This is a genomic window from Streptomyces sp. NPDC111516 (assembly GCF_055635345.1).
Genome location: NZ_JBVKBV010000007.1, coordinates 188701 through 244444 on the forward strand (window position 1 = coordinate 188701; position 55744 = coordinate 244444).

General features: G+C 70.4%; 50 protein-coding genes and 7 pseudogenes (1 of these 57 cut by a window edge). 27 read left to right on the forward strand and 30 right to left on the reverse strand.

The window, feature by feature from the left end; translation table 11 throughout:
• Positions 1–356: 356 nt before the first annotated feature.
• Entirely contained in the window at positions 357–857 is a 501-nt protein-coding gene (locus ACZ7L9_RS16445) for a DUF5949 family protein (RefSeq protein ID WP_471415847.1), read from the forward strand.
• Positions 858–1014: 157 nt separating this feature from the next.
• On the opposite strand, the gene ACZ7L9_RS16450 is transcribed toward ACZ7L9_RS16445, so the two are convergent.
• The 5 genes and pseudogenes from ACZ7L9_RS16450 to ACZ7L9_RS16470 all read right to left on the reverse strand — a co-directional run bounded on the left by ACZ7L9_RS16450 (position 1015) and on the right by ACZ7L9_RS16470 (position 3184).
• Positions 1015–1155, reverse strand: a complete 141-nt coding sequence (locus tag ACZ7L9_RS16450; protein WP_471415848.1) for a hypothetical protein — start codon at positions 1153–1155, stop codon at positions 1015–1017.
• A 33-nt stretch (positions 1156–1188) separates the two neighbouring features.
• Complete coding sequence (locus ACZ7L9_RS16455; protein ID WP_389995890.1) at positions 1189–1380, reverse strand: hypothetical protein; 192 nt, start codon at positions 1378–1380, stop codon at positions 1189–1191.
• Between the two features lie 341 nt (positions 1381–1721).
• Positions 1722–2010 (reverse strand): annotated as a pseudogene (locus ACZ7L9_RS16460) (hypothetical protein).
• Positions 2011–2254: 244 nt separating this feature from the next.
• Entirely contained in the window at positions 2255–2488 is a 234-nt protein-coding gene (locus tag ACZ7L9_RS16465) for a chaplin (protein WP_471415849.1), read from the reverse strand.
• 294 nt (positions 2489–2782) lie between these two features.
• Entirely contained in the window at positions 2783–3184 is a 402-nt protein-coding gene (locus ACZ7L9_RS16470) for a rodlin (RefSeq protein WP_471415850.1), read from the reverse strand.
• Between the two features lie 365 nt (positions 3185–3549).
• On the opposite strand from ACZ7L9_RS16470, the gene ACZ7L9_RS16475 reads away from it, so the two are divergent.
• Positions 3550–4401 (forward strand): chaplin, encoded by an 852-nt coding sequence (locus ACZ7L9_RS16475; RefSeq protein ID WP_471415851.1) that lies wholly within the window; start codon positions 3550–3552, stop codon positions 4399–4401.
• A gap of 204 nt (positions 4402–4605) precedes the next feature.
• Here ACZ7L9_RS16475 and ACZ7L9_RS16480 read toward each other — a convergent pair.
• Both ACZ7L9_RS16480 and ACZ7L9_RS16485 read right to left on the reverse strand, forming a co-directional pair.
• Positions 4606–5324, reverse strand: a pseudogene (locus ACZ7L9_RS16480) (thiolase family protein).
• Positions 5325–5446: 122 nt separating this feature from the next.
• Positions 5447–6000: pseudogene (locus ACZ7L9_RS16485) on the reverse strand (LysR family substrate-binding domain-containing protein); the annotation flags it as partial.
• Between the two features lie 155 nt (positions 6001–6155).
• On the opposite strand from ACZ7L9_RS16485, the gene ACZ7L9_RS16490 reads away from it, so the two are divergent.
• Positions 6156–7715, forward strand: a complete 1560-nt coding sequence (locus ACZ7L9_RS16490; protein ID WP_471415852.1) for a 3-hydroxyacyl-CoA dehydrogenase — start codon at positions 6156–6158, stop codon at positions 7713–7715.
• Positions 7716–7904: 189 nt separating this feature from the next.
• Positions 7905–8149, forward strand: a pseudogene (locus tag ACZ7L9_RS16495) (site-specific integrase); the annotation flags it as partial.
• Positions 8150–8359: 210 nt separating this feature from the next.
• Here ACZ7L9_RS16495 and ACZ7L9_RS16500 read toward each other — a convergent pair.
• The gene (locus tag ACZ7L9_RS16500) at positions 8360–9565 is read right to left on the reverse strand and encodes an erythromycin esterase family protein (RefSeq protein WP_471415853.1); all 1206 of its coding nucleotides are present in this window, start codon (positions 9563–9565) and stop codon (positions 8360–8362) included.
• Between the two features lie 58 nt (positions 9566–9623).
• Between ACZ7L9_RS16500 and ACZ7L9_RS16505 the strand changes: the two genes are divergently transcribed.
• Both ACZ7L9_RS16505 and ACZ7L9_RS16510 read left to right on the forward strand, forming a co-directional pair.
• Positions 9624–10373 (forward strand): TioE family transcriptional regulator, encoded by a 750-nt coding sequence (locus tag ACZ7L9_RS16505; RefSeq protein ID WP_471415854.1) that lies wholly within the window; start codon positions 9624–9626, stop codon positions 10371–10373.
• Positions 10374–10675: 302 nt separating this feature from the next.
• Positions 10676–11068 carry a VOC family protein gene (locus ACZ7L9_RS16510; RefSeq protein ID WP_471415855.1) on the forward strand — a complete coding sequence of 131 codons (393 nt, stop codon included), beginning with the start codon at positions 10676–10678 and terminating at the stop codon, positions 11066–11068.
• Here ACZ7L9_RS16510 and ACZ7L9_RS16515 read toward each other — a convergent pair.
• Positions 11008–11782: pseudogene (locus tag ACZ7L9_RS16515) on the reverse strand (DUF6597 domain-containing transcriptional factor). The gene ACZ7L9_RS16510 and the pseudogene ACZ7L9_RS16515 sit on opposite strands and share 61 nt — an antisense overlap.
• Before the next feature lie 92 nt (positions 11783–11874).
• Between ACZ7L9_RS16515 and ACZ7L9_RS16520 the strand changes: the two are divergent.
• Positions 11875–12270, forward strand: coding sequence for a CU044_2847 family protein (locus ACZ7L9_RS16520; protein WP_471415856.1), 396 nt, complete (start codon positions 11875–11877; stop codon positions 12268–12270).
• A gap of 13 nt (positions 12271–12283) precedes the next feature.
• Here ACZ7L9_RS16520 and ACZ7L9_RS16525 read toward each other — a convergent pair whose 3' ends face one another.
• A complete protein-coding gene (locus ACZ7L9_RS16525; protein ID WP_471415857.1) occupies positions 12284–13516 on the reverse strand; it encodes a YihY/virulence factor BrkB family protein in 1233 nt (410 codons plus the stop codon).
• 17 nt (positions 13517–13533) lie between these two features.
• On the opposite strand from ACZ7L9_RS16525, the gene ACZ7L9_RS16530 reads away from it, so the two are divergent.
• From ACZ7L9_RS16530 to ACZ7L9_RS16590, 13 genes are all read left to right on the forward strand, one after another.
• Positions 13534–15171: an acyl-CoA dehydrogenase family protein gene (locus ACZ7L9_RS16530; RefSeq protein WP_471415858.1), complete on the forward strand. Its 1638-nt coding sequence runs from the start codon at positions 13534–13536 to the stop codon at positions 15169–15171.
• A gap of 202 nt (positions 15172–15373) precedes the next feature.
• Positions 15374–15967, forward strand: coding sequence for a GNAT family N-acetyltransferase (locus ACZ7L9_RS16535; RefSeq protein WP_471415859.1), 594 nt, complete (start codon positions 15374–15376; stop codon positions 15965–15967).
• 179 nt (positions 15968–16146) lie between these two features.
• Positions 16147–16230: a putative leader peptide gene (locus tag ACZ7L9_RS16540; protein ID WP_317864749.1), complete on the forward strand. Its 84-nt coding sequence runs from the start codon at positions 16147–16149 to the stop codon at positions 16228–16230.
• A gap of 114 nt (positions 16231–16344) precedes the next feature.
• Positions 16345–18042 carry a nitrite/sulfite reductase gene (locus ACZ7L9_RS16545; protein WP_471415860.1) on the forward strand — a complete coding sequence of 566 codons (1698 nt, stop codon included), beginning with the start codon at positions 16345–16347 and terminating at the stop codon, positions 18040–18042.
• A complete protein-coding gene (locus ACZ7L9_RS16550; RefSeq protein ID WP_397797682.1) occupies positions 18039–18218 on the forward strand; it encodes a hypothetical protein in 180 nt (59 codons plus the stop codon). Before ACZ7L9_RS16545 ends, ACZ7L9_RS16550 begins: the two co-directional genes overlap by 4 nt.
• Positions 18215–18916, forward strand: coding sequence for a phosphoadenylyl-sulfate reductase (locus ACZ7L9_RS16555; RefSeq protein WP_471415861.1), 702 nt, complete (start codon positions 18215–18217; stop codon positions 18914–18916). The genes ACZ7L9_RS16550 and ACZ7L9_RS16555 overlap by 4 nt, the downstream gene beginning before the upstream one ends.
• 23 nt (positions 18917–18939) lie before the next feature.
• The gene (gene cysC, locus ACZ7L9_RS16560) at positions 18940–19485 is read left to right on the forward strand and encodes an adenylyl-sulfate kinase (RefSeq protein ID WP_471415862.1); all 546 of its coding nucleotides are present in this window, start codon (positions 18940–18942) and stop codon (positions 19483–19485) included.
• Entirely contained in the window at positions 19482–20417 is a 936-nt protein-coding gene (cysD, locus tag ACZ7L9_RS16565) for a sulfate adenylyltransferase subunit CysD (protein ID WP_471415863.1), read from the forward strand. The genes cysC and cysD overlap by 4 nt, the downstream gene beginning before the upstream one ends.
• The gene (locus tag ACZ7L9_RS16570) at positions 20418–21785 is read left to right on the forward strand and encodes a sulfate adenylyltransferase subunit 1 (RefSeq protein ID WP_471415864.1); all 1368 of its coding nucleotides are present in this window, start codon (positions 20418–20420) and stop codon (positions 21783–21785) included.
• A 235-nt stretch (positions 21786–22020) separates the two neighbouring features.
• Complete coding sequence (locus ACZ7L9_RS16575) at positions 22021–23136, forward strand: aliphatic sulfonate ABC transporter substrate-binding protein (protein WP_471415865.1); 1116 nt, start codon at positions 22021–22023, stop codon at positions 23134–23136.
• A gap of 40 nt (positions 23137–23176) precedes the next feature.
• The gene (locus ACZ7L9_RS16580; protein ID WP_471415866.1) at positions 23177–23968 is read left to right on the forward strand and encodes an ABC transporter ATP-binding protein; all 792 of its coding nucleotides are present in this window, start codon (positions 23177–23179) and stop codon (positions 23966–23968) included.
• Positions 23955–24845 (forward strand): ABC transporter permease, encoded by an 891-nt coding sequence (locus tag ACZ7L9_RS16585; protein ID WP_471415867.1) that lies wholly within the window; start codon positions 23955–23957, stop codon positions 24843–24845. Before ACZ7L9_RS16580 ends, ACZ7L9_RS16585 begins: the two co-directional genes overlap by 14 nt.
• A gap of 8 nt (positions 24846–24853) precedes the next feature.
• Positions 24854–25618: a sirohydrochlorin chelatase gene (locus tag ACZ7L9_RS16590; RefSeq protein ID WP_471415868.1), complete on the forward strand. Its 765-nt coding sequence runs from the start codon at positions 24854–24856 to the stop codon at positions 25616–25618.
• A 12-nt stretch (positions 25619–25630) separates the two neighbouring features.
• Here ACZ7L9_RS16590 and ACZ7L9_RS16595 read toward each other — a convergent pair whose 3' ends face one another.
• From ACZ7L9_RS16595 to ACZ7L9_RS16605, 3 genes are all read right to left on the reverse strand, one after another.
• Positions 25631–26272, reverse strand: a complete 642-nt coding sequence (locus tag ACZ7L9_RS16595) for a DsbA family protein (protein ID WP_471415869.1) — start codon at positions 26270–26272, stop codon at positions 25631–25633.
• A 230-nt stretch (positions 26273–26502) separates the two neighbouring features.
• Entirely contained in the window at positions 26503–27084 is a 582-nt protein-coding gene (locus ACZ7L9_RS16600) for a TIGR03086 family metal-binding protein (protein WP_471415870.1), read from the reverse strand.
• 69 nt (positions 27085–27153) lie between these two features.
• The gene (locus tag ACZ7L9_RS16605) at positions 27154–28155 is read right to left on the reverse strand and encodes a ketopantoate reductase family protein (RefSeq protein ID WP_471415871.1); all 1002 of its coding nucleotides are present in this window, start codon (positions 28153–28155) and stop codon (positions 27154–27156) included.
• A gap of 113 nt (positions 28156–28268) precedes the next feature.
• Between ACZ7L9_RS16605 and ACZ7L9_RS16610 the strand changes: the two genes are divergently transcribed.
• Positions 28269–29138, forward strand: coding sequence for an aldo/keto reductase (locus ACZ7L9_RS16610; protein WP_471415872.1), 870 nt, complete (start codon positions 28269–28271; stop codon positions 29136–29138).
• Between the two features lie 107 nt (positions 29139–29245).
• Here the strand turns inward: ACZ7L9_RS16610 and ACZ7L9_RS16615 are convergent, their stop codons facing one another.
• The 6 genes from ACZ7L9_RS16615 to ACZ7L9_RS16640 form a co-directional block, all read right to left on the reverse strand.
• Positions 29246–29641, reverse strand: a complete 396-nt coding sequence (locus ACZ7L9_RS16615) for a nuclear transport factor 2 family protein (RefSeq protein WP_471415873.1) — start codon at positions 29639–29641, stop codon at positions 29246–29248.
• Positions 29638–30198: a DUF1697 domain-containing protein gene (locus ACZ7L9_RS16620; protein ID WP_471415874.1), complete on the reverse strand. Its 561-nt coding sequence runs from the start codon at positions 30196–30198 to the stop codon at positions 29638–29640. Before ACZ7L9_RS16620 ends, ACZ7L9_RS16615 begins: the two co-directional genes overlap by 4 nt.
• Positions 30199–30321: 123 nt before the next feature.
• Positions 30322–31524, reverse strand: coding sequence for a S8 family peptidase (locus ACZ7L9_RS16625; protein ID WP_471415875.1), 1203 nt, complete (start codon positions 31522–31524; stop codon positions 30322–30324).
• A gap of 387 nt (positions 31525–31911) precedes the next feature.
• Positions 31912–33210, reverse strand: coding sequence for an ABC transporter substrate-binding protein (locus ACZ7L9_RS16630; protein WP_471415876.1), 1299 nt, complete (start codon positions 33208–33210; stop codon positions 31912–31914).
• Complete coding sequence (locus ACZ7L9_RS16635) at positions 33210–34049, reverse strand: carbohydrate ABC transporter permease (RefSeq protein WP_471415877.1); 840 nt, start codon at positions 34047–34049, stop codon at positions 33210–33212. Before ACZ7L9_RS16635 ends, ACZ7L9_RS16630 begins: the two co-directional genes overlap by 1 nt.
• Positions 34046–34996 (reverse strand): carbohydrate ABC transporter permease, encoded by a 951-nt coding sequence (locus ACZ7L9_RS16640; RefSeq protein WP_471415878.1) that lies wholly within the window; start codon positions 34994–34996, stop codon positions 34046–34048. Before ACZ7L9_RS16640 ends, ACZ7L9_RS16635 begins: the two co-directional genes overlap by 4 nt.
• Before the next feature lie 125 nt (positions 34997–35121).
• Between ACZ7L9_RS16640 and ACZ7L9_RS16645 the strand changes: the two genes are divergently transcribed.
• Entirely contained in the window at positions 35122–35988 is an 867-nt protein-coding gene (locus ACZ7L9_RS16645; RefSeq protein WP_471415879.1) for a phosphotransferase enzyme family protein, read from the forward strand.
• Between the two features lie 373 nt (positions 35989–36361).
• Here ACZ7L9_RS16645 and ACZ7L9_RS16650 read toward each other — a convergent pair whose 3' ends face one another.
• A complete protein-coding gene (locus tag ACZ7L9_RS16650) occupies positions 36362–37090 on the reverse strand; it encodes an exonuclease domain-containing protein (protein ID WP_471415880.1) in 729 nt (242 codons plus the stop codon).
• A 148-nt stretch (positions 37091–37238) separates the two neighbouring features.
• Complete coding sequence (locus tag ACZ7L9_RS16655) at positions 37239–38471, reverse strand: SAV2148 family HEPN domain-containing protein (protein WP_471415881.1); 1233 nt, start codon at positions 38469–38471, stop codon at positions 37239–37241.
• A 357-nt stretch (positions 38472–38828) separates the two neighbouring features.
• On the opposite strand from ACZ7L9_RS16655, the gene glgX reads away from it, so the two are divergent.
• The gene (glgX, locus tag ACZ7L9_RS16660; protein ID WP_471415882.1) at positions 38829–41000 is read left to right on the forward strand and encodes a glycogen debranching protein GlgX; all 2172 of its coding nucleotides are present in this window, start codon (positions 38829–38831) and stop codon (positions 40998–41000) included.
• A gap of 89 nt (positions 41001–41089) precedes the next feature.
• The gene (gene treY / locus ACZ7L9_RS16665) at positions 41090–43486 is read left to right on the forward strand and encodes a malto-oligosyltrehalose synthase (protein WP_471415883.1); all 2397 of its coding nucleotides are present in this window, start codon (positions 41090–41092) and stop codon (positions 43484–43486) included.
• 31 nt (positions 43487–43517) lie between these two features.
• Here the strand turns inward: treY and ACZ7L9_RS16670 are convergent.
• Positions 43518–44281, reverse strand: a pseudogene (locus ACZ7L9_RS16670) (LysR family transcriptional regulator substrate-binding protein); the annotation flags it as partial.
• Between ACZ7L9_RS16670 and ACZ7L9_RS16675 the strand changes: the two are divergent.
• Positions 44276–44898, forward strand: a pseudogene (locus ACZ7L9_RS16675) (NAD(P)/FAD-dependent oxidoreductase); the annotation flags it as partial. The pseudogenes ACZ7L9_RS16670 and ACZ7L9_RS16675 overlap by 6 nt on opposite strands.
• A gap of 25 nt (positions 44899–44923) precedes the next feature.
• Here ACZ7L9_RS16675 and ACZ7L9_RS16680 read toward each other — a convergent pair.
• Positions 44924–45493 (reverse strand): FHA domain-containing protein, encoded by a 570-nt coding sequence (locus tag ACZ7L9_RS16680; protein WP_471415884.1) that lies wholly within the window; start codon positions 45491–45493, stop codon positions 44924–44926.
• A 204-nt stretch (positions 45494–45697) separates the two neighbouring features.
• On the opposite strand from ACZ7L9_RS16680, the gene ACZ7L9_RS16685 reads away from it, so the two are divergent.
• Positions 45698–46645: a GNAT family N-acetyltransferase gene (locus ACZ7L9_RS16685; protein ID WP_471415885.1), complete on the forward strand. Its 948-nt coding sequence runs from the start codon at positions 45698–45700 to the stop codon at positions 46643–46645.
• A gap of 260 nt (positions 46646–46905) precedes the next feature.
• On the opposite strand, the gene ACZ7L9_RS16690 is transcribed toward ACZ7L9_RS16685, so the two are convergent.
• From ACZ7L9_RS16690 to ACZ7L9_RS16715, 6 genes are all read right to left on the reverse strand, one after another.
• On the reverse strand, positions 46906–47796 hold the full coding sequence (locus ACZ7L9_RS16690) for an urease accessory protein UreD (RefSeq protein ID WP_471415886.1): 891 nt from the start codon (positions 47794–47796) through the stop codon (positions 46906–46908).
• Positions 47793–48494 (reverse strand): urease accessory protein UreG, encoded by a 702-nt coding sequence (ureG, locus tag ACZ7L9_RS16695; protein ID WP_471415887.1) that lies wholly within the window; start codon positions 48492–48494, stop codon positions 47793–47795. The genes ACZ7L9_RS16690 and ureG overlap by 4 nt, the downstream gene beginning before the upstream one ends.
• Before the next feature lie 38 nt (positions 48495–48532).
• A complete protein-coding gene (locus ACZ7L9_RS16700) occupies positions 48533–49207 on the reverse strand; it encodes an urease accessory protein UreF (RefSeq protein WP_471415888.1) in 675 nt (224 codons plus the stop codon).
• Between the two features lie 19 nt (positions 49208–49226).
• Positions 49227–51197 carry an urease subunit alpha gene (gene ureC / locus ACZ7L9_RS16705; RefSeq protein WP_471415992.1) on the reverse strand — a complete coding sequence of 657 codons (1971 nt, stop codon included), beginning with the start codon at positions 51195–51197 and terminating at the stop codon, positions 49227–49229.
• Between the two features lie 5 nt (positions 51198–51202).
• Positions 51203–51916, reverse strand: a complete 714-nt coding sequence (locus ACZ7L9_RS16710; RefSeq protein ID WP_471415889.1) for an urease subunit gamma — start codon at positions 51914–51916, stop codon at positions 51203–51205.
• A 342-nt stretch (positions 51917–52258) separates the two neighbouring features.
• Positions 52259–53647, reverse strand: coding sequence for a GH1 family beta-glucosidase (locus ACZ7L9_RS16715; protein ID WP_471415890.1), 1389 nt, complete (start codon positions 53645–53647; stop codon positions 52259–52261).
• 169 nt (positions 53648–53816) lie between these two features.
• On the opposite strand from ACZ7L9_RS16715, the gene treZ reads away from it, so the two are divergent.
• Positions 53817–55610, forward strand: coding sequence for a malto-oligosyltrehalose trehalohydrolase (gene treZ / locus ACZ7L9_RS16720; RefSeq protein WP_471415891.1), 1794 nt, complete (start codon positions 53817–53819; stop codon positions 55608–55610).
• A 20-nt stretch (positions 55611–55630) separates the two neighbouring features.
• On the opposite strand, the gene ACZ7L9_RS16725 is transcribed toward treZ, so the two are convergent.
• Positions 55631–55744: the 3' portion of an aminopeptidase P family protein gene (locus ACZ7L9_RS16725; RefSeq protein ID WP_471415892.1), read on the reverse strand. It continues 1014 nt past the right edge of the window; only the last 114 of its 1128 coding nucleotides appear in the window; its start codon lies beyond the right edge, outside the window; it ends in the stop codon at positions 55631–55633.

The window sequence follows — 55744 nt, forward strand, 5'->3', positions numbered from 1 at the left end:
GGCCCCGGCAGCGCGCGTACATGCGCGGAGAGTTGAGGAGAGGTCAGCCGGCGACCACGGGGGTGGGAACGATGCTCTTCTGGTTGTGGGCAACGCCCATCGCAACGACAGTCATCAATGTCCTCACCTCCTGGTTCAAGCACGGGCCCGACACCGGCGGTTCTTCCCCGCCGTCCGGAACGCTGCACACGATAGCCCGCGGCCATCGGGTGGCGCCAACACATTTATCCACGCCGTCCGCCGTGCCGCATCCGGGGATGCGCCTCGACCGCATTCGTCGGAGATATTCGCAAATCTCCCTCGATCAGGTAATACGCATGCAAAACCACCGTTCTCAGGCCCTTAGGGTGCCGAGCATGACCTCGCCCCAGACCGCCACCGGCACGTTCACCCAGGCCCAGTTGGGCACGATCACACTGATCGGGTGGAGCGGCGAACACCCGGATGGCGGCTCCGATGTCGCCTTCCTCCTTGTCTACTCGCTCGGCGACGGGGCGGACGGCCCGGCCGCCGGTGGGGCCGCGATGCGCGTGGCCCTGGACCGCAGCGGACTACCGGTCGGCGCCGGGCCGGTGTACGCCGCCGAGACGCCGGGCCCCCCGGTGAAGCTGCTCGTCCAGGCCGGTCAGGCCGTGCTGACGCTGCCTCACCTCACGGCGCAGTACCCCGCACCGCCCGAGTGGCCGGCCGCGGCAGCGCAGCGGGGCGAGGTGCACACGATGTTCGCCACCCGCCCTTGGCACGAAGGCACGCCGGGCCGGCCGGTCGACGAGGAGGTGCTGCGGTCGTTCGCAGCCGACGCGGAGGTCATCATGACCTCCGCACGCTGCATCCTTCCCGTACGCAGCCTGGGCTGAGCCGCCCCCGTACGCCGGATGCCCACCGCCCCCGTGGAACGGTGGGCATCGTCATGCGTGGAGCCCTGGGGCCAGACCCCGGATACTTCTCGGCGGTGTCGTGCACCGGAATGCGAGCGATGGCGGGGGCCTGCGAACGCCCGCGTTCACGTGGGTGTCAGCTGTTGCCGTTGCCGTTGCCGTTGCCGTTGCCCGAGAACACCGGGATGCCGTCCACGAGGTGCGACAGCGCATCGTCGCCCTTGGCGTGGGTCGAGTTCTCGACGCGCGGAAGCGTCGGTTCCGCACTACCACTCAAATGGTTCGTTCCGGCGTGAGTTCGACGCCCCCCTCACCCGTCGAAGGCTTCGTCGGACGTACGGGCGGCGGGCACGCGACTTCCCGCACAGGGCCGCTCGGGCGGTGCCGGCTCCGGTCCGCCGCGGGTCGCCTGCCATTCGGCGAGCAGCCGGTCGTAGATGGGTGTGGCGTCCTGTGCGTGCCGCTGCCGACCGCAGGGGTGTTGGCTGTCGTACTGGTCCATGATTGCCCCCTACCCGGTGCGACGGGTGACGCCCGCCGCCACTACGGCAACCGGCCCAGTCCGCCCGCCCGTTCGAGGGGTCGGCACACACGACCCGGGGCCGGCACACCCGGGCCACCGATGATCGGCTGGCGCGTGGATGTGCCGGCCCCACGGTGATTCATGTACTGCGGACAGGCGGGCTCGAAGCCGCACCCGGTGAAGTCCTACCGACGATCGAAGTGGCGACGGCTGCCGAGGCCATAATCTTCTTGATCATTGAATAGTCCTTCTGGGATTTCTGTTGCTCGCCTGCCCGGAGGTTCGCCGCACGGGTGGGGAAGAGGCCGTGGCGTGACGGGTCAGCTGCCGAGCGGCAGACCGCCCATCAGTGGGGCCGCGCCCTGGGCCGCACCGGTCGCCATCGGTCAGCTTGGTGATGGTGCCGTTCTTCTGCGTCGAATCGGCGGCCCCGCCGACCGTGTCGACGATCGGGTCGACAGCCTGCGGTGCGCTTTCCACCACCTCGTTGACGCCGCTGTTGAGGCTGAAGCCGGGGGCCGTGGTGGTGGTGACGGCGAAGGCAGGAGCAGCCGTTCCCAGAGCAGCCACGGAACCGGCAACGAACGCAGCGGTCTTCGCGTACTTCACTTTCGGGTTCCCTTCTGCAGCGGCATCCATTGCGGGCGCGTATCCGCTCCGCACCAGCCTTCTTTAGCCGTGACTTCTGCCGCTTTTCCCCTTGGGTAACGATGTGGTTGCGTCCGGGCAACTGGACGAGCTCGCCTTTTCTCGGCGCCCTCGATCGAATACCGGAAAAGGGGAAGGCCCCGGATCGCATCGAATGCGTTCCGGGGCCTTCCCGTCATGAGCGTTCGGCTCGGCCGACCAGAGGTCAGGAGGTCGCGCAGGTGCTGCCGGAGACGGAGTTGAGCCAGCTGACCACGCCGAGGCTGTTGCCGCAGAGGTTGAGCGGGACGCTGGCCGGGGCCTGGACGACATTGCCGGACAGGGGGCCCGAAGAGTTACTGGCGGTGCCATCGGCGCCGGAGTCGGCGAAGGCGGGGGCGGCGGCACCGACCGCCATCAGGGTTCCGGCGGCGATGGCGGCAACCTTGGCGTACTTCACGTTTGTCCCTTTCTTTTGACGGAGTCCGGAGCGGTCACGTCCTTCGTGCCGCACGAGCGCGGTCTTGATCACTCGTAACTCCGCCACTGCAATTCGTAACGATTTAGGGCCGCAGGCGAAACTATTCAAGAAGAAGGTTCTCGAAAAAACGGCCCGAATGGAGCAGTATCGTTCGCTCGACGTCATGGGTGGGATCGCCGGACCATTCGGGCGGCGATACCGGGAAGGGCAACAGCGGGCCCGGGCCGCGCGGAGGAGGAACGCCGACGGCCCGGGCCTGTCACTGCGGCCGGATCAGCTGTTGCCGGTACCGTTACCGGAGAGCGCCGGGATGTCGCTCAGGACGTGCGACAGCGGCTCATCGCCCTTGGCCTGGGCGGAGTTCTCGGTGCACTGCTGGTTCTGTGGCGAGGCCAGCACGTTGGCGTCCGGGACCGCGACCGGGACAAGACCGACGAGCGAGCCGACGTCGGCCTTGGCGGGAAGGCCGACGCAAGGCTTGTTCAGGCTGCCCTGGGCCAGACCGAACTGCGGGCTGCCGTCACCATGGGTCTCCGCGTTGCCGAAGGCCTGCGAGGCTCCGCTGCCGTTGACCGAAGTCGTACCGCCGTCATCGCCGATCGCCATGGCCTGCGTGGCGCCCAGGCCGAGGGCGGAGGCGGCCACAGCGCCAGTAGCCAGAACCTTCTTGATCACGATTGGCCCTTCTCGTACCGAATGCCCGCGCAGGAGCGCCCTGCCCAACTCGCGACCGGACGTTTGGTTCTCTCCGTTCACCCGAATGCCCGGGGGGATGGCGTCACCATGAACGCGCATATGTAATCCGTTCGAGTGATCACAAGATTTCCACGCATTCTTGCGTTTCCTCGACAATCCCTCCTCGTTATGGATGTCACCAAGCGTGCGACTCTGCATTCGGCGTTCGACCTGCGGAAGAACCGCCGCTTGCCGACTCACGCAGGGAAGAAGCCCGGGGTGATATTCCCGGCAGAAGCTGCACCGAGTGATGAATGAACCGCGAGCATCGCGCTCGCGCGAAGTGTCCTAGGAAAGGGCAATCAATGCGAAAAGCCTTGAGCAAGAGCGTGCTGGTGATGGCGGCGGCGTCGGGCATTCTGACCGCGGCCGGCGGATACGCGTTCGCGGACGCCTCCGCCGATGGTGCCGCCGTCGGTTCGCCGGGCGTCGGCTCGGGCAACGCCGTGCAGGTGCCGGTGCACGTTCCCGTCAACGTGTGCGGCAACACGGCCAATGTGATCGGTCTGCTGAACGCGGCGTCCGGCAACAAGTGCGCGAACGGGAGCAGCGGAAGCGGCAACGGCGGCCACGGAGCGAGCGCCGAGGGCACCGCGGCTCAGTCTCCCGGTGTGCTGTCCGGCAATGTCGTCCAGGCTCCCGTGCACGTTCCGGTCAACGCGTGCGGCAACACGGCCAATGTGATCGGTCTGCTGAACTCGGCGTCCGGCAACGAGTGCGCGAACGGGAGCGGGCCGAGCACCGAGCCGCCGGTGGTCAACCCTCCCGTGGAGCCCCCCGTTGTCACGCCCCCGGTAGTCACGCCGCCGGTGGTCACACCCCCCGTAGTCACGCCGCCGGTGGTCACGCCCCCCGTGGTCACGCCGCCGGTAGTCACACCCCCGGTCACGCCCCCCGTGGTCACGCCTCCGGTCACGCCCCCCGTGGTCACGCCACCGGTAGTCACACCCCCGGTCACACCCCGCGTGGTCACGCCCCGCACCGATGAACCGCGGGCTGGCAATGAGCCCAGGGTCACCGCCGGGGCCCCGATCACCACCGCGCAGCTGGCGCACACGGGTGCCGACACCAACCTGGGCCTGGCCGGCGCGGCGAGCGCCGCGATGGTGCTCGGCGGAACCCTGCTGTACCGCCGCACTCGCGCGGCGAGGAAGTGACCGGCGCAGCCGGTAGGTAGCGGACAGAAGCACTGAGGTGCGTGGGTACGGCCGAGGCTGTACCCACGCACCTCAGTGCGTTCCTCGGAACCCGTCATGACGAGCGCGTTGCGCAGTACCGAGCGGATCACCAGCAGCGGCGGGAGGCCGTTGCCGCGGGCGGTGCGGTGAGACGCTGTGCGTCTCACCGCACCGCGCCTTGCCTCAGAGCCTGTCGGCCTCGATGCGCTCGAAGATCGCGGCGAGCCCCTGTCCGCCGCCGATGCACATCGTCTCCAGGCCGTACCGGGCCTCGCGGCGGTGCAGCTCGCGGGTCAGTGTGGCGAGGATGCGGGCTCCGGTGGCGCCGACCGGGTGGCCGAGGGAGACGCCGGAGCCGTTCACGTTGACGCGCTGCTCGTGGTCGGTGCCGCCGAGTCCCAACTCACGGGTGCAGGCGAGCACTTGGGGTTGACGCCGCCCGCGGTGACCCTGCCCCGGGCCAGCGCGTCATGGAGCTGGAGGCCGGGGCCCTTGATGCCCCAGCGGCCTTCGTGGGTGTAGTACGGGGCGGCGCTCATCACGTCGACGCCACCTGCGATCACGACCTCGCTGAAGCCGGCACGGATCTGCATCGCCGCGTCGAGGACGGCCTGGAGACCGGAGCCGCAACGGCGGTCGATCTGGGCGCCGGTGACGGTCTCGGGCAGCCCGGCGTCGAGGGCGGCGACCCGGCCGACGGCGGGGGCCTCGGCGGAGAGGTAGGCGTGTCCGAGGATCACCTCGTCGACCGCCGCGGGGTCGATTCCGGTACGGGAGACGACCTCGGCGATGACGCGTGCGGCGAGTGCGGCCGGCGTCTGCTGTGCGAACACTCCGCCGAAACGGCCGATGGGGGTGCGCAGCGGTTCACAGATGACGACATCGAGCTGCTGGTCGGGCACGGCTTGACCTTTCGGTGGGCTCAGAGCCTGTCGGGTGGCGGGGGCGTGTCCCGCCGACCCTCGCACCCGGTGACTGAGCCGGTCCAATATCCAGTTCGCCCTGGTTCCAGACGTAGCGCGTCTCAATGACGGCTTGCGGCAGGCCGGTCCCCCGCGGGACCCGCCGGGGTGGGCAGGGCTTCCTCCGCCACCGCGAGCACCGCCCGCAAAGCGGCGGAGGGGTTGTCGGCCCCCGCGAGGCCAGCGCCGCCTGGAGCCGGATGGGCGGCCCGGACAGCGGCCGGTAGACGAGGCCGTTCTGCTGGATGTGCTGGACGGAGGTGACGGTGAGCGTGACGCCGACCCCCGCGGCGACGAGCGCCAGGATGGTGTACGAGTCGGGCGCCTCCTGCACCACGCGCGGGTTGAACCCGGCGGCCTCGCAGGCCTCGACCATCGCGTCGCGCACCGTGGAGCCGGTGTTGGCGGGGAAGGAGACGAAGGGCTCCTCGGCCAGGACCTCGATGGGAACGCTCTCCAGCCGGGCGAGCCGGTGGTCGGAGGGCAGCGCGCACACCAGCTCCTCCTCGTCGATCACCCGGTACGCCACCCCCGGCTGGGTCACCGGCAGCCGGACGAACCCCAGGTCGAGCGAGCCGTCGGCGACCCGGTCGAGGGCGACGTTCGCGTACGTCTGGGACCTGTCGGTCGCCGACCGCGGCCGAACTGCGGCTGCTGCGTGAGGACGTGGACCCGGACCGCGTCTATCTTCGCTGAGACGCATCACATGTCACACCCCGATCACCTGTCATACCCGATCACACGTCATACCTTGAGAGGACCGCAACCGCCATGCGTATCAGGATCGTCGGCGCCGGAGCCATGGGCCGCGGCATCGCCCAGTGGGCGGCGACCGCAGGACACACCGTCGAGCTGTGCGACGTACGTACGGAGGCGGTGACGGCCGCCGTGGACTTCGTACGGTCCATGCTCGAACGGGCCGTGCAGAAGGGCCGGATGTCCGCCGAGGACCGTACCGCCGCCCTGGCGCGGCTGATCCCGCTGGACGACCCGTGGGCACAGGGCCCGGACGTCGAGCTGGTCATCGAGGCCGTGCGGGAGGACCTCGACACCAAGACGGAGGTCTTCGGCCGGCTGGAGCAGGCGCTGCCCGCGACGGCCGTCTTCGCGACCAACACCTCGTCCCTGTCGGTCACCCGGATCGCCGCGGCGCTGAAGGATCCGACGCGCCTGGCCGGGCTGCATTTCTTCAACCCGGTACCGCTGATGAAGATCGTCGAGATCGTGCCGGGCGCGGCCACCCGCCCGGAGATCCCGCCGGCCCTCACCGCCCTCGTCGAGAGCTGCGGACACCGCGCGGTCACGGTCGCCGACACCCCCGGCTTCCTGGTCAATCACGCCGGGCGCGGCCTGGTGACCGAGGCCCTCGCCCTGCTGGAGGAGACGGTCGCCGACCCGGCGGACATCGACCGGATCGCCCGTGACGTGCTCGGCCTGCGGATGGGCCCGTTCGAGCTGATGGACCTCACCGGTCTGGATGTGACGGCCGCGGTGATCGACTCGATCTGGCAGGGCTTCCGGTACGCGGACCGGCTCCGCCCCTCCTACCTCACCCCGAACCGGGTCGCCGCCGGGCTGCACGGTCGCAAGACCGGGCGCGGCTGGTTCGCGTACGGCCCCGAGACGCCCGCCCCGGTCCCGGAACCGCCGGTCACGCGTGACGCGGACCGCCCGGTGTTCATTCACGGCGCCGCGCCGCAGGACCGGGACGCGGCCGCGCTGCGTGAGGCGCTGACCGCTGCGGGAGCGGTCGTCGAGACAGGCACGGAGCCGTCCGCCGACGCCCTCGTCCTGGTTCCGGTCTGGGGCACCACGGTGGCCTCCGCGGTCGCCGCGCACCGGCTGCCGGCAGGGCGCACCTTCGGCGTCGACCCGCTGCCACCGGCCGGCCGGCGCCGGGTGCTGGCCGTGACCCCGGCGGTGGATCCGGCCGCCGCGCGCACCGCCCGCGCGGTGCTGGCCCGGGCGGCGGACGGCGACGAGCCGTACGCGGTCTCGGTGGTACGGGACACGGCGGGCTCGGTCGCTCAGCGGCTGCTGGCCTCGATCGTGTCGGTCGCGGCAGGGATCGCGGAGCGCTCCATCGCCTCTCCCGCCGATATCGACCTGGCCGTCACGACCGGGCTCGGCTACCCCGTCGGCCCGCTGGCCTGGGGCGACCGGATCGGCGCCGAGCGGATGCTGGAGCTGCACCGGGCGCTGCACCGCACGACGGGCGACCCGCGCCACCGCCCGAGCCGCTGGGTCACCGAACGCGCCCAGCTCGGCCTCGCGCTGACGGACCCGGGTACCTCACCCGCCGACTGCACGACCGGCAACGCGTTCTCTTGACCTCCCATCCCCGCCCTTCGGGACTCCGACGGAGTCCTGAAGGGCGGGGATGCCTGCCACGGCCGGCCGGCCGTCTCGGTGGGTTCCTGCTTCTTCGCGCTGCGCCGGAACACGAAGTCCTGGTGGCGGACGACGAGGTCGGCGAGACCCTGGAACTCTGATGGCGATCAACCGCTTCATTGCCCGCCGCGACATCCACCTGCGGGAGAAGACCCTCACTTCGTGCTGGAGGCGGTCCACTGGGACGCCGGCGCTGCTCGGCTGCTGCCCCGCCTGCTCAGGGGTCGCACCCGCGGTCCGTGTTCGTCACCCACCGCCGCCCGGGATCGGGCAAGGTCGTCTCGCCGCGGCATGTGTGCCCGCACACCGGGCCGGCCCGGCTGTCGTACGGGCAGGCCCGCGCGCTGCTGGACCAGCACACCGCGGCAGCTGGGGTGGTTGGCACTAGGGCCTCTCGTTTGGATCAGGCCGGATCAGGGAGCGGGGTCCGGAGCCGTGCATCGCAAGGCGGAGGAAGGAGTCATGGCGGAGCCAATGGGGTCTCCCCTGCTCGAGCGGAGCCGAGAGCTTGGGGATGACTGACGACAACGCTGCGAGGTGCGGTGCCGGGGCACGCGAGCCCGGCGTGATCCAAACGAGAGGCCCTAGCTCTGCGGGACGTCCTTGACGAACACGATGCCGTCGCTGTCCGCCAGGTGGGCCGGGTCGAGCGGGGCATAGCCGAACCAGGGCGATACGCGGGGCGCGGGCCGCGTATCGCCGAGGGCGGTGGCAAGCCGTCGGGTGTCGATGACGCAGCGGTCCTCCGGGAGCGCGTGCAGGAGTCCTTCGACGGTGTCCGGGGGCGGGGTGTCCACTCCCTGGTGCCGGATCGTGCCGAGGGCGGTGGCCACGAAGGCGTACCCCTCGCCGAGCTGGGCGCTCACCAGTGCACCGGCGCTCCACCACTCCACCGGCCCCTCCCACATCCGCATCGTGCTCTTCTCCCGCTGGAGATGGGAGTTGTGGGCGTGGACGAGTGCCGGGCCCCGTTCGGCGAGGGCGAGGAGGTTGTGGGCCATCATCTGACCCCGCAGGCCCACCAGCCGGGTCATGCGGGCCGGTGAGGCGTCGGCCATCCAGTAGTGGTAGCGCAGCAGGCCGGTGGCGGTACGCGCGTACAGGCGCGCACGGTCCCAGTCGTCTGGCGAGGTCGCCGTGATCAGGTGCGGCCTCTGCTCGTCGAGTAGCGCCACCAGATCGTCGGCGAGCAGTCGCAGCTGGCCGGCCTCGGCCGACTGCCCCACGGACTGGGCCGGGTCCGTCATCGCGGCGGAATTGGTCCACCGGTCGTCGGTGCCGAGCAGGCGGTCGAGTGTGTCCACGGTGCAGGGGAGCAGGTCCGCGTCCCCCCAGGCCGAGAGATAACCGTGGAGTGCGGTGAGGGCCTGCCGGGGGCTCGCGGCGCCGGTCATCTCCAGCGGGCCGTCGAAACCAGCGAAGCGGAGCCGCTCGGACGCGGGCCGGCTGTCGTTGTACGCGCGCATCCAGCGCACCAGCTCACGGTTGGGCGCGGACACGTTGAACCACCCGTGGCTGAAGCCGCGCTCCATGACCTCGTCGAGGGTGCCCGTGCCCGAGGTGACGTAGTCGTCTACGACCAGGCCCATCATGCAGTCGCTCTCGATCGCGATCGTCCGGTACCCCTCCTGCTCGACGAGCTGCCGGAAGAGCTCGTTGCGCAGGTCGAGCAGAGTGTGCTCGCCGTGGGCGGGCTCGCCCAGGGCGAGCAGCCGCGGCCGCGCCGGAAGCAGCCTCATGACGGCGGCAGCCTCGACGGCGTGGGCGGCATTCGTGATGTCAGTAGCCATGCCTTCAACGGTATCGTTGAACTTTCGGTTGAAACTTTCGCACGATATCGGCGGGATCATGGGGCAAAACCTTCAAAACGGCGAGCGGCTCAGGCCGGTTGATCTCGCACGCGGGCACGGTCTGTCCACGCAGGCGATCAGGAACTACGAGGAAGCCGGCATCCTGCCGGCCGCCGGTCGCACACCCCACGGCTACCGCACCTATACCTCGCTGCACGCGGGGGCCCTGCGCGCGTTTCTTGCCCTGGTGCCCGGCCACGGCCACCAGACGGCGACCTCGATCATGCGGGCCGTGAACCAGGGGGCGGCCGATGAGGCGTTCCGCCTCATCGACGCCGGCCACGCCCAGCTTCTCGACGACCGGCGGACCCTCCAGGCCGTGGAGAGCGCCCTCCGTGACCTGGAGCCCACCACTGCGCCGAAGCCCGGTGCGGGGTCCGAGCCGGCCGCGGTGTCCGGGCTCGGCGGCACGTTCATCGGGCCGCTGGCAGACAAGCTCGGAATCCGGCCCGCGACACTGCGCAAATGGGAGCACGCCGGGCTGGTGCGCCCGCGCCGCGACCCGCGGACCGGGTACCGCGTCTACGACGAGGCCGACGTACGGGACGCCCGGCTGGCCCACCAGCTCAGGCGGGGCGGCTACCTGCTGGAGCAGATCGCCCCGCTGATCGCCCAGGTGCGGGCGGCCAGCGGGCTGGAGCCACTGGAGGCCACGCTGTGCGACTGGCGCGGCCGGCTGTCCGCCCGCGGGCGGGCGATGCTGACCGGGGCCGCAGAGCTGGAGGCGTACCTCCGCAAGCGCGGATGAGAAAGAAGAACCGCTCCGACTCCGTACGGGACGGCGCCCCGTTGTACGCCGCATACCTTGCGGCCTGCTCATCCGTCAGAAACTCGACCGGCACCCCGGATCTCCAGACAGTCAGTGATCAACGACTGCCGAAGACTCCGCTCCCGCTGAACCCCAGGTCGAAGCGCTTACGGGCGCGTGCAGGGCTTACGACCTCCCCCACGATAGGGAGCGGATCAGCGAGCGGTGTCGCGCGGCTCCGGACCGCGGCCCATGTCCGTTCCGTACAAGACCCGTGGGGACGACCGGCCTAGGGTCGAGGCATGACTCCACGCATGGACGCGATCGGCGTCATCACCGCGGATCTGGCCGCATCGCTCACCTTCTACCGTCGGCTCGGTCTCGACATCCCCGCCGACGCGGAATCCGCACCCCACGTCGAAGTGACGCTCCCGGGCGGGCAGCGTCTGCTCTGGGACACCGAAGAGGTCATCCGGTCGTTCGACCCCCGATGGACCGCGCGGCACGGCGGGGAACGCCTCGGGCTCGCCTTTCTCTGCGACAGCCCGGCGGAAGTGGACGCGGTGTACGACGACCTGACGGGCGCCGGTTACCGGGGACATCTGAAGCCGTGGGACGCGGTGTGGGGGCAGCGTTACGCGGTGGTCCTCGATCCGGACGGGTGCGCGGTGTCGTTGTTCGCGGGCAACGGCTGAGACCGGGGCCCGGCCTCATCACGACGCGAGGTAGGCGGTCAGGGTGGTCCCGGCCAGGTCACGCATCTCCCGTGCGAGATGGGCCTGGTCGGTGCAGCCCGCTTCGGCCGCCGCCTCGGCGTACGGTGTTCCGGACCGGGCGAGGGTGAGCGCACGCTGGAGCCGCAGGACCCGGGCGAGCGTCTTGGGCCCGTAGCCGAAGGCCGCGAGTGAACGGCGGTGCAGCTGACGCGCGCCGAGGCCGACCGTCCGCGCGGTATCCGCGACGGACCGGCCATGACCGAGCTGCGTGGCGACGGACCGCATCAGCGGGTCCGGCGGTGCGGTGTCGGCCGCCCGCCGCAGGGCGATGGTCTCCAGTGCGGCGGCGGTATCGGGGGCTTCGGCGATCCGTTCGGTGAGTACGCGGACCAGCGCGCCCGGCCACAGGTCCGCGAGGGCGACCCGGCGGTCGCGCAGTTCGTGCGCGGGTACACCGAGGAGCGCGGGGGCCGTGCCGGGCGCGAAACGGATCCCGGTGTACTGCCCGCCGGTACCGACGGCCGACGTGCCGGCATGGGTGTCGGGGCCCGCGACGAGCAACTGTCCGTCGATCCAGAGCAGGTCCATGCAGCCGTCGGGCAGTACCGCGTGGACCGATCCCTCCGGCACGCACAGGGTCCACACGGTCGCACCGTCGAACCGCGACGCCCGCTCTTCGTACGTGTCGCCCATGCCGCACACGCTAATCTCGTCCCCATCTCGTCGGAGACATCTCGTCGGAGACATCTCGTCGGAGAACGGAATCAGCTTCCTGGGGGCGGGCCATGACAGCACTGATGGAGTTCACCACCGACAGCGGTGCGACGGTGACGGTCGAGGTCGACCGTCATACACCGGGTGCGCAGCTGGTCGCGTTGGGCGACGACAACACCCTGGCCAGGGCGGGGCGTACGTTCGACAGCGCACTCACGGGAATCCGTTCGGCCGCCGAGTCCGCGCTCGCCGTGTTCCGGGACGGCGCACTCAAACCGGACGGTGTGGAGCTGGAATTCGGGGTGAAGATCACGGCGGAGGCCGGGGCCGTGATCGCCAAGAGCGCGGTCGAGGGCCATTTGGTGGTCAAGCTGTCCTGGTCCCCCGGCACGACACCGGCACCTCCGACGACTCCCGCGACGCCGGCCGCCACCGTACCGGCGCCCACGGCCCCACCCGCCGATTGACCGACTGCCGACGTCACCCCTCGGACGGACTGTCCGGCTCTTCCGGCTTGCTCATGTCCGGCCTGTCCGCGTTCTGCCTGTCCGGGTCCGGCTTGTCCGACTCCTTGTCGCGGCTCGGCTGCAGCCTGGACTTCACATCGTCCGGCGGCAGGAACCTCGACCACCGCTCCGGGAACTCGGACGGCATGTAGGGACTCTCGCCGACGTCGTCATCGTCATCGTCGTAGTCCCCGTCCGCGTCCCCGTCCCTGCTCTCCGCCTGCGCCCGCGCGACGAGCTCTGCGGCCTGAGCCGCGCGTATCCGCTCATTCGCCGCACGCGCCGCGGCCGTCGCCAGCGAGGGCCACACCCGGTCGATCGCGGCATTGACCGCCGCGCCCACCAGCACCGCGAACGCGGAGACGCCGATCCACAGCAGGACGGCGATCGGGGCCGCCAACGATCCGTAGATCGTCGGCCCCTCGACCGTACTGGTGAGGTAGATCCGCAGCAGAAAACTGCCGAGCACCCACATCGCGAGCGCCACCAGCGCACCGGGGACGTCCTCGATCCACGGCGAACGGACCGGTACGGACACGTGATAGAGCGTCGTCAGGAACGCGATCGACAGCAGGATCACCAGCGGCCAGTACAGAATGCTTATGAGCTCGGTGCCCCACGGTATGAACTCCACGACCCGGTCCGGGCCGACCACGAGCAGCGGCAGCACGACGGCGCCGAGCAGCAGCGCGATCACGTACAGCAGGAAGGAGAGCAGCCGCGTCTTGACGATGCCGCGCTGGCCGTCGAGGCCGTACATCACCGTGATCGTGTCGATGAAGACGTTGACCGCGCGGGATCCGGACCAGAGCGCGATCGCGAAGCCGATGGAGATGACATCGGGCCGGGCGCCGGTGGTGACGTCCGCGAGGAGCGGTCTGGCGAAGTCGTTCACGCCCCGCTGGCTGAGCACCGTCTGGGCGGCGTTGAGGATGTTGCGCTCGATGGAGGCGACCGTGGTGGTGTTGGTCCATTCGTCGACGTATCCGAGCAGCCCGATCAGGCCGAGCAGCAGCGGGGGCAGGGACAGCAGGGTGAAGAACGCCGCCTCGGCGGCGAGTCCCAGAATGCGGTACTCCATGCACGAGTTGACGGTGTCCTTGAGCAACTGCCAGACCATCTGCCGCTTGGATACGTTGCGGTAGAGGACCCTGGCCCGGTGGAGCCGCCCGGATGGCCGCTCGGGTGTTTCGTTTGCTGCCTGCACGTCCTTACCGTATCGGCATGGCAGCCACCACTCACACCGTGTTCAACCAGGTACCGCCGCTGGTCGGCTACGACGTATTCGGCGCCGACCTCGCGCTCACCGAGGCGGTACGACGTCATATGTCGCCCGAACTGCTCACCGAGGCCCGGGGCGGGCTCAGTGAGCTGGGCAGGGCCGCGGGCTCCGCGCAGGCACAGGCGTGGGGGGCGCAGGCGAACGAGAATCCGCCGGTGCTGCGTACCCACGACCGGTACGGGAATCGCATCGACGAGGTGGAGTTCCACCCGGCCTGGCACCGGCTGCTGGGGCATGCGGTCGGCGCGGGCCTGACCGACGCCTGGGGCAGGCCCGGCGGTCATGTGCGGCGGGCGGCCGGCTTCATGGTGTGGACGCAGGCCGAGGCGGGGCACGGCTGCCCGCTGTCGATGACGCACGCGGCGGTGCCCGCGCTGCGGACCGATCCGGCGCTGGCCGCCGAGTGGGAGCCGCTGCTGACCTCGACCGTGTACGAGCAGGGGCTGCGGCCCGCCGCACAGAAGGCCGGTGTGCTCTTCGGGATGGGCATGACGGAGAAGCAGGGCGGCACCGACGTCCGGTCCAACACGACGCGGGCCGAGCCGCTGTCCGCGGCGGGCGAGTATCTGCTCACCGGGCACAAGTGGTTCTGTTCGGCGCCGATGTCCGACGGCTTCCTGGTGCTGGCGCAGGCGCCTGGCGGCCTGACCTGTTTTCTGCTGCCCCGGGTGCTGCCCGACGGCACCCGCAACCCGTTCGCGATCCAGCGGCTGAAGGACAAGCTGGGCAACCGGTCCAACGCGTCGAGCGAGGTCGAGTTCGACGGGACGTGGGCGCGCCGGGTCGGCGACGAGGGGCGCGGGGTGCGCACCATCATCGAGATGGTGGCGGCGACGCGACTGGACTGTGTGGTCGGTTCGGCGGCGCTGATGCGGCAGGCGGTGGCGCAGGCGATCCACCACTGCACCTACCGCAGCGCGTTCGGCGGGGCGCTGATCGAGAAGCCACTGATGCGCAATGTGCTGGCCGATCTGGCACTGGAGTCGGAGGCGGCGACGGCGCTGGCGCTGCGGCTGGCCGCGGCGTACGACGCGGACACGGAGAGTGAGCGGGCCCTCCTGCGGATCGCGGTGCCGACGGCGAAGTACTGGGTGACGAAGCGGTGCGCGCCGATGGTGGGCGAGGCGCTGGAGTGTCTCGGCGGCAACGGTTACGTCGAGGAGTCCGGGATGCCGCGACTGCTGCGGGAGGCGCCGCTCAACTCGATCTGGGAGGGCTCGGGGAACGTACAGGCGCTGGATGTGCTGCGGGCGCTGCAGCACGAGCCGATGGCGCTGAACGCGTTCCTCCAGGAGATCGGCAGGGCGCGCGGCGCCGATCACCGGCTGGACAGGGCGGTCAAGGACATGCTGACGGAATTCGCGGATCTGACCGGGATCGAGGCGCGGGCCCGCAGACTGGTCGAGCGGATGGCACTCGTGTTGCAGGGTTCGCTGCTGGTGCGCTGGGCGCCGCCGGAGGTCGCCGACGCGTTCTGCGCGTCACGGCTGGGCGGGGACTGGGGCACGGCCTTCGGGACGCTGCCGCACAGCCTCGCTCTGGCATCGGTGGTGGAACGGGCACGGCCCGTCGAGCGTTAGGGCCTCCCGTACAGCGACGGAGGGTGGTGCTGCGCCGACACGGCACCAGCCTCCATGCTCTGCACATCGAGCGGCGGAGCGCAGGCTCCGCCGTCCGGTGTTCCGTCACTCCCGTACGGACCCGCACCCCCACGCCAGTGCCGTCGTCCGGGCCGCGGGACCGGCTTGGGTAGGGCCCGCGCGGCATGGTTACCTGGCAGTCATGAGCAACCCCGCGCGCACCGCCGACACCACCGCCGAGGTGACCATCTGGTCCCTGGAACAGACCTCCCCCGACGATCTGCGCCCCGCCGCGGTCCCTCAGGGCGATGTACGGATCGTCCGGTCCGAGGTGCCGCTGCCCGAGTTCAGCCGGTTCCTGTACACGGCGGTCGGCGGCGACATCCAGTGGACGGACCGGCTCACGATGACATACGCGCAGTGGCAGGAGGCCCTGGACCGGCCCGGGGCGGAGACCTGGGTGGCGTACGCGAACGGGACGCCGGCCGGCTACATCGAGCTGGACCCGCAGGACGACGGCGTGGTCGAGGTCATGTACTTCGGGCTGATACCCGCATTCCGGGGGCGCCGGATCGGCGGCCATCTGCTCTCGTGCGGGGTCGCCCGCGCCTGGGACCTGGCGGAGCGCTGGCCGGAGCGGACGCCGACGAAGCGGGTGTGGCTGCACACCTGCTCCAAGGACGGTCCGCACGCCATGGACAACTATCTGCGGCGCGGCTTCCGGCTCTTCGACACGAAGGTGGAGCGGGAGCCCGAGGTGGCGACGCCCGGGCCGTGGCCGGGAGCGAAGCGGTAGTACGCGGGCAACGGAGCGGCGGCTTCCGGCGACAGGTGGGGCAATTTCGGCCATTACGGGCGGCCAACAGCCCGCGCGGATCAGGTGACGGGCACCACGCGTCTCGCATGGCGGGACACTCAAGTCCACATCATGGATAGAGGTGGACTGCTCCGAGATTCGCGTGACACGCTTCCGTCATGCCTGGAACTGGAATCGCCTTGGTGAGTCGACGCCACGTCGACCTCGGCCGCGTGTCCAGCGCCATCTGTCCGGCGAGCTGAGAGTCCCAGCACCGCCGCGATCCCCTTTTCTCTGCCAGCCCTGCGCACCGCCGCGCCTCAGCGCGAGTGTGCAGTTCAGAGCCGCCCTCCCGCAGTCCCGAAGGACGTACCGTCATGGCCGCTACCCCGGAACAGCCTGCGCCCGTCACGCCCCGCCGCAAGGCCGGACGCCACCGTGGCGAAGGCCAGTGGGCCGTGGGGCACCACACTCCGCTCAATGGCAATGAGCAGTTCAAGAAGGACGACGACGGTCTCAATGTACGGACACGCATTGAGACGATCTACGCCAAGCGCGGTTTCGACTCGATCGACCCCAACGACCTTCGTGGACGCATGCGTTGGTGGGGCCTGTACACCCAGCGCAAGCCCGGCATCGACGGCGGCAAGACCGCGGTCCTGGAGCCGGAGGAGCTGGACGACAAGTACTTCATGCTGCGGGTCCGGATCGACGGCGGCCGGCTGACCACCGCGCAGCTGCGGGTCATCGGCGAGATCTCGCAGGAGTACGCACGCGGCACCGCGGACATCACCGACCGGCAGAACATCCAGCTGCACTGGATCCGCATCGAGGACGTCCCGGCGATCTGGCAGAAGCTGGAGGCCGTCGGGCTCTCCACCACCGAGGCCTGCGGCGACTGCCCCCGCGTGATCATCGGCTCCCCCGTGGCGGGGATCGCCGCCGACGAGATCATCGACGGCACACCCGCCGTCGACGAGATCCACGACCGCTACATCGGCGACAAGGAATTCTCCAACCTGCCGCGCAAGTTCAAGACCGCGATCTCGGGCTCGCCGCTGCAGGACGTGGTGCACGAGATCAACGACATCGCGTTCGTCGGCGTGGTCCACCCCGAGCACGGTCCGGGTTTCGACGTCTGGGTCGGTGGCGGTCTCTCCACCAATCCGCGGCTCGCCGAGCGGCTCGGTGCCTGGGTACCGCTCGACGAGGTTCCGGACGTCTGGGCCGGAGTCGTCGGCATCTTCCGCGACTACGGGTACCGGCGGCTGCGCAACCGCGCCCGGCTGAAGTTCCTGATGGCCGACTGGGGTCCCGCGAAGTTCCGCCAGGTGCTGGAGGACGAGTACCTGAAGCGTCCGCTGATCGACGGGCCCGCGCCCGAGCAGCCCAGCAGCCGCTGGCGTGACCACGTGGGTGTGCACCAGCAGCAGGACGGCCGTTTCTACGTCGGTTTCGCACCCAGGGTCGGCCGCGTGGACGGGTCCACCCTCGCCGAGATCGCCGAGCTGGCCGCCGCGCACGGCTCGGACCGGCTGCGCACCACCGTCGAGCAGAAGATGCTCATCCTCGACGTGGCGCAGGACCAGGTGGACTCCCTGGTCGCCGGACTGGAGGCGCTCGACTTCCAGGTGAAGCCGTCGCCGTTCCGCCGTGGCACGATGGCCTGCACCGGCATCGAGTTCTGCAAGCTGGCGATCGTCGAGACGAAGGCGCGCGGCGCCTCGCTCATCGACGAACTGGAGCGCCGGCTGCCGGACTTCGACGAGCCGCTCACCATCAACCTCAACGGCTGCCCCAATGCCTGCGCCCGTATCCAGACCGCCGACATCGGCCTCAAGGGCCAGCTCGTGCTGGACGACGACGGCAATCAGGTCGAGGGCTACCAGGTCCACCTGGGCGGCGCCCTGGGACTGGAGGCCGGGTTCGGCCGCAAGGTCCGTGGTCTGAAGGTCACTTCGGCCGATTTGCCCGACTACGTCGAGCGGGTCCTGGGCCGATTCCAGGAGGAGCGCGAGGACGGCGAGCGGTTCGCGACGTGGGCGGCGCGGGCCAGTGCGGAGTCGCTGTCATGAGCGAACGCGCCGCACCGTTCCACTGCCCCTACTGCGGCGACGAGGACCTGCGCCCGCACGAGAGTGGCCACGGCGCCTGGGAATGCGCTTCGTGCAACCGCGCTTTCCAGCTCAAGTTCCTGGGTCTGCTGACCCGGGGACTGCAGCGCAACGACGTTGAACGGGAGGGGATATGACGGACACTCTGCAGAGCGATGGGCTCAAGAGCCTGGCCGAACGCGCGGGCCGGGAGCTGGAGAACGCCTCCCCGCTGGAAATCCTGAAGTGGGCCGCCGACGCCTTCGGCAAGCGGTTCTGCGTCACCTCGTCCATGGAGGACGCGGTCGTCGCCCACCTCGCCTCGCGCGCCTTTCCCGGCGTCGACGTGGTCTTCCTCGACACCGGCTACCACTTCCCCGAGACGATCGGGACCCGCGACGCGGTCGAAGCCGTGATGGACGTCCACGTCATCACGCTCACCCCGCCGCAGACCGTGGCCGAGCAGGACGCCGCGTACGGGCCGAAGCTGCACGACCGCGACCCCGACCTGTGCTGCAAGCTGCGCAAGGTCAACCCCCTCGAGGAGGGCCTGACTTCGTACACGGCCTGGGCGACCGGGCTGCGCCGCGACGAGTCCCCGACCCGGGCGAACACCCCGGTCGTCGGCTGGGACGAGAAGCGGCAGAAGGTCAAGATCTCGCCGATCGCCCGCTGGACCCAGGACGACGTGGACGCGTACGTGGCGGAGCACGGCGTCCTCACCAACCCGCTGCTGATGGACGGATACGCCTCCGTCGGCTGCGCGCCCTGCACCCGCCGGGTGCTGGAGGGCGAGGACGCACGCGCCGGGCGCTGGGCCGGCCGGGGCAAGACCGAGTGCGGACTGCACGACTGATGACGACTGATCAGGAGACTTCGATGAGCGTGACGGAGACGGGCGCCACCATCTGGCTGACCGGTCTGCCGAGCGCGGGCAAGACCACCATCGCGTACGAACTCGCCGGGCGACTGCGCGGCGAGGGCCACCGCGTGGAGGTCCTCGACGGCGACGAGATCCGGGAGTTCCTCTCCGCGGGTCTCGGTTTCTCCCGCGCGGACCGGCACACCAACGTCCAGCGGATCGGCTTCGTCGCCGAGCTGCTGGCGGCCAACGGCGTGAAGGTGCTGGTCCCGGTCATCGCCCCGTACGCGGACAGCCGGGACGCGGTACGGGGGCGGCACCAGGCCGGGGGGACCGCGTATCTGGAGGTACACGTCGCGACCCCGGTCGAGGTGTGCTCCGTACGCGATGTGAAGGGCCTCTACGCCAAGCAGGCGGCGGGCGAGATCAGTGGGCTCACCGGGGTCGACGACCCGTACGAGGTGCCGGAGTCGCCGGACCTGCGGATCGAGTCGCACCGGCAGACCGTGCAGGAGTCCGCGGCGGAGCTGTACGCGCTGCTGAGCGAGAGGGGTGCGGCATGACGACCGTCGCGACTGTGTCGGAAGGCACCGACAATCCGTACGCGCTCAGCCACCTGGACTCCCTGGAGTCCGAGGCGGTGCACATCTTCCGTGAGGTGGCGGGTGAGTTCGAGCGGCCGGTGATTCTCTTCTCCGGTGGCAAGGACTCGATCGTGATGCTGCATCTGGCGCTCAAGGCGTTCGCGCCCGCGCCGGTGCCGTTCACGCTGCTGCACGTCGACACGGGGCACAACTTCCCCGAGGTGCTGGAGTACCGCGACCGCACGGTGGCCCGGCACCGGCTGCGGCTCCATGTCGCCTCCGTGCAGGAGTACATCGACGCCGGGAAGCTCCGCGAGCGCCCGGACGGCACCCGCAACCCGCTGCAGACCGTGCCGCTGACCGAGGCGATCCAGCAGCACCGCTTCGACGCCGTGTTCGGCGGCGGTCGCCGCGACGAGGAGAAGGCACGCGCCAAGGAGCGGGTCTTCTCCCTGCGCGACGAGTTCTCCCAGTGGGACCCGCGCCGCCAGCGCCCCGAGCTGTGGCAGCTCTACAACGGCCGGCACGCCCCCGGTGAGCACGTCCGGGTCTTCCCGATCTCCAACTGGACCGAGCTGGACGTCTGGCAGTACATCGACCGTGAGGGCATCGAGCTCCCGGAGATCTACTTCGCCCATGAGCGCGAGGTCTTCAACCGCTCCGGCATGTGGCTGACCGCGGGCGACTGGGGCGGCCCCAAGGATGGCGAGCGGGTCGAGACCCGGCAGGTCCGCTACCGCACGGTCGGCGACATGTCGTGCACCGGCGCCGTCGACTCCGACGCCACGACGCTGGACGCCGTGATCACCGAGATCGCCGCCTCCCGGCTCACCGAACGGGGCGCGACGCGCGCCGACGACAAGATGTCCGAGGCCGCGATGGAAGACCGTAAGCGCGAGGGGTACTTCTAAATGACCACCACAAGCGAGCAGTTGTCGACCACCACCCTGCTGCGGTTCGCCACCGCGGGGTCCGTCGACGACGGCAAGTCCACCCTCGTGGGACGTCTGCTGCACGACTCCAAGTCCGTCCTCACCGACCAACTGGAGGCCGTCGAGCACGCCTCGCGCAGCCGGGGCCAGGAAGCGCCCGACCTGGCGCTGTTGACCGACGGCCTGCGGGCCGAGCGTGAGCAGGGCATCACCATCGATGTCGCCTACCGCTACTTCGCGACGCCGCGCCGCCGGTTCATCCTGGCCGACACCCCGGGGCATGTGCAGTACACCCGGAACATGGCGACCGGCGCCTCGACCGCCGAGCTGGCCGTCGTCCTGGTCGACGCCCGCAACGGCGTCGTCGAGCAGACCCGCCGCCACGCTGCCGTCGCCGCGCTGCTCCGCGTCCCGCACGTGGTGCTGGCCGTCAACAAGATGGACCTGGTCGACTACGCGGAGCCCGTCTTCGCCGCCATCGCCGAGGAGTTCACCGCGTACGCGGCGTCCCTGGGCGTTCCCGGCTGGGCGTCTGGGGGGAACCCCCAGGAAAACTGGTGTACCGCGATCCCGATCTCCGCACTGGCCGGTGACAACGTCGTGGAGCCGTCCGCCAACATGGACTGGTACGGCGGCCCCACCGTCCTGGAACACCTGGAGACGGTGCCCGTCAGCCACGACCTCACCGCCTGCCACGCCCGCTTCCCCGTCCAGTACGTCATCCGGCCGCAGACCGCCGAGCACCCCGACTACCGGGGCTACGCGGGACAGATCGCGGCCGGTGCGTTCCGCGTCGGCGAGACCGTCACCGTCCTGCCCTCGGGCCGCACGTCGGCGGTCACCGCGATCGACGCCCTCGGCGAGAGCGTGGACATCGCCTGGGCTCCCCAGTCCGTGACGATCCGGCTGGCCGACGACATCGACATCTCCCGCGGCGACCTGATCGCGCCGGCCGCCGACGCTCCGACGGTGACCCAGGACGTCGAGGCGACCGTCTGCCACGTCGCCGACCAGCCGCTCACCGTCGGGCAGCGGGTGCTGCTCAAGCACACCACCCGCACGGTCAAGGCGATCGTCAAGGACATCCCCTCGCGCCTCACACTCGACGACCTCTCCCAGCACCCGGCCCCCGGCCGGCTCGTCGCCAACGACATCGGCCGGGTCGTCGTCCGTACCGCGGAGCCGCTCGCGCTCGACGCGTACGCGGATTCCCGCCGCACCGGTTCCTTCCTGCTGATCGACCCGGCGGACGGCACCACGCTGACGGCCGGCATGGCCGGTGCCTCGTTCGCCGCCGTGGCGGAGACCGAGACCGCCGTGGCCGACGACGCCGAGTGGGACTTCTGATGGCCATCGACATCTACTCCACGTTCGCGAAGGAGGGCGGCCGCGTCGGCAGCGGCGCCCTCGGCAGCGGCCAGGGCGGGGTCGCGCGATGTGCGCGATGACGTACGCGCACCGCCTGCGCGCCCACCCGTACCAACCGCACCGCCAGTTCAGACGAAGACCCGCCGACTTCCCGGCCGTGTCCCCGTAAGTACCGAGGGCCGCGAGCACCGGGCCGACGAGAGGAAAGCCTCCCGTGTCTGTCCCCCGTACCACGCTGCGCCGCAGCCTCGCCGCTGCCGCCGCCCTGCCGCTGCTCGCCGTCGCGCTCACCGCCTGCGGCTACGGCTCCGAGGCGAAACAGGACGACGTCAAGGCGGCGGAGGCCCCGACCGGCGGCAAGAAGCTCTCCGCGGACACCGTGAAGATCGGCTATTTCCCGAACCTCACCCATGCCACGGCCCTGGTCGGCATCCAGGAAGGCATCATCGCCAAGGAGCTCGGCTCCACCGCGGTCGAGCCGTCGACGTTCAACGCCGGTCCGTCCGAGATCGAGGCGCTCAACGCGGGCTCGATCGACATCGGCTTCATCGGCCCCTCGCCCGCCATCAACGGCTTCACCAAGTCCAAGGGCAAGAGCCTGCGGATCATCGGCGGTGCGGCGTCCGGCGGGGTGAAGCTCGTCGTCAACCCGAAGAAGATCAAGACCCTGGACGACCTCAAGGGCAAGAAGATCGCCACACCGCAGCTCGGCAACACCCAGGACGTGGCCTTCCTCAACTGGATCTCCGAGAAGGGCTGGAAGGTCGACGCCGGCAGCGGCAAGGGCGACGTCTCCGTGGTCCGTACGGACAACAAGGTGACGCCGGACGCCTACCGCTCGGGTTCCATCGACGGCGCCTGGGTGCCCGAGCCGACCGCCTCCAAGCTGGTCGCCCAGGGCGCGAAGGAACTCCTCGACGAGTCGTCGCTCTGGCCGGACAAGAAGTTCGTGATCACGAACATCATCGTGTCGCAGAAATTCCTCGCCGAGCACCCGGACGTCGTCGAGGCGGTGCTGCGCGGCACGGTCGACACCAACGCGTGGATCAACACCAACCCGGAGAAGGCGAAGGCCTCCGCCAACACCGCGCTCAGGGAGCTGAGCGGCAAGGCGCTGCCGGCCGAGGTCCTCGACCCGGCGTGGAAGTCCGTTCAGTTCACCGACGACCCGCTGGCCGCCACGCTCGACACCGAGGCCGAGCACGCGGTGAAGGCCGGTCTGCTGGAGCGGACGGACCTGACGGGCATCTACGACCTGAAGCCGCTGAACAAGATCCTCAAGGCCACGGGCAAGCCCGAGGTCGCCGACGCCGGTCTCGGCGTCGAGTAGCAGCGTCCGGCACCGAAAAGGATTCCAGGAGGTGACGACCATGGCGACCACCACTCTCTCCAAGGCCGAGAGCCGTACGGCGGTCGGGCACGCAGCCCGCATCGACCACGTCTCGAAGTCCTTCGGCGGACCGGAGGGGCAGCAGCTCGTCCTGGACGACATCACACTCGATGTCGCTCCCGGCGAGTTCGTCACCCTCCTGGGCGCCTCCGGGTGCGGCAAGTCGACCCTGCTCAACCTGGTGGCCGGACTCGACCGCCCGACCGCGGGATCCATCGATACCCCCGGCGGGCGGCCGGCCCTGATGTTCCAGGAGCACGCCCTCTTCCCGTGGCTGACCGCGGGCAAGAACATCGAACTCGCGCTGCGGCTGCGCGGCGTGCCCAAGTCCGACCGCCGCACCGAGGCGGAGCGGCTGCTCGAACTCGTACGGCTCGGCGGCGCGCACGGGAAGCGGGTGCATGAGCTTTCGGGCGGTATGCGGCAGCGGGTGGCGATGGCCCGCGCACTCGCCCAGGACAGTCGACTGCTGCTGATGGACGAGCCGTTCGCCGCACTCGACGCCATCACCCGGGACGTGCTGCACGACGAGCTGACCCGGATCTGGCGCGAGACGAACGTCTCTGTCCTCTTCGTCACGCACAACGTGCGCGAGGCGGTCCGGCTCGCCGAGCGCGTCGTCCTGCTCTCGTCGCGGCCGGGCCGGATCGCCCGGGAGTGGACGGTGGACATCGACCAGCCGCGCCGCATCGAGGACACCGCGGTGGCCGAGCTGTCCGTAGAGATCACCGAACAACTGCGTGGGGAGATCCGCCGACATGGCCGGCACTGAGACCGCCGCCAAGGGCGCCGCCCAGGACCTGGCGGGCCTGGAGGCGGGGCTGGACGCACTCGACGCCGTGCGGGTGAGCCGGACCCCGGTCCGCGAGGTGCTGGTGCGCAAGGTGCTGCCGCCGGTCGTGGCCGTGGTCCTGGTGCTCGTCGTCTGGCAGATCCTGATCTGGGCGAAGGTCACCGACGACTACAAGCTGCCGTCGCCGTCCCTGGTGTGGGGCGAGGTGACCGACGCCTGGACGCAGGGCACCTTGCTCGGCTACATCTGGACCAGCGTCTCGCGCGGTCTGCTCGGCTTCCTGCTGGCGCTGGTCATCGGCACTCCGCTCGGGCTGCTGGTGGCGCGCGTCAAGCTGGTCCGCGCGGCGATCGGGCCGGTGCTCTCCGGGCTCCAGTCGCTTCCGTCGGTCGCCTGGGTGCCGCCCGCGGTGATCTGGCTGGGGCTCGACGACAGGATGATGTACGCGGTGATCCTGCTGGGCGCCGTCCCGTCGATCGCGAACGGCCTGGTCGCGGGCGTCGACCAGATCCCGCCGCTGCATCTGCGGGCCGGGAAGACGCTGGGCGCCACCGGGCTGCGCGGCACCTGGCACATCGTGCTGCCGGCCTCGCTGCCCGGGTATCTGGCAGGCCTGAAGCAGGGCTGGGCGTTCTCCTGGCGTTCGCTGATGGCCGCCGAGATCATCGCTTCCTCGCCCGACCTGGGGGTGGGCCTGGGCCAGTTGCTGGAACAGGGCCGGGAGACCAGCAGCATGTCGATGGTGTTCCTCGCCATCATCCTGATCCTCACCGTCGGCATCGCGATCGACCTGCTGATCTTCAGTCCGCTGGAGCGGTGGGTGCTGCGCAGCCGCGGCCTCCTCGTCAAGAACTGAGGACGACCATGACCGCTCCGGTGCTTCTCGTCATCGCCCACGGCAGCCGCGACCCGCGGCACGCGGCGACCGTGCACGCGCTCACCGCGCGGGTGCGGTCCCTGCGGCCGGGGCTGCGCGTGGAGACGGGTTTCCTGGACTTCAACGCGCCGTCGGTGCCGCGGGTCCTGGAGCGGCTGGCCGCGCAGGGTACGGAGGACGTCATCGCGCTCCCCCTGCTCCTCACCCGGGCCTTCCACGCCAAGGCCGACATTCCTACGGTGCTGCACGAGGCCCGGAGCAGGCTGCCCCGGCTGCGGGTCCGGCAGGCCGAGGTGCTCGGCCCGTCACCGCTGCTGAACTCGGCGCTGGAACGGCGGCTGCATGAAGCCGGGGTCCGTCCCGGCGACCGAAGCTCGACCGGACTCGTCCTGGCCTCGGCGGGCTCGACAGACCCGGAGGCGATCGCAGTGATCGCTGAAATCGCGCGGGAGCTGCGGCACACCGGTTGGTGTTCCGTGCGGCCTGCGTTCGCCTCCGCTGCATCTCCCGCGGGGTTTCCCCGTACCGAGGACGCGGTACGGGCCCTGCGGGACGAGGGTGTGCGCCGGGTGGCGGTGGCGCCGTACGTCATCGCTCCCGGCCGGCTCCCGGACCGGATCGCCGAAGGGGCGGCCGGCGCGGACGTACTCGCCGATGTGCTGGGCGTCTCACCGGAGTTGGCACGACTGCTGCTGGCCCGGTACGACGAGGCCCGCGGTCCTGCGGCCCGGCCCGCCGTGCTCACCGCGTGACGCGGCGCCCGTTCACCCCACGTCCAGGCTGCCCGTGCGGGTCCGCTTGAGTTCGAAGAGGTCCGGGTTCCCGGCGAGTACCCGGAAGCTGTCGAAGACGCGTCCGGCCTCCTCGCCGCGCGGTGCCGCCCGCAGGACGGGCCCGAACCAGACCGCGCCGTCGACATGGATCGTGGGCGTACCGACGTACGCCTCCGCCTCCGGGTCCTTGCCGGCGTCATGGCTGCGCCGCAGCGCCTCGTCGTACTTCTCCGAGTGCGCGGCGGCGGCGAGCGCGGCGGGCAGACCGAGTTCCGCGAGGGACTCGGCGATCACCTCGTCGAAGTCCTCGTTCTTCTGCCGGTGGATGCGAACGCCCATCGCGGTGTAGAGGTCGCGGAGCACGCCGTCGCCGTGGGCGGCCGCCGCGGCGACCGCGACCCGCACCGGACCGATCGATCTGTCGACCAGTTCCCGGTACCAGTCGGGGAGTTCATTGCCGATGTTGTGCAGGTAGAGGCTCATGACGCGGAAGCGGAGATCGATGTCGCGCCGCTGCTCCACCTCCAGCATCCAGCGGGAGGTGATCCAGGCGAAGGGGCAGGCCGGATCGAAGTAGAAGTCGACGACGGTACGGGCCGGTTCCGGGGTGTGTGATGGGCCGAGCGTATCCACGAATTGGCATGCACCTCCGGGCCATTCGCCATCACATCGACTGGGCCATTTCAGCACCGGCGACGCTGCCGAGAACCGGGCCGTCCACGACTCGCTGGGCTGCCCCCGGGTCGAGGTGGCCGGTCTGGACGACGAACTGCGCGGGGTGATCCGCCAGGAGTACGCGCCAAGGTGTATTGCCCTGTCAGGGAACCCGGCCGCACAGCGGCCGGGGTTGCGGCGGGACGTGCTCAGGCTGCGGTCCAGCGCGGGTCACGTCCGCTGTGGGCCAGCGCCCGTTCGAGCGACGACGCCGATCCGGGCACCGTCACCTCGTCGGCGAAGCCGTCGTACTGCCGGTAGAGCGCGGCGTTGCCGTCGACGACACCGAGGACATAGGCGGCCGCGGCGTCGGAGAGCCGGAGTTCCTCGCCGACTGCGCGGGCCACGTCCCAGGTGTGCAGGGCCGTCTCCTCGATGAGCATCGCGGCTGTCTCGGAAGCGGGTGTCGTGGAATTCCCGAGGTCGACCTCGCCCTCCCAGACCGCCGGGTCCGACCAGGCGGCCACCGCCCGGTCCAGCTGTGCCGCGTACTGCTGCGCCCAGTCGGCGTCGGCGGTGAAGTCTCGGGTGGTGAGCTCATCGGGGAGATCCTTGCGCAGGGCGCGATGCTCCAGGCCGTGGGAGGTGTAGAGCACCCAGTGGTTGATGAGTTCGCGCAGGTCCCAGTCGCCACAGGGCGTGGGCAGTTCGAGCTGATCGGTGGTGATGGAACGGGCGATGCGGGCCGCTTCGCCGGCGACTTCGGTCATGTGAGCGTGCTCGTTCTTCATGCGTCCCAGACTAGGACGGGCCACTGACAACGGTATTGAAGAAAGGCGACGCCGGCCGGACCCACCGCTTCAGGTAGCGGCGTCGACGAGGGTGACGAGTTCGGCCACGGGCATCGAGCCGGGCTCCCGGCGCTCGCGCGCGAAAGTGTTCGCGGTGCGGCGAAGTACGTCGTTGACCGGTGTGGGTACGCCGTGGAGGCGGCCGAGCAGCACGATCTCGCCGTTGAGGTAGTCGGCCTCGATCGTGCCCGTGCCCCGGCTGAGGCTCTGCCAGGACGAGCCGCCGCCGCGCGGGGAGCCGTCGAACGGTTCGAAGCGGAGCCGGCCGGCCCGTGCCTCGGACTGTTCCTCCTGGCCGACCGCGTCGATCCCGGCGGCCACGAGCACGGCCCGGCCCTCCGCGAGTGCCCGCTCGAACAGGGCGAACGCGTCCTGATCCGCGAGCGGGCCGGTGACGGCCTCGATCGCGTTGGCGAGGTTGGCGAGCAGCTTGCCGTACTTCCAGCGCATCACGTCCGGCACGACCGGGGCGAGCAGCTTCGACTTCTCCAGGTCGGCGGCGATCAGCCGGGCCGTCCCATCGGTCCCGGTGGGGTAGCGGCCCAGGTGCAGGATGCCGGTCAGCGGCGTACCGGCGGCGGAGACCTCGCCCGGTTCGACGAAGGTGGCGGGCAGCCAGACGCACATGCCGTACACATGCCGGAAGCGGCGCAGTGCCAGGCGTTCGCTCTCCACCCCGTTCTGCGCGCAGATCAGCGGCAGCCGCTCGCCCGCCGTGGAGCCGCCCACTACGGGGCGGACGCTCCAGGCGTCGAGCGCGGCCGTGCTGTCCTGCGTCTTCACGGCGAGTACGAGGACGTCGTCCGCGGTCAGTTCGAGCGCCTCGGGGCGGTCGACGACAGGGATCGGATGGGTGCACGGCCCGTCGGGCGTGACGAGCCGCAGCCCGCCGGTGCGCAGCGCCTCGTACTGCGCACCGCGCGCGACGAGTACGACGTCGTGACCGGCCTCGGACAGCCGTCCCCCGAGGACGCCGCCGACGGCCCCCGCCCCGATGATGATGTAGCGCATCCCGACTCCCGTCCGCGGCCGCACAGGTCAGCACGCCGGCTCCCCGAGGGTGTCGGCAACACCTCAGCATAGGGCGGGAGATCGAATCACCGAGGGGGACTAGTGTTCCCGTCATGTCTTCCACGTCACAGCCGCTCGGTGGGGTGTTCCTGCTCGGTGACGAGCTGCCCGTACGTCGTCTCGGCTACGGCACCGCCCAGCTGACCGGCACCGGATACTGGGGTCCGCGCGGGGAGCGGCAGGAGGCCGTGGCCGTGCTGCGCGCGGCCGTCGAGCAAGGGGTCACGCTCATCGACACCGCCGACAACTACGGCCCCGGACTGGCCGAGGAGCTGGTCGCCGAGGCTCTTCACCCGTATCGCGAGGATCTGGTCGTCGCGACCAAGGGCGGTGTGGTGCGGACCAGTGACAGCGCCTGGCACGTCGCGGGCCGTCCCGAGCAGTTGCGGGCGATGTGCGAGGCCAGTCTGCGGCGGCTGCGGACGGACCGGATCGATCTCTACCAGCTGCACCGGCTGGACCCGGACGTGCCGATGGCCGACCAACTGGGGGCTCTGGATTCGCTGAGGCAGGAGGGAAAGATCCGGTACATCGGTCTGGACACCCTCACCGCCGACCAGCTGGAGCAGGCACTCTCCCTGACCCCGATCGCCTCGGTGCAGAACCGCTTCAATCTCCTCGACCGTTCGTCGGACCCGGTACTGAAGGTGTGCGAGGCCCACGGCCTGGCTTTTCTGCCCTGGTTCCCGCTGGCGAACGGCGCTCTGACCGGCGAGGCATCCGCGGCGCTCACCGGTATCGCCGACCGGCACGGTGCCACCCGCGGGCAGATCGCCCTCGCCTGGCTGCTGCACCGCTCCCCCGTGCTGTGTCCGACTCCGGGCACCGGTTCGCCCGGCCATCTCGCGGAGAACCTGGGGGCGTGGGAGGTCCGGCTGTCCGCCGAGGACATGAGCCGCCTGGAAACGCTCGCACCCGCATGAAGGAGGCTGGGACGCACCCTCGGGCGGGTCGATCCGCAGTGCGGATCTCGCCTGCGGACGTCCGGTGGACGGCGCGGGCGCAGCGCGTCGCCCGTCGCTGAGCGGGCTCAGCCCTCGTCGTCCGGACCCGCGTTCGCGGCCTGGTCGAACAGGGTGGCCTGGTGGAAGTAGAGCAACCAGCCCGCGCCGGTCAGCCGCCACAGCGAACTGCGGTGGGCGAAGCTCCCCTTCGCCTCGGTGTCGTAGGTGACGTGGACGAGTCGGCCGTCCAGCTGGACTCCGCGCAGCCGGGACGCCGTGAGCGAACCGGGATGGGCGGCGTCGTCCCCGGTGAGCGAGGCGATCATCGTGTCGCGGTCCCAGACTTGGCCGGTGGAGTCGATCTCGCGGTACTCGGGGTGCAGCACCTGGGAGAGGAGTTCGGCGGAGGCTCGTACCGACGGGTCCAGGAGGCGGAGCTCGCCCTCGACGGCCGCGGCCACGCCGGGGGACGGTTCGCTCATGTGCGGGCTCCGTCGTGTGCGGTCATCTCCACGAGCTTGACCACGGTGTTCCAGTTGCGCGAGGTGGCCGTGAGGCCCTTGGTGAGGGTGGGCCGGGACAGTGCGTCGGCGAGTCTGGAACGGCCCAGTCCGTCGGGGGCGTAGAGGTAGAGCGCGCGGTCGCCGAGCCGGAACTCCTCGGGGAGGTAGGCCGCCGGGTCGATCCGGGCGAAGCGTTCGGCGTCGACGGATTGTCCGTAGTAGGTGATGTGCAGTTGCCTGCCTTCGAGCTCGGCGGCCGGGAAGGGGCAGGCCGCCGCAACTGCCGCGAGGTAGGCGCCGTCCCGGACCAGGCAGGGGACGGGGAAGCCGAACCGCTTCTCGATCGCCTGCTCCAGTTCGGAGGCGAGTGCGTTCTCGTCGCCCGACGCACTGCTGAAGACGGCGTTGCCGCTCTGCAGGTGGGTGCGGACGTCGCCGTGGCCCAGCTCGGCGAGCAGCGTGCGGAGTTCGGCCATCGGAACCTTCTTGTGGCCGCTCACATTGATTCCGCGCAACAGCGCCGCGTACATCGTCATGGGCACACCATAGGACGATCGCTTCACGCGGTGCGGCCGCCGCGCCCCGTGGGGGAGGGCGCGGCGGCCGCCGATTCCGTTGCGCCGGGCGTCCGCTGCCCGGTCACGTCTGCGGGGAGTCGGTTACTCGACGATCTTCAGCAGCTTGTTCGGTGTGCCCTCGGTCGCGTTGGAGATCGCGTCGGGGGTGGCACCGTCGGTCAGCGCCGTGGCGACCTCTTCCGGGGTGGCGTCCGGGTGTCCGGAGAGGTAGACGGCAGCGGCACCGACGACGTGCGGGGTCGCCATGGACGTACCGGAGATGGTGTTGGAACCGTCGTCGCTGTCGTTCCAGGACGAGGTGATGTCCGATCCGGGGGCGTAGATGTCCACGATCGAGCCGTAGTTGGAGAACGACGACTGTTCGTCGTCCACCGTGGACGAGGCGACCGTGATGGCCTCCGGGACACGGGCCGGGGAGCTGTCGCTCGCGTCGGCGGAGTCGTTTCCGGCGGCCACCGCGAAGGTGACTCCGGAGGCGATGGCCTTCTGGACCGCGGCGTCGAGCGCCTCGTCCGCGCTGCCGCCGAGGCTCATGTTGGCGACGGAGGGGCCCTCGTGGTGCTCGGTGACCCAGTCGATGCCGGCGACGACCTGCTCCGTGGTGCCCGAGCCGGAGTCGTCGAGGACCCGGACGGCGACGATCTTCGTCTTCTTGGCGACCCCGTAGGTCGCACCGGCGATGGTGCCTGCCACGTGGGTGCCGTGGCCGTTGCCGTCGTCGGCGCTGTCGTCGTTGTCGACGGCGTCGTAACCCGAGCTGGCCCGGCCCTCGAACTCGTTGTGCGTGGTGCGGACACCGGTGTCGATGACGTACGCGGTGACACCCTCGCCCGCGCTGTCCGGGTAGGTGTACGCGTCATCGCCGGCCGTCTCGGTCTGGTCGATCCGGTCCAGTCCCCAGGACGGCGGGTTCTCCTGGGTGGCGTCGATGTGGAACTTCTTGTTCTGGACGACCTTGGAAACGGCCGGGTCCGCGGCCAGGCGCTTGGCCTCGGTCAGCGAAAGGCCGCTGGCGGAGAAGCCGTTGATGGCGGAGTCGTAGCTCCGCTTGAGCTTGCCGCCGTACTCCTTGGCGAGCTTCGCCTTGTCGGCCTTGTGATCCAGCATCACGATGTAGCTGCCCGATACGGCGTTCGCCGCGTCCGCACCGTAGACGGTGCCCGTCGCGGGAGCGGGAGCGGCTCCGGCGAGGGAACCGCCCATCAGAGTGAGTCCGGCGGCCGCGGCCACGGCGGATATCGCCGCGGTCAGCCTGATCCGACGTGCGCGCTTGTGAATTGCCATGAAGAGGGGTCTCCTCGTCATTCTTTGTGGGGGGATTGACCCCCGGCCGGAATATCTCCGGGGGTTGGCTCGAAACCCTCGCCGATTGACGCGCTCAGATCAAGACCTTCATGAGGCTGTAACTCATTCAACAAGGCTTCGTAATAAGAAACCGGCCAGCCGCGCCCAAGCCGGACACGGCCGTCTCAGCACCCGTCCCACGTAAGGGGATTGCCGCTGCCGCAACGACGACCTGCACCCTTCGCAGGCGGGAAGAGGGAACGGGGGCGGCGCCCGCGGGCGGGCGAGGAGACGGCTTGATTCCACCCCCGCCCGTCACACGTGCGGTTCGGCTCCGATGAGGTGGGCGACCGGAGGTTGCGGGCGGCGCCCTCCTTTCGGGGCGTCTCAGCGCTGATAGCGGGCCAGCACCCGGTTCCCGTCGTCCACCAGACGTTTCCTCAGCTCCGCCGCCCCGATCGCCCCGCTGTAGTACTCCTGGAGTGCGGGTGTGGCGACCTTGTCCTTCCATTCCGGGTAGCCGCGGACCGCCTGGGCGGGCGCCGGACGGAGCCCCTTCGCGACCGCGACACCGGTCGACCAGCCTTCCTTGTCGGTGTGCAGGGCCGGGTCCGCCAGGGCCGCTGTGCCGGTCGGGAGCATCCAGTCCCCCTTGGCGAGGCGCACCATGTTCCGCGGCCGCAGCAGGAAGTCGATGAACTGCGCAGCCTCCTTCTTGTGCGGGCTGGCCGCCGAGACGGAGAGAGTCTGCGGGCTCACCCCCTGGTCGAGCCCCCCGCTGCCGACGGGGGCGGGCAGCACCGTCCACTCGAAGCCCTCGGGGGCCTGCTCGACGACCTGCTGGCGGTACGAAAAGCCGAGCGGAACCATCGCGTACTTGCCGCCGAAGAATCCGGGCAGGGTGTCGGAGCCGCCCATGCCGAGCGCGGTGCGCGCGGCGCTGTGATCGGTGCTCACCTGGTCGTGAATGATGCCGGGGACGACCTGGTCGCCCTCGCCCGCACGGATGGTCACCCTGCCGTCGGCGCCGCGGTGGAAGAGCCGGCCGCCGGCGGAGAGCCCGAGGTTGAGGGTGACGGAGACCGGCTCCTTGAGCGGCCAGGCGACGCCGTATCTCCCCTTGCCCGTCAGTTCCTTGGTGACCTGACGGAATTCGGTCCAGCTCCAGGGGCTGTCGGGGGTGGGGATGCGGACCCCCGACTCCTCGAGAATCCTGGTGTTGGCGATCAGTACGCGGGGCTCCTGGAGGAAGGGCACTCCGTAGACGCCGTCGCCGAAGGTGGTGGTCTGCCAGCTCTGCTGCGGGATGTCGGCGGTCAGCCGGTCCGGGAGGAGCGTGCGCAGATCGGCGAGGTAGCCGCCGTACGCGAAGTCGGCGAGGTCGTCGGAGGCGTCATGGATGACGTCCGGGGCCTCGTCGCCCTCGAAGGAGGTGAGCAGCTGGTCGTGGACGGTGTCCCAGCTGCCCTGGACGTAGGTGACATGGATGTCGGGGTGGGTCGCGTTCCACTCCTTCACCAGTTGCTTGTTGGCGTCGACGGACTCCTTCTGCCAGGCCAGCGACTGGAAGCTGAGCTCGGTCCGTCCGTCGTCGCCCCTGCCGTCGCCCGTCCCCGCGCAGCCGGTGAGCAGCAGAGCCAGCGCGGTGGCCACGGCGGCGGCCGTCGTCCGTACCCGTGCGCGCATCAGCTCTTCACCGCCCCGGCCAGCATGGAACCGGTGATCCGCCGCTGGATGAGCGCGAAGACGACCAGCGAGGGAAGGGTTGCGAGGAACGCGGCGGCGGCGAGCGGTCCGAGATCGGCCGCGCCCTCCGCGCCGAGGAAGTGGGTCAGTACGACCGGCAAGGTCTGCTTCTCCGGTGTCTTGAGCAGGACGAGCGCGAAGAAGAACTCGTTCCATGCGGTGATGAACGCGAAGAGCGCAGTGGCGACGATGCCGGGGGCCAGCAGCGGCACGGTGACCGAGACGAGCGTACGCAGCCGGCCCGCGCCGTCGACCGCGGCGGCCTCTTCGAGCTCGGCGGGCACGGCCCGTACGTATCCGGTCAGCATCCACAACGCGAACGGCAGTGCCCAGACCACGTACACCATGGTCAGCCCCCACAGGGTGTTGATCAGATGGAGGTTCTTCAGGATCAGGAAGAGCGGAATGATCAGCAGGACGAACGGGAACGCCTGACTGACCACGACCCATCCGGTGGTGGCCGTCGACAGCCTGGAGCGGTGGCGGGCCGTCACATACGCCATGGGCGTGGCGACGAGGACCGCGACGACGGCGGCGCAGAGGGCGGCGATCAGCGAATTGGCGGCGGCCTGGAGCAGCGGCTGTTCGTCGAACGCCGCGCGGAAATTGTCGAGCGTCGGATGTTCGGGGATCCAGGTCGGGTGCAGGGAGCCCAGTTCGCGCGCCGGTTTGAAGGCGGTGGAGATCAGCCACAGGAACGGGAACGCCAGAAAGACGAGATAGCCGAGCAGTGCGACGTACTGTCCGGCACGTGTGGATCTGCTGGTACGCGCGCTCACCGGTCCTCGCCTCCCCGGAGCCGGCCGACGAGATACCCGGCGAGGATCACGGAGATCACCGCGACCATCACACAGCCCATCGCCGCGGCGTAGCCGAACTGTCCATAACGGAAGCCCTCTTCGTAGGCGAAGAGCATCGGCAGCCGGGTACGGCCGCCGGGTCCGCCGCTGGTCAGTACGTAGACCAGGGCGAAGGAGTTGAAGTTCCAGATGAAGTTGAGCGCGGTGATGGAGAGCGCGACGGGCCTGAGCGCCGGCCAGGTGACGGTACGGAAGCGGCGCCAGGCGCCCGCTCCGTCCAGCGCGGCGGCCTCGTGGAGTTCGTGCGGGGTGTTCTGCAGTCCGGCCAGCAGGGCGACGGTGGTCTGCGGCATACCGGCCCAGACGCCCACGACGATCACGGCGGGCAGGGCGGTGGCGAGTCCGGTGAGCCAGGCCCGGCCGTCGCCGAGGCCGAGATCGCGGATGGTCTCGTTGAGGACTCCCGCGTCCGGGTTGTAGACGAGCCGCCACATGATGCCGACGACCACCTCGGGCATCGCCCACGGAATGATCGCCAGCGCCCGCGCCAGCCAGCGCATCCGCAGATTCTGGTTGAGCAGCAGGGCGAGGCCGAGCGCCAGCACGAACTGCGGGACCGTGACGCCGACCGCCCACAGGAGACCGATCCGGAAGGACTCCCAGAAGAGGGTGTCGTGGAGCAGGTCCTGGAAATTCAGCCCGCCCACCCACTGGGTGGAGCGGGTGCGGCCGGACTGCGCGTCGGTGAAGGCCAGCGCGATGCCGTAGAGGAGCGGGCCGACGCTGAGGACGAGGATCGGGATCAGCGCGGGCAGCACCAGGAACCAGGAGCCGGCGCTCCGGTTGACCGGTCGGCGCTGCTTGCCGGGCGGGCTGCCGGGCGGGCCATGTATCCCGGATTTTACGGTCGCACTCGCTAATGTCATGAATTCGCCCCCTTGCGTCATTCGATCGGCTTCATACCGTTCTGGCCGCTCAGGTGGCCCTCGTCATCGTGCTGACGGGCCATCGGTTCGTCAAGCGGGCCTGCACGGATGCGAAAATCGGAGGCATGAACGAGAAGCGTGCGCGCGAGGTGCTGACCGCTGCCGGACTGTCCGGCGGTGCGGAGCTGCTCGCGCTGGGTGAGAACGCGGTGTTCGCCGTGGGCGACCTGGTGGTCAAGGTCGGCCGGGACGCCGTGCGGAACCCGGAACTGCGGGACCGGGCCGAGCGCGAGGTGGCCGTCGCCGAGTGGCTGGCCGCCTCAGGGGTCCCCGCCGTACGGGCCGCTGAGCCCCGGGCGCGGCTGGTGGAGGGCCACCCGGTGACGCTCTGGCACCGGCTGCCCGATGCCGTACGCCCGGCCGAGCCGCAGGATCTGGCGCGGCTGCTCACCCTGGTCCACGCGCTCCCCGCGCCGGACGGGTTCACCCTTCCCCGCCGTGAGCTGCTGGGCGGGGTCGAGCGCTGGCTTCGGCTCGCGGGCGATGCGGTCGACCCGGCCGACGCCGACTATCTGCGTGAGCGCCGCGACGGCTTCGCGACGGCCGCGGCCGCGCTGGTCCCCCATCTGCCGCCCGGTCCGATCCATGGCGATGCCCTCCCCCGTAATGTCCACGTCGGCCCGGACGGGCCGGTGCTGGTCGATCTGGAGACCTTCTCCGCCGATCTGCGCGAGCACGACCTGGTGGTGCTCGCGCTGTCCCGGGACCGGTACGGGCTGGCGGCCCAGGCGTACGACGCCTTCACCGCCGCGTACGGCTGGGACGTCCGCGAATGGGACGGCTGTACGGTGCTGCGCGGAGCGCGGGAGACGGCCAGCTGCGCCTGGGTGTCCCAGCACGCGCCGACCAACCCGAAGGCGCTCACGGAGTTCCGCCGCCGGGTGGCATCACTGCGCGACGACGACGCGACGGTGCGGTGGTATCCGTTCTAGTGCCCCTCCCGGCAAGCTTTGCCCCGTCGCGCCGCCCAGCACGCACGCTCGCCGCGTTGGCCAAAAGCCCTGGTAGCTCCGCTACAAGGACTTCCGGCCGCCTTGCGATCGCACGCACCGGACGACGCTCCTTACGGGGCAAACATTGCCGGTCACGGCACTAGTGCCGTGACCGGCGCCGGTCCGGATCGCGGGTGACCGGGGCCGTCCGGTGGCCGCTGCGCCGCCCGCAAGCACCGGACGGGCCCGGGGGTGTCCTCAAGCGCCGGACGGGCTCAGAAGATTTCCGCGAGCACCGTGCGCGCTTGATGTTCCCGCGCCGGGCCGGCTCGGCTTTCGTGCGTGCCGGACCGGCACGGGGCCGGCTGCTTACTCAGCCGGTCACCGGGGCCGGCTCGCGCAGCGGCCAGTGGCCGTCGATCACCGCGTCCGCCGTGCCCTTGCGGCGCAGGAACTGCTGGAAGTCGGCCGCCCATTGCGCGTACCACTCCACCTGACGCTCGTGCAGTTCGGCGGCGGTCAGCTCGGCCACCGAGCCGTGCCGCTCGGCTATCGCGTACGCCACCCGGACCGCGGCCAGCGCGTCCGCCCCCGCGTCGTGGGCTCCGCCGTGCACCACGCCGTACTCGACGCAGACCGCTTCGAGGGTGCGCTTGCCCTTGCGGTAGCGATCGACGGCCCGGTCGATGGTGTACGGGTCGATGACCGGCCCGATCCCGGCCCCGTCGAGCCGGTCGCTCAGCGACGGCAGCCCGTGCCGCCGCAACTCCGCCGTCAGCAGCGTCAGGTCGAAGGCGGCGTTGTACGCGACGACCGGCACGCCGCGGCGCCAGTACTCCGTGAGCGTCCCGGCGATCTCGTCGGCCACCTCGCGCACCGGCCGGCCCTCCGCCGCCGCCCGCTCGCTGCTGATGCCGTGGATCGCCGAGGCCTGCGCGGGGATCCGGATGCCCGGATCCGCCAGCCAGGTGTCCTGCCGCACCGGCTCCCCGTCCCTGCCGCCGACGCCGACGACCGCGGCTGTCACGATCCTGGCCTCCAGCGGTTCCGTGCCCGTCGTCTCCAGGTCGAAGCCGACCAGCGCCTCCCGGTGCCAGCTCATCCCATACCTCCTTCGTGGTGCTCTCCCCCAGGTGATGACCACCCTCGCATGCACCACTGACAACGGAGGGACAGCCCCTCAGGAACAGCTCTCAAGAGCAACGGCCGAGGAACGGCTCCTCAGCAACGGCGCCTCGGGAAACAACCCCTCAGGAGACCGGCCGGGAGTCCGCCCACACGGACTCGAATTCCTCGCGGTACGTCTCGAAGAGCCCGTGCTCGTTGTCCTGTCCCGCCCGGACCACCGCGCGCCCACCACCCCGCAGCACCAGAACGGGCGCCTCCATGCCGCGTGCGCGCCGCAGATACGTCTGGACGACCCCGACCGCGTCCGTCCCGTCGCCGTCCACCAGATAGGCCGTGAAGCGCGGCGTCTCGTCGAAGACATGGATCTCGAACGCGCCCGGATCACGGAGCTTGGAGCGGACCCGGCGCATATGGAGGATGTTCATCTCCACCGACCGGCTCAGCTCGCCCTTCTTGAGGCCCAGCTCCCGCTCACGGCGCTTGACCGCGCTGCTCGCCGGGTTGATGAAGAGGAGCCGGACCCGGCAGCCCGACTCGGCCAGCCGGATCAGCCGGCGGCCGGAGAAGTTCTGCACCAGCAGATTGAGTCCTATGCCGATCGCGTCGAGGCGGCGCGAACCTCCGAAGAGGTCCTCGGCGGGCAGCTGACGCTGGAGCCGCACCCGGTCGGAGTGGACGGAGACCACATCCGCGTACCGGTCGCCGACCAGCTCCTCGACGGCGTCGACCGGGAGCCGGTCGGACGAGGGGACCACCGCCCCGCTGCCCAGGATCTCCAGGAGCCGGGCCGAGGCGCGCTCGGCCTGGGCGAGGACCGCCTCGTTCAGGGCCCGGTTGCGGGAGACCACATTGCGGGCGACCTCCAGCTCGTCGAGCGCCAGCTCGACCTCGCGCCGGTCGTCGAAGTACGGCTCGAAACACGGCCAGTGCTGGACCATCAGCTCGCGCAGCTGCGGCAACGTGAGGAAGCTCAGCACGTTGTCGTCGGCCGGGTCCAGCAGATAACCCTTGCGGCGGGAGACCTCGCGTACGGCGACGGCGCGCTGCACCCACTCCTGCCCGGCGGGTCCGGCCGCGGCCACCACCCAGTCCTCGCCGTGGACCGGCTCGTAGATGGGCCGGAGCACCGCGGCGACCACGGCGCGCAGCCGCTGTTCCACGAGATTCAGCCAGATGTAGGCACGCCCGGCCCGCTGGGCGCGCGTTCGCACCTCGCTCCAGGCGTCCGCTCCCCAGTCCAGTTCCGCGCCGATCTCCATGGGCCGCGCAAGTGAGACCGCCCCGGGCGGGGCATCGGTGGATTCCCCCTCGTGACTTGCGTCACCTGGAGGCAGCTCGAACCCTCCCGAGCTCACCCGCGCACCGCCTTCCACTCCCCCACCAACGATCAAGGAAGGGTACTCCGCGAGTGGGATCCGGTGCAGCAGGATGCGCAGGCTGCTTCGTCAACTCCCCAGTGACATAGGAAGGTTCTCGAGCGCGAGATCTGCCGTAGTGAGCGGATTCATAGTGATTGGGCACCCCGTCGTGGGCCCTGCACAGGGCCCACGAGCGGCTCAGGACCCCGGATTGCCGTTCCGGGCGACACGGACAGGCCCGATGTTGACCGGACCGTGCGACGTCCTAGGTAGCCGTACCACTTTCGGGGAAGATCTGGCTCAAGCAGCCCGTAAGCCCCAGACACCCGGATCAGAAATGGAAGAGTCGAACCTATGCAGGTCTGGCCGGGACAGGCGTATCCCCTCGGTGCCACGTACGACGGCGCCGGGACCAACTTCGCGGTCTTCTCGGAGGCCGCCCACCGAATCGAGTTGTGCCTGCTGCACGACGACGGTTCCGAGACGGCGGTGGAGCTCAGGGAGACCGACGCGTTTGTCCGCCATGCCTACCTGCCCGGGGTGATGCCCGGTCAGCGGTACGGATTCAGGGTCCATGGTCCGTACGAACCGGAGCGCGGCATCCGCTGCAATTCGGCCAAACTGCTGCTCGACCCGTATGCCAGGGCCGTCGCGGGGCAGATCCGGTGGGGCGAGGCGGTGTACGGCTATCCGTTCGGCCGGCCCGACGCGCGCAACGACCTCGACTCGGCGCCCCACACCATGACCTCGGTCGTGGTCAACCCGTACTTCGACTGGGGCGACGACCGACGGCCCCGTACGGACTACCACCGCACCGTGATCTACGAGGCCCATGTGAAGGGCCTGACGATGCTCCATCCGGCGCTGCCGAAGGAGCTGCGCGGCACGTACGCTGGGCTGGCCCATCCGGAGGTGATCGCCCACCTGACGGAACTGGGTGTCACGGCGATCGAATTGATGCCGGTGCACCAGTTCGTCCAGGACCACCGGCTGGCGGACACGGGGCTGGCCAATTACTGGGGTTACAACACCATCGGTTTCTTCGCCCCGCACAACGCGTACGCCTCCTGGGGCGACCGCGGTGAGCAGGTGCTGGAGTTCAAGCAGGCCGTACGGGCGCTGCATCAGGCGGGCATCGAGGTGATCCTCGACGTGGTCTACAACCACACCGCGGAGGGCAACCACCTGGGTTCGACGCTCTCCTTCCGCGGCCTGGACAACGCCTCGTACTACCGGCTCGCGGACGACCAGCGGTACTACATGGACACCACGGGGACCGGGAACTCCCTGCTGATGCGCTCGCCGCACGTGCTCCAGCTGATCATGGACTCCTTGCGGTACTGGGTCACGGACATGCACGTGGACGGGTTCCGGTTCGATCTGGCGGCCACCCTGGCCCGGCAGTTCCACGAGGTGGACCGGCTGTCGTCGTTCTTCGATCTGGTGCAGCAGGACCCGGTGGTCAGCCAGGTGAAACTGATCGCCGAACCGTGGGACGTGGGTGAGGGCGGCTATCAGGTGGGGAACTTCCCGCCGCTGTGGACGGAGTGGAACGGCAAGTACCGGGACACCGTGCGGGACCTGTGGCGGGGCCAACCGAGAACCCTCGCCGAGTTCGCCGGGCGGCTGACCGGGTCGTCGGACCTCTACCAGGACGACGGACGGCGGCCGCTCGCCTCGATCAATTTCACCACCTGCCACGACGGGTTCACCCTGCACGACCTGGTCTCGTACAACGACAAGCACAACGAGGCGAACGGCGAGGGCAACCGGGACGGCGAGAGCCACAACCGGTCCTGGAACTGCGGCGCGGAGGGCGATACGGACCAGCCGGAGGTACGGGAGCTGCGGATGCGGCAGATGCGGAATTTCATCGCCACGCTGATGCTGTCGCAGGGCGTGCCGATGTTGAGCCACGGCGACGAGTTCGCGCGCACCCAGCGGGGCAACAACAACGCGTACTGCCAGGACAACGAGTTGTCGTGGGTGCACTGGCCCGATCCCGCCGCCGCGGCTGACGACCCGGACGACGAGGACGGGGACGACACCCCCGAGGGGGACGGCCTGGGCAGCAGTCTGCTGGAGTTCACCCGAGCGATGGTCTGGCTCCGCCGCGACCATCCGGTCTTCCGGCGCCGCCGGTTCTTCCACGGGCGGCCGGTCGAGGGCACGCACGACGAGCTCTCGGACATCGCGTGGTTCACGCCTGAGGGCCGCGAGATGACGCAGCGGGACTGGCAGGCCGCGCACGCCAAGGCGCTGACGGTCTTTCTCAACGGCCACGCGATCTCGGAGCCGGGGCCGCGCGGCGAGCGGATCTCCGACGACTCGTTCCTGCTGATGTTCAACGCGAGCGCCGAGACGCTGCAATTCTCCGTTCCGGTGAATCACGGCCGGCAGTGGCTGGTGGTGGTCGACACGGCCCGCCCGGCCGGGGTGCTCCCCCGCTCGGGACCGAAGGTTTCGGCGGGCGAACAGGTGACGCTGGTCGGGCGGAGCTTGGCGGTCTTGCAGCGACCCGCGTAGGTCCCGGCCGACGGCCGACCACACCGCCGGTCGAGCCCTTTGCCGCGTTCCGTGACACAGAAGGCCGCAGTCTGGGTACGTAACGGCGCATGACGCCCACCGCCACCTACCGGCTCCAGCTCCAGCCGGACTTCCCGTTCTCGGCCGCCGGACAGGCCGTGCCGTATCTCGCCGCGCTCGGCGTCTCCCATCTGCATCTGTCCCCGGTCCTCGAAGCCGTGCCCGGCTCCAGACACGGGTACGACGTCGTCGACCACGGCCGGGTGCGCGCCGAACTCGGTGGGGAGGAAGGGCTGCGGGAGCTGGCCCGTACGGCGCGAGAGCACGGACTCGGGCTGATCGTGGACCTCGTGCCGAACCACATGGCCGCCGTGCCCCGCCTCAACCACGCGCTGTGGGAGGTGCTGCGCGAGGGCGCCGGGTCCCCGTACGCCCGCTGGTTCGACATCGACTGGGCGGCGGGCGGTGGCAAGGTGCTGTTGCCGGTGCTCGCCGGGCCGATCGGCGTCGAACTCGACAGGCTCCGGGTCGACGGGGAGGTGCTGCGCCACGGCGAGCAGGAGTTCCCGCTCCGGACCGGCACCGCCCACCTGCCGATGCCCGAGCTGCTGGATGCCCAGCACTACCGGCTCGGCTGGTGGCGGCTGGCCCGCACGGAGCTGAACTACCGTCGGTTCTTCACCATCTCCGATCTCATCGGAGTGCGGGTGGAGGACCCCGAGGTCTTCGCCGCCACCCACGGCAAGATCCTCGAACTGGTCCGGGACGGGGTCGTCGACGGTCTGCGCATCGACCACCCCGACGGGCTCGCCGATCCCGCGACCTACCTGGAGCGGCTCTCGGCGGCGACCGCCGGGCGGTGGACGGTGGTGGAGAAGATCCTCACGGGTGCCGAACCGCTGCCCTCGGACTGGGCCGTCGCCGGGACGACGGGGTACGACGCGCTGCACCGGATCGACGGCCTCTTCGTCGATCCGATGGGTGCGGCGGAGCTGATCGGCCGCTACCGGGAGTTCTCGGGGCCGGCCCAGAACCGCGGCGGTGACTGGACGGCGACCGTGCGGCGGGCCGCGTACCGGGTGGTGACGCATGAGCTGGCCGCCGAGACCGCGCTGCTGACCCGGCTCGCCGTACGCATCTGCGCCGAGCGCCCCGCGCTGCGGGACCATGCCCCGTGGGCGCTGCACACCGCGGTGCGCGAACTGCTCGTACGCGTACCCGTCTATCGCCCCTACGTGACGGCCGGCGGCCCCTGCACGGAAACGGCCCGGGCGGCGCTCCCGGACGGGGTCGTGCGGGACGCGAAGGCAGCGTTCTCCGTTCCTGAGGAGGCGTCGGCCGTCGACGTGGTGCGGGAGCTGGCGCTGGGACGGCTGGGCGGGGGGCCCGACCGAGCCGATTTCTGCACCCGCTTCGCACAGACCGCGTCGGCGTTGCGCGCGAAGTCGGTCGAGGACACGGCGTTCTACCGGTACGTGCCGCTGATCTCGGCGAACGAGGTGGGCGGCGATCCCGGGCATCCGGCGGTGACGCCGGATGAGTTCCACGCGTTCTGCGCCCGGCTGGCGCGCGACTGGCCTGCCACGGGCACGGCGCTGACCACCCACGACACCAAGCGGAGCGCCGATGTACGGGCCCGGATCGCGGTGCTGACGGAGTGCCCGGAGCAGTGGTCCTGGCTGCTGGTGGAGCTGGCGCGGGTGACTCCCGCGGCCGCGCCCGACGCACAGCTGGCCTGGCAGGCCTGGCAGACGGCGTACGGCTGCGCGATGCTGCCTGCCCGCGAGATGGCGGGGCGGCTGGAGCCCGCGCTGCTGAAGGCGGTCCGCGAGGCCGGACTCTTCACCAGCTGGACCGAGCCGGATCCGGCGTACGAGCGGGCGGTGACGGACTTCGTCGCGGCGGGGCCGGCCGCGGGCAACGGTCCGGTGCGCGAGGCGCTGGATCGGTTCGCGGGCACGCTCGACCCGTACGTACGGGCCAATGTGCTCGGCGCGGCGCTGGTGCAGCTGACGATGCCGGGTGTGCCGGATCTGTATCAGGGCACGGAACGGGAGTACGTGGCGCTGGTCGACCCGGACAACCGGCGGCCGTTCCGCCAACCGCCCGAGGACGGGCCCGCCGGCGAGAAGGGCGAGCTCACGGCGGTCGCGTTGCGGCTTCGGCGAGAACGGCCCGAGGTGTTCGGCGAGTCGGGGACGTACACCCCGCTGAGCGCGCATGGCCCGGCGGCCGCGCACTGTCTGGCCTTCTGCCGTTCGGGCGAGGTGGTCACGGCGGTGACCCGGCTGTCGTTGCGGCTGGCGGAGTCGGGCGGCTGGCGCGGGACGGAGCTGACGCTGCCGGACGACGGGCCGTGGACCGATCTGCTGGCAGCCGGCCGGAAGTTCACCGGGGCCACGGTCGCGGCGGTCGACCTGTTCGCCGAACGGCCGGTGGCGCTGCTCAGCCGGGTCGGACCAGAAGGGCCCGCGGACCGCGGGTGAGCAGCCCGGTGCCGATCGGGCGGGCCGTATCTCAGTCCGCGGGCGGCCGGAGGCAGAACGGCTCGGAGACACCGAGCAGCCCCGTGAACGCGGCGGCGGCCCCGGTGAGCTCGACGCGGGAGAAGACCGCCAGTTGACGCCGCCACGGCGGGTCGACGGCAAGCACCGCGCAGTCCTCGCCGACCGCTCCCCGGACCACATGGGCGGGGCCACGGCGACACCGACTCCGGCCGCGGCCATCCTTACCGCTGTCGAGGTGTGTTCGGTGCGCACCGCCGTACGGGGCGTGAAGCCGGCCCGGCCGCAGGCCCGGTCCAGGAACGCCCGGCCCTGCACGACGGGCTCCATCGCGCAGCGCACCCAGGGCCGGTCGGCCAGCTCCTGGAGGCGGACCGAGGTGCGTCCGGCGAGCCGGTCATCGAACGGAACGACCAGGACGATCTCCTCCGCGCCGACCGGGACGACGGGCCCCGGCCAGTGCCCGGGCGGCGGGCCGACGGCCAGGTCGGCGGTGCCGCGTTCGATCTGTTCCTCCAGGGCCTCCGTGGTGGCGTACTCGTGGAGCACGAGACCGACCCCGGGGTGCGCCCGGCGCCATCGGGCGAAGACGTCCGGGAGGATGCCGACGGCCACCGCGTGCACCGTCGCGATGTGCAGCTCGCCACCCTCCGCCCCTGCCGCCGCCCTGGCCGCGCGGCGCGCCTGTGCGGCGCTGCGTACGGAGCGCTCGGCGTGCGGCAGGAAGGCACGGCCCATCGGCGTCAGCCGCACGCCCCGCGGCAGCCGTTCGAGCAGCTGCTCGTCGCGGTGGGGCGTGCCCCGGTGACGGACGGGCTCGGTCTTGCGGCGGCGGGTCTGGCCGCCGACGACCGCGGTCATGTGGCGCCCGCCGACTGGTCCCGTCTCGAAACGTCCGTGGCGGGCCTTCACGTGGTGGGCGATCTGCTGCCGCCGCCGTCCCCGGGTCTGGCACACGCCTCTTTCGCCGAGGGGCTGCTGGCCGCCGAGACGCTGGCCGGTCTCCGCTCACCGGCGGTGGACTACGCGGCCGTCCCCCGGGTCACGTACTCGTCCCCGCAGACCGCGGCGGTGGGCCTGACCGAGGCCCAGGCCCGTGACGCCGGGCACGAGGTCGCGGTCAACACCATGCCGCTGACCGCCGTGGCCAAGGGCATGGTCCACGGGCAGGCGGCATGGTGAAGGTGGTCGCCGAGCGTGGTGGCCGGGTGCTCGGGGTGCATCTCGTCGGCCCACATGTCTCCGAGATGACCGCCGAGAGCCAGCTGATCGTCGGATGGGACGCCGAACCCGCCGATGTGGCGCTTCACATCCACGCCCATCCGACGCTCTCCGAGGCGGTCGGCGAGGCCTTCCTCACTCTCGCCGGACGCGGTCTCCACCAGCAGTCCTGATCCGGACGAACGGCCCCGGGGCCGGCTATCGGGGAGGGGGTCCGAGGACGGGCGCGGAGAGCCGGAAACTCATGCGGCCGAAGCTCACCTGGTCCCCCTCGCGGACCGGGACCGTGCCGATGACCCGTTGCCCGTTGACGCAGGTGCCGTTGGTCGAGCCGAGGTCGCGCAGCAGCCAGCGGCCGCCCTGCGCGGTGAGTTCCGCATGGAGCCGGGAGACCGTCTCGTGGTTGAGCCGCAGGCCGTTGCCCGGGTCGCGGCCGATCAGCAGGGGGTACGGGCTGGGGGCGGGAAGCAGGAGCTTCGGGAGCCGCTCGGTCTGCCAGACCCGGCGTACCCGGCCGGGAAAGCCGGACACCCCGCTCACGGCCCGGAGTATCCGCCGTGACCAGCGGCCTTCGCTCTCCAGGTCTGCGGTGAGCGCCGCCAGCTCCTCCGATCGCCGGGCGGTGAGGGCCAGTTCCATGCGCCGCATGAAGGTGTCGTGGGACAGCTTGCCCTGTGCCGCACCGTCTCTGAGCACGCCGAGAACACGGTCACGCTGGGCGTCGGACAGCCGCGCGGGGTACGTGTGGAACTCGAAGGGGGACGTCACGCGGTCAATTGTCGGGCCGACCGCCCCGGAGTGTCCAGAAGAACCCGGCTTTCCGCCCTCCTGACCTGCGCGGAACAACGGCACGGGAATTCCGGGGCGGCGCCGGGCGGACGTTGCTACTGTCTGCGCCGCCGGTCGCCCGGCGATCGACACACGGCTTTTTACGCACTTCAGGGAGATCATGTGACCTCTGCGCCAACGGAATTGACTATCCGTCCGCTCTCCGGACCGCAGGAGCTCGGGCTCTTCCGCCAGCTCTCGTACGTCCTCGATCACGAGCTCGCGAAGGACCTGGAGAGCGGGCGTCGTCGGCCCGAGTGGCTGTGGGTGGCGCTGCGTGGCGAGCGGGTGGTGGCGCGGATCGCGTGGTGGAGCCGGGACGGTGACGTGCCGCTGTTGCTCGACATCTTCGACCTCGACGACACCCTGCCCGAGCCCGAACGCGGCGAGGCGGGCCTGCGGCTGCTGGAGGCGGCGACGGCGGCGGTCGTGCCGCCCGGCGCCCCGCGGCCCGAGTACGGACGCTACGTCCCGCCGGACTGGCGCGAGGACCCGGTGGCACGCGATGCCGTCGAAGCCCGGATCCGGGTCATGGAGCGCTCCGGTGCGCGGATGCTGGTCGAGCGGCTGCGCCTGGAATGGCGCCCCGGTACGCCGGTCCCCACCGACAGCCGCCGGCTGCGGTTCCGCCCGGTCGACGGTCGGGAGGACCTCCTCGCACTGATGACACCGGTACTGGAGGGCACCCTCGACGCGCACGGCCGGGCCGACCTGGCGTCCGGCGTCAGTGCCCGGGAGGCGGCCGAGAAGCAGTACGACGAGGAACTGGCGGCGTACCCGACACCGCGGAAGTGGTGGCGCATCGCCGAACTGCCCGACGGTGAGCCGGTCGGGTTCGTGATTCCGGCGCGCAACAGCTACAACCCGATCATCGCGTACATCGGCGTGCTGCCCGCCCGGCGCGGCCACGGGTACATCGACGACATCCTCGCCGAGGGAACCAGGGTGCTGGCGGCGCAGGACGGCGTGGAACGGATCCGGGCCGCGACCGATCTCGGCAACGTCCCGATGGCGAGGTCCTTCGAACGCCTCGGGTACGTGACCTTCGAGCGCGCCCTCGACATGGTCTGGGACGGGAAAGGGCTTGTCTAGTGCCCCTCCCGGCAAGCTTTGCCCCGTCGCGCCACCCAGCACGCACGCTCGCCGCGTTGGCCAAAAGCCCTGGTAGCTCCTTCCCCAAGCTCTCAACTTCGTTCGAGCAGGGGAGACCCCATCCAAGGACTTCCGGCCGCCTCGCGATCGCACGCACTGGACGACGCTCCTTACGGGGCAAACATTGCCGGTCACGGCACTAGCTGTGAAGGCGTGCGGCACATGACGTTGGCTCATGGGTAAGACGTAGGCGCTCCGGGTTATCCGGGGCGACGTTCGGGAAAGGCAGGCGATTGCCCTCCTGACCGGCGCCGTTTTGGTGCGCTGCCGGCTGGGACGAGGCGATGGGTCGTGCCCTGTGCTGTCGGGAGGAGGTGGCGCAGTCGGATGCCATCCGGTGCGATGGCGGTGACGAGGGCGGCGGGCCCGGCCAGTGGTGTCAGTACGGCTTGGCCGTCTTCCGGTGCGTCGCCGAGGAGTTGGACTTCGAGGGGATGGTCCTCGAAGGTCTGGTCGACGACGAGGAGTTGCCCGGTCGCACGGTAGTCGGCGAGGACGGCTGGGCCGTCCCAGCCGGGGGCACCCGGCCCGTACGCCGCTTGTTGGTCCAGCAAGGTGCTCCCGCCGCGCCGGACGGTGAGCCGTGTGGTCACCTGGCCGGACGCTTCGCCCGTGCGTCCGAGGATTTGTTCTTCGCGCAGTACGAGCCGTGCGGTGGGGGCGAGGTCGATGGTCCAGGTCTGCTGCAGGTTACTGCCGGCCGCGCAGATCAACGGCTTGGGCAGCCAGTGGAGTTCCGCGTGCTCTTCTACGATCAGGTGTACGTCGTAGGTGGCGGGCTCGGGGGTGGGGCCTCGCAGGGCGAGGGTTGCGGCTGCGGAGGTGATGTGGAGTGCCGCGCCCTGCTGGACGGTGACTTCGATGCGTAGCTGGTCGCCGCCGAGGGGGGCGCTCATGGCGCCGACGACGCACACGCGGGCCTCGGTTCCTCGTGGGCGCAGGCGTCGCAGTTCGAAGGGGCCGTCGCCGTCGAGGACGGGCAGGGTGGTGGCGCCGCCTCTGATGGCTGCCGTGATGCGGGCGGTGGCCCTTACGCCGGTGGAAGCCGCCCGCTGGGTGGTCGGCACGGTTGCTTCGGTGGTGAGGGTCATGCGGGGCCTGCGGTCCAGTCGGCGAGGCGTTCGCGGACCCAGTCGGCAACCGGTTTGACGCCGCCCTCGCTCTTGAGGGCAGTGAAGGCGACGGGGAGTTCGCCACGTTGGACCTTGGCGTCGCGGGCCATGCCTTCCAGGTCGGAGCCGACGTACGGGGCGAGGTCGGTCTTGTTGACGACGAGGAGGTCGGCGGTGGTGACACCGGGGCCGCCCTTGCGGGGGATGTCGTCGCCGCCGGCAACGTCGATGACGAAGATCTGCGCATCGACGAGGCCCTTGGAGAAGGTGGCGGTGAGGTTGTCGCCGCCGGACTCCACCAGAATCAGGTCGAGCGGGCGGACCTCGGCCTCCAGGTCCTCGACGGCTTCGAGGTTTGCGGAGATGTCGTCGCGGATGGCGGTGTGCGGGCAGGCGCCGGTTTCGACGGCTTTGATGCGCTCGGGTGGCAGGACCGCTTCACGCAGCAGGAAGTCGGCGTCCTCACGGGTGTAGATGTCGTTGGTGACGACGGCGATGGACAGTTCGTCGCGCAGCGCCCGGCACAGGGCAGCGACGGTCGCGGTCTTGCCCGAGCCGACCGGTCCGCCCAGGCCGATACGCAGGGCGCGGCGGGTGCCGTCGGGGCGTTCGGGATCGACGGCGCTGTAGGTGTGCCGGTGGGGGAACTTCTCGTCGAGATCGTGGTCGAGATGCATAAGAACTTCCGTCCTGCGTGGTCGCTTGGTGTGGGCGGTCAGGAGGCGAAGAGGCGTACCGGCCAGGCGGCGTGCTGCTGCGCGGTGATGTCGAACAGTGGCGCGGAGGCGGCGGGCAGCGCGCCGATCCCCTCCTCGGGGATGCGTGCGGCAGCGGTGGCGGCTGCGACGGCGGTCTGGTCGAGGTCGGGAGCCAGGCGGGCGAGGACAGCGGTGGCGTGGAACGGGTCCAGGCTCAGCAGCCGGACCGTCGCCATAACCGGCCCGCTGACGGTCTCGTACGCCGCCGCATACGCGGCATCCAGCGGTGCAAGGCCGGCAGACCGGGCGGCCAGACCCAGTACCACCGGCTGGTGCGCGCCCTGCGGCCTGGCCGCGGCCAGGCCGTCCAGCTCGGCCGAAGGCCAAGTGGCACGGGCCGCCCGCATCATCTGCCGTCCGAGTCTGCGGGCGGTGGTCCGAAGGGCCTGCACTGGAGTGCGGGCGTCGGCGGCCTCGTCCAGCGCCAGTGGATCGTGGCCGGCAGCAGCCGCGGCGGCGAGTGCCGCCGCGACCAGGCCCGCGGTGTGCAGCCGCCCCCGGCAGAAGTCCTGCAGCGAGTCCGCATCCCTGATGCGGCCCGCGGCCACGGCCGGTTCGGCTCCCCCGGAGTGCGCGTGCCCTCCGGCGGGGAACCGGCCGTCGGCCAGGATGAACAGCGCGGCGCGGTTCATCGGTGCTCCTTCGAGATCATCAGAAGAGGAAGTACCGCTGCGCCATCGGCAGTTCCGAGGCGTAGGCGCGGTCGACGACGTGGTCGTCGACGAAGGCCGTCACGTCCGTCACCTTCGCGCCGCCGACAATGACCTCGTAGGTGTCGGCGTCGATCTCGACCTCGGGGGTGGCGTCGTTCTCCTTCATGTGCTTCTTGAAGACACCGCGCGTGCTGGTGATGGCCTTGAACCGCTTGTTCAGCCTGCGCCGTTCAGGCCGACTGCCGTCTTCGGCCTTCTTGATGGTGGCGTCGTCGGCCTGTTGGGCCGCGAAGTGGTCGATGGCCCGTTGGGTGACGAAGTTGTAGGAGATGGCTCCCGGTGCCAGACCCGTGGAACCCCACATGGGGCGTGGCAGAACCGGCTGCGGAGTGGGGATGGACGCGTTCGCGTCACCCACCTGCGCGTACGCGATCTGCCCGCCCTTGATGACCATGTGCGGCTTGACGCCGAAGAACTTCGGCTCCCACAGCACCAGGTCGGCCAGTTTGCCGGTCTCCACCGATCCGACCACCTGGTCGATGCCCTGGGCGATGGCCGGGTTGACGGTGTACTTCGCGACGTACCGGCGGGCCCGCCTGTTGTCGGCCGGCTCGTCCACCGGCTTCATGTCCTTCGTCTTCTTGTCCTGCGGCAGGTCCTCCTCAAGGAAGCCCCGGCGTACCTTCATGACGTGCGCGGTCTGCCAGGTCCGCATGATCATCTCGCCGATGCGGCCCATGGCCTGGGCGTCCGAGGACATGATCGAGATGGCGCCGAGGTCGTGCAGGATGTCTTCGGCGGCCATCGTGGAGGGCCGGATCCGGGAGTCCGCGAAGGCCAGGTCCTCCTCGACCCTCGGGTTGAGGTGATGGCAGACCATCACCATGTCGAAGTGTTCCTTGACCGTGTTGACGGTCAGCGGCCGGGTGGGATTGGTGGAGGCGGGCAGTACGTTGCCCTCCTGCACCATTTTGATCATGTCCGGGGCGTGGCCACCGCCGGCGCCCTCGACGTGGAAGACATGGATGGAACGCTTCTTGATGGCGTCGATGGTGTCCTTGACGAAGCCGGCCTCGTTCAGTGAGTCGGCGTGGAGCGCGAGCTGTACTCCGGTCTTTTCGCAGATATCGAGGCACTGGTCGATGACGGCCGGGGTGGCACCCCAGTCCTCGTGAACCTTGAACCCGATGATGCCGGCGTCCACCTGGTCGAGCATGGACTCCTTCGACATGGTGGCGCCCTTGCCGAGCAGACCGATGTTGACCGGGAAGGCGTCCAGCGCTTCAAAGGTGCGGCTGATGTGCCAGGAGCCGGGCGTCACGGTGGTGGCGGTGCTGCCCTCCGCCGGACCCGTGCCGCCGCCGATCAAGGTGGTGACACCGGCGGCCAGCGCCTCGTCGATCTGGTCGGGGCAGATGAAGTGGACGTGGGTGTCGATCCCGCCGGCGGTGAGGATCCTGCCCTTGCCCGCGATGACCTCGGTGTCCGGACCGATGACGAAGTCGGTGGGAGCCGGGCCGATGCCGTTGTGCTTGGGCGCCCCCTCGTGCAGGCGGTTCATGGTCTCGGGGTTGTACGCCTTGCCGAACGCGACGATGTTGCCGTCCCGGATGGCGACATCGGCCTTGACAATGCCCCAGTGGTCCAGAATGACAACGCCGGTGATGACGGTGTCAGGCGGCAGGACACGCCCACCGGCCGCCTTGTCGGACTTGTCCGGGTCGCGCGGCGCGATGGACTGCCCCATCGACTCCCGGATGACCTTGCCGCCGCCGAAGACCATCTCGTTGCCGCTGTGCTCGGGGCCGCCCGACCAGTCGTCCTCGATCTTGATCTGCAGCGCGGTGTCGGCAAGGCGGATGCGGTCGCGGGTCGTGGGGCCGTACCGGTCCGCGTAGGCGGCGCGCGTCAACGGGTCGGAAGGCTTCGGCGTCTCCTGGCAGCAGGAGCAATCGGGGCATTCGGTCACGGAATTCACACCCGTTCCTCGTCGAACGAACCCTTGGTGTTGTCGAGCGATCCCTCGACCTTCCGAGGCAGGCCCTTGACCCTCTCGCGCAGACCGTGGACCACACGCTCGCCTTCGATGGGCACGAGTTCGACCTCTTCGGTGATGCCGGGCTCGAAACGTACGGAGCTGCCGGCGGGCACGTTCAGACGCTTGCCCCACGCCTCCTTACGGTTGAAAACCAGCCCGTCGTTCGCCTCGGCGAAGTGGTAGTGGGAACCGACTTGGACGGGGCGGTCCTCCGGGTTCTCGACCATCAGCGTTGTGACTTGATTCGCTTCCCTGTTGCGCCGGTTGAAGACCACGACCTCGTCTCCGTCGCGCGTGGAGAAGTCGACCTTCCCGGGCCAGACGACCGGCTCTTCTTCCCGGCCTGCCTCCGGGAGGGGCTCGTGGATGGTGACCAGCTTGGTGCCGTCGGGGAACGTGGCCTCCACCTGCACGTTCTCGATCATCTCGGGGACGCCCTCCATGACCTCCTCCCGCGTCAGCACCTTCCGCCCGGAGGACATGAGGTCGGCGACGGTCCTTCCGTCCCGGGCGCCCTCGAGGACATGTACGATCAACAACGCCATCGTCTCGGGGTAGTTGAGCCGCACCCCCCGCGCCCGGCGCTTCTCGGCGACGTCCGCCGCCACGTGAATCATCAGGCGTTCTTGTTCATGTGGAGTCAGGTGCATAGCCCTACCCTGTGTCCGTACCGGCCCAGGACTCCTGCCCCGGGCTCACGCGCCGGGGCCTCGCCGTCCACCCTGCCGCAGACGGCGCGAAGCCCTTGCAGCTTCGCTCCCGCTCAGTCGGCACAGCACTTCTTGGCTGGTCGATCCCCGCTTCGCAGGGCAAGTTTGATCACGGAGCCATTGCCGGAATCGGGATATGGAAGATCCACACCCGCACGAGTGGCCGCTGACACGATCGTTCGAGGAAGAGGTCGTTCGAGGGTTCGTCGCGGGGCCTCAAGGTGGTCCACGCCTGGACTCCTGCCCCCAGGGCGGCCGTGGATCACGACCGGGATCAGCCGGTCAGTGAGCTCCGGGCTTCTCCGGGGCACCGTGCCGGGCCGCGGAGGACTTCTGTGTGCGGATCAGTTCCCGGTACCAGGCGTACGAGTCCTTGGGCGTCCGGCGCAGTGTCTCGTAGTCGATGTGGACCAGGCCGAACCGCTTGCTGGCGCCCTCGGTCCATTCGATGTTGTCGGTGAGCGACCAGGTGAAGTAGCCGCGGACGTCGACGCCCGCGTCGATGGCCGTGCGCAGGGCCCTCAGGTGCCCTTCGAGGTAGGCGATCCGGCGGGTGTCCCGGGCGGGCTCGTCGACGGCGCAGCCGTTCTCGGTGATGTAGAGCGGCGGGAGCCGGTCGCCGAAGCGGCTGTGGAGCTGGACGAGGGTTTCGCGCAGGCCGTCGGGGACGACGGGCCAGCCGAAGTCGGTCTTCTCGTAGCCCTCCATCTCGCGAATGCCGAAGGGGAGTTCGGCGGGCATCTGGAAGCCGGAGAAGGAGTCCAGGGCTTCCGTGTGCGGGGCACCGACCAGGGTGGGGTTGTAGTAGTTGACCCCGTACCAGTCGATGGGGGTGGAGATGGTCGACAGGTCGTCCTCGACCGGGCCCGGCATCAGCGCGGCGAAGCTCTCGTCCGGGTAGCGGCCGGTGAGGATCGGGTCGGCGAACATCCAGTTGGTGATCGTGTCGTACAGCTCCGCGCCCAGGCGGTCCTCGTCACGGTCCCCGGCGGTCCAGACGGGGGTGTGCGAGACGGCGATGCCGATGTTGTCCGCGCCCGCGCCGCGCAGGGCGCGGACGGCCAGGCCGTGGGCGAGGAGCTGGTGGTGGGCCGCGGGCAGGGCGTCGAAGAGGAGGGTGCGGCCCGGTGCGTGCTCGCCGAGGGCGTAGCCGAGCATCGTCACTTCGGCCGGTTCGTTGATGGTGATCCACATCGGTACGCGGTCGGCGAGGCGCTCGGCGACGATGCCCGCGTACTCGGCGAAGCGGTAGGCGGTGTCGCGGTTGAGCCAGCCGCCCTCCTCGTCCAGCGCCAGCGGGGTGTCCCAGTGGTAGAGGGTGGGGGCCGGGGTGATGCCGTGGGCGCAGAGTTCGTCGACGAGGCGGTCGTAGAAGTCGAGCCCCTGCGGGTTGACCGGTCCGCTGCCGCCGGGGACCACGCGCGGCCAGCTGATGGAGAACCGGAAGGCATCGGCGCCGAGGCCGGCCAGGAGGGCGACGTCCTCGCGGTAGTGCCGGTGGAAGCCGGTCGCGCGGGTGGTGTCGGTGCCGTCCTTGATCCGTCCGGGCTGCGCGGCGAAGGCGTCCCAGCCGGAGGGGCCCTTGCCGTCGGTCTCGGACGCGCCTTCGGTCTGGAATGCGGAGGCGGAGGCCCCCCAGAGGAAACCGGGCGGGAACGGCGGCACAGTCATCTCGGCCTCCACAGCCGTAAGAGGGAGTGCGTATTGAGCAGAACCTGACGGGGCAATGATCAGAGCCAGACCTTAATCGCCAGTATCGGGCTCGATCCAGTGTCGTGAGTCAGGCGTCGCGGCTACTGCCGACCATGGAGCACGGGAGCGAGGAGACGAGGAGCGTTGCATGCTGTTCGAGGTATGGGCACCGGATGCGGACTCGGTGGAACTGCGACTGGCGGGGGCGCCGCGTGCGATGGGGCGTGATCCCCTGCGGGACGGCTGGTGGGCGATCGAGGCGGAGGCGTCGGACGGGGACCGCTACGGCTTCGTGCTGAACGGGGGCGAAGCCGGCGGCGGGGAAGACGGGGGCGCCGGTCCCGTACTGCCCGATCCGCGCTCGCGCCGACAGCCGGACGGGCCGGACGGCGAGAGCGCCGTCGTCGACCACTCGGCGTACGCCTGGCGCAACGACTGGGCGGGCCGGAGGCTTCCTGGCGCCGTCCTGTACGAGCTGCACATCGGTACGTACACCGACGAGGGCACCTTCGACGCCGCGGCGGCCCGGCTCGGCCATCTCGCCGAACTGGGCATCACCCATGTGTCGCTGATGCCGGTCTGCCCCTTCCCCGGCACCCACGGCTGGGGGTACGAGGGGGTGTCGCTCTGGGCCGTGCACGAGCCGTACGGCGGCCCGGAAGGGCTGAAGCGCTTTGTCGACACGGCGCACGGTCTCGGGCTCGCGGTCGTCCTGGACGTGGTCCACAACCATCTCGGCCCGTCCGGCAACCACCTCCCGGCCTTCGGTCCGTACTTCACCGAGACCCACCGCACACCGTGGGGCGCGGCGGTCAACCTCGACGCGCCCGGTTCGGACGAGGTGCGGGCGTATCTGCTGGGCAGCGCGCTCGCCTGGCTGCGGGACTACCGGCTCGACGGGCTGCGGCTGGACGCCGTCCACGCCCTGGCCGACGACCGGGCGCTGACGTTCCTGGAGGAGCTGGCCACGGCGACCGACGCGCTCGCCGCCGAACTCGGCCGTCCGCTCTCGCTGATCGCCGAGTCCGACCGCTGTGATCCGCGGACGACGACGCCGCGCGAATCGGGCGGCATCGGGCTGCACGCCCAGTGGAACGACGACTTCCACCACGCCCTGCACACCGCGCTGACCGGCGAGTCCCAGGGCTATTACGCGGACTTCGCCGTGGCTCCGCTGGCCGCCGTCGCCAAGACCGTGACGAGCGCGTTCTTCCACAACGGTACGTACTCCAGCTTCCGCGGCCGTACCCACGGCCGCCCCGTCGACATCGTCCGCACCCCGGCCCACCGCTTCGTCGGCTACGCCCAGACCCATGACCAGATCGGCAACCGGGCCCGGGGCGACCGGCTCTCCGCCGCCCTCTCCCCCGGCTTGCTGGCCTGCGCCGCGACCCTCGTGCTGACCGGGCCGTTCACCCCGATGCTGTTCATGGGCGAGGAGTGGGGCGCCCGTACCCCCTGGCAGTTCTTCACCGACCACACCGACCCGGCGCTCGCCGAGGCGGTACGCAGCGGCAGACGGCGGGAGTTCGCGGCACACGGCTGGGCGGCGGACGACGTTCCGGACCCGCAGGACCCGGCCACCCGCGACCGCTCCTGCCTGGACTGGAGCGAACCGGCCCGGGAGCCGCACGCCCGTCTGTACGCCTGGTACCGCGAGCTGATCGCCCTGCGCCACACCCTGCCCGACCTCTCCGACCCGGACCTGGCGTCGGTGCGCACCGCGCACGACGAACAGGCGCGCTGGCTGGCGTACCGCAGGGGCGATCTTCGGATCGCCGTCAACCTCGACGAGAAAGCGGCCACGATCCCGCTGGGCGGCGGTCGGCGCCGGGGCGGCGCGGGCCGGGTTGTGGCCGCGTGGGAACCGGTGGAGACCCCGGGCGGCGACGGGCTGCTGCATCTGCCGCCGGAGTCCTGCGTGGTGCTGGCCGACGACTGATCCGCGGCACCCGCGCCCGGCTACTCGACGATCGCCAGTTCGCGCGCGGTGCTGTTGAGGCGACGGCCGCCGTCCTCGGTCACGGTCACGATGTCCTCGATCCGGACGCCGAACCGGCCCGGCAGATAGATGCC

Coding starts and splice junctions, on each gene's coding strand:
- ACZ7L9_RS16445 (WP_471415847.1), top strand. CDS start 357: ATGACCTCGCCCCAGACCGCCACCGGCACGTTCACCCAGGCCCAGTTG.
- ACZ7L9_RS16455 (WP_389995890.1), bottom strand. CDS start 1,380: ATGGACCAGTACGACAGCCAACACCCCTGCGGTCGGCAGCGGCACGCA.
- ACZ7L9_RS16475 (WP_471415851.1), top strand. CDS start 3,550: ATGCGAAAAGCCTTGAGCAAGAGCGTGCTGGTGATGGCGGCGGCGTCG.
- ACZ7L9_RS16490 (WP_471415852.1), top strand. CDS start 6,156: ATGCGTATCAGGATCGTCGGCGCCGGAGCCATGGGCCGCGGCATCGCC.
- ACZ7L9_RS16500 (WP_471415853.1), bottom strand. CDS start 9,565: ATGGCTACTGACATCACGAATGCCGCCCACGCCGTCGAGGCTGCCGCC.
- ACZ7L9_RS16505 (WP_471415854.1), top strand. CDS start 9,624: ATGGGGCAAAACCTTCAAAACGGCGAGCGGCTCAGGCCGGTTGATCTC.
- ACZ7L9_RS16510 (WP_471415855.1), top strand. CDS start 10,676: ATGACTCCACGCATGGACGCGATCGGCGTCATCACCGCGGATCTGGCC.
- ACZ7L9_RS16520 (WP_471415856.1), top strand. CDS start 11,875: ATGACAGCACTGATGGAGTTCACCACCGACAGCGGTGCGACGGTGACG.
- ACZ7L9_RS16530 (WP_471415858.1), top strand. CDS start 13,534: ATGGCAGCCACCACTCACACCGTGTTCAACCAGGTACCGCCGCTGGTC.
- ACZ7L9_RS16535 (WP_471415859.1), top strand. CDS start 15,374: ATGAGCAACCCCGCGCGCACCGCCGACACCACCGCCGAGGTGACCATC.
- ACZ7L9_RS16540 (WP_317864749.1), top strand. CDS start 16,147: ATGCCTGGAACTGGAATCGCCTTGGTGAGTCGACGCCACGTCGACCTC.
- ACZ7L9_RS16545 (WP_471415860.1), top strand. CDS start 16,345: ATGGCCGCTACCCCGGAACAGCCTGCGCCCGTCACGCCCCGCCGCAAG.
- ACZ7L9_RS16550 (WP_397797682.1), top strand. CDS start 18,039: ATGAGCGAACGCGCCGCACCGTTCCACTGCCCCTACTGCGGCGACGAG.
- ACZ7L9_RS16555 (WP_471415861.1), top strand. CDS start 18,215: ATGACGGACACTCTGCAGAGCGATGGGCTCAAGAGCCTGGCCGAACGC.
- cysC (WP_471415862.1), top strand. CDS start 18,940: ATGAGCGTGACGGAGACGGGCGCCACCATCTGGCTGACCGGTCTGCCG.
- cysD (WP_471415863.1), top strand. CDS start 19,482: ATGACGACCGTCGCGACTGTGTCGGAAGGCACCGACAATCCGTACGCG.
- ACZ7L9_RS16570 (WP_471415864.1), top strand. CDS start 20,418: ATGACCACCACAAGCGAGCAGTTGTCGACCACCACCCTGCTGCGGTTC.
- ACZ7L9_RS16580 (WP_471415866.1), top strand. CDS start 23,177: ATGGCGACCACCACTCTCTCCAAGGCCGAGAGCCGTACGGCGGTCGGG.
- ACZ7L9_RS16585 (WP_471415867.1), top strand. CDS start 23,955: ATGGCCGGCACTGAGACCGCCGCCAAGGGCGCCGCCCAGGACCTGGCG.
- ACZ7L9_RS16590 (WP_471415868.1), top strand. CDS start 24,854: ATGACCGCTCCGGTGCTTCTCGTCATCGCCCACGGCAGCCGCGACCCG.
- ACZ7L9_RS16600 (WP_471415870.1), bottom strand. CDS start 27,084: ATGAAGAACGAGCACGCTCACATGACCGAAGTCGCCGGCGAAGCGGCC.
- ACZ7L9_RS16605 (WP_471415871.1), bottom strand. CDS start 28,155: ATGCGCTACATCATCATCGGGGCGGGGGCCGTCGGCGGCGTCCTCGGG.
- ACZ7L9_RS16610 (WP_471415872.1), top strand. CDS start 28,269: ATGTCTTCCACGTCACAGCCGCTCGGTGGGGTGTTCCTGCTCGGTGAC.
- ACZ7L9_RS16615 (WP_471415873.1), bottom strand. CDS start 29,641: ATGAGCGAACCGTCCCCCGGCGTGGCCGCGGCCGTCGAGGGCGAGCTC.
- ACZ7L9_RS16620 (WP_471415874.1), bottom strand. CDS start 30,198: ATGACGATGTACGCGGCGCTGTTGCGCGGAATCAATGTGAGCGGCCAC.
- ACZ7L9_RS16625 (WP_471415875.1), bottom strand. CDS start 31,524: ATGGCAATTCACAAGCGCGCACGTCGGATCAGGCTGACCGCGGCGATA.
- ACZ7L9_RS16630 (WP_471415876.1), bottom strand. CDS start 33,210: ATGCGCGCACGGGTACGGACGACGGCCGCCGCCGTGGCCACCGCGCTG.
- ACZ7L9_RS16640 (WP_471415878.1), bottom strand. CDS start 34,996: ATGACATTAGCGAGTGCGACCGTAAAATCCGGGATACATGGCCCGCCC.
- ACZ7L9_RS16645 (WP_471415879.1), top strand. CDS start 35,122: ATGAACGAGAAGCGTGCGCGCGAGGTGCTGACCGCTGCCGGACTGTCC.
- ACZ7L9_RS16650 (WP_471415880.1), bottom strand. CDS start 37,090: ATGAGCTGGCACCGGGAGGCGCTGGTCGGCTTCGACCTGGAGACGACG.
- glgX (WP_471415882.1), top strand. CDS start 38,829: ATGCAGGTCTGGCCGGGACAGGCGTATCCCCTCGGTGCCACGTACGAC.
- treY (WP_471415883.1), top strand. CDS start 41,090: ATGACGCCCACCGCCACCTACCGGCTCCAGCTCCAGCCGGACTTCCCG.
- ACZ7L9_RS16690 (WP_471415886.1), bottom strand. CDS start 47,796: ATGACCCTCACCACCGAAGCAACCGTGCCGACCACCCAGCGGGCGGCT.
- ureG (WP_471415887.1), bottom strand. CDS start 48,494: ATGCATCTCGACCACGATCTCGACGAGAAGTTCCCCCACCGGCACACC.
- ACZ7L9_RS16700 (WP_471415888.1), bottom strand. CDS start 49,207: ATGAACCGCGCCGCGCTGTTCATCCTGGCCGACGGCCGGTTCCCCGCC.
- ACZ7L9_RS16710 (WP_471415889.1), bottom strand. CDS start 51,916: ATGCACCTGACTCCACATGAACAAGAACGCCTGATGATTCACGTGGCG.
- ACZ7L9_RS16715 (WP_471415890.1), bottom strand. CDS start 53,647: ATGACTGTGCCGCCGTTCCCGCCCGGTTTCCTCTGGGGGGCCTCCGCC.
- treZ (WP_471415891.1), top strand. CDS start 53,817: ATGCTGTTCGAGGTATGGGCACCGGATGCGGACTCGGTGGAACTGCGA.